General features: G+C 54.5%; 55 protein-coding genes and 3 tRNA genes (2 of these 58 cut by a window edge). 11 read left to right on the top strand and 47 right to left on the bottom strand.

All coding sequences use genetic code 11. The features are described 5' to 3' along the window. From ACQUWM_RS02620 to ACQUWM_RS02605, 4 genes are all read left to right on the top strand, one after another. Positions 1 to 791, top strand: partial view of a Kelch repeat-containing protein gene (locus tag ACQUWM_RS02620; protein WP_428921084.1) — the 3' end only. 3,712 nt of this gene lie to the left of the window's left edge; the window shows 791 of its 4,503 coding nt (coding positions 3,713–4,503); its start codon lies off the left edge, out of view; the stop codon is at positions 789 to 791. 146 nt (positions 792 to 937) lie between these two features. Beyond that, the gene (locus ACQUWM_RS02615; RefSeq protein ID WP_428921083.1) at positions 938 to 1,915 is read left to right on the top strand and encodes a glycosyltransferase family 2 protein; all 978 of its coding nucleotides are present in this window, start codon (positions 938 to 940) and stop codon (positions 1,913 to 1,915) included. A gap of 1 nt (position 1,916) precedes the next feature. Next, a complete protein-coding gene (locus ACQUWM_RS02610; protein WP_428921082.1) occupies positions 1,917 to 3,437 on the top strand; it encodes a lipopolysaccharide biosynthesis protein in 1,521 nt (506 codons plus the stop codon). A gap of 25 nt (positions 3,438 to 3,462) precedes the next feature. After that, the gene (locus tag ACQUWM_RS02605; protein WP_428921081.1) at positions 3,463 to 4,425 is read left to right on the top strand and encodes a glycosyltransferase family 2 protein; all 963 of its coding nucleotides are present in this window, start codon (positions 3,463 to 3,465) and stop codon (positions 4,423 to 4,425) included. Here the strand turns inward: ACQUWM_RS02605 and ACQUWM_RS02600 are convergent. Together ACQUWM_RS02600 and ACQUWM_RS02595 are read right to left on the bottom strand one after the other, a co-directional pair. After that, a complete protein-coding gene (locus ACQUWM_RS02600; protein ID WP_428921080.1) occupies positions 4,422 to 5,786 on the bottom strand; it encodes an O-antigen ligase family protein in 1,365 nt (454 codons plus the stop codon). The two genes, ACQUWM_RS02605 and ACQUWM_RS02600, sit on opposite strands and share 4 nt — an antisense overlap. Continuing rightward, positions 5,783 to 6,940: a glycosyltransferase family 4 protein gene (locus ACQUWM_RS02595; RefSeq protein ID WP_428921079.1), complete on the bottom strand. Its 1,158-nt coding sequence runs from the start codon at positions 6,938 to 6,940 to the stop codon at positions 5,783 to 5,785. The genes ACQUWM_RS02600 and ACQUWM_RS02595 overlap by 4 nt, the downstream gene beginning before the upstream one ends. Positions 6,941 to 7,113: 173 nt before the next feature. Between ACQUWM_RS02595 and ACQUWM_RS02590 the strand changes: the two genes are divergently transcribed. Beyond that, on the top strand, positions 7,114 to 8,148 hold the full coding sequence (locus tag ACQUWM_RS02590; RefSeq protein ID WP_428921078.1) for a hypothetical protein: 1,035 nt from the start codon (positions 7,114 to 7,116) through the stop codon (positions 8,146 to 8,148). On the opposite strand, the gene ACQUWM_RS02585 is transcribed toward ACQUWM_RS02590, so the two are convergent. The 23 genes from ACQUWM_RS02585 to ACQUWM_RS02475 all read right to left on the bottom strand — a co-directional run bounded on the left by ACQUWM_RS02585 (position 8,149) and on the right by ACQUWM_RS02475 (position 35,893). Continuing rightward, positions 8,149 to 9,108, bottom strand: a complete 960-nt coding sequence (locus ACQUWM_RS02585) for a glycosyltransferase (protein ID WP_428921077.1) — start codon at positions 9,106 to 9,108, stop codon at positions 8,149 to 8,151. Beyond that, positions 9,105 to 10,439 carry a phenylacetate--CoA ligase family protein gene (locus ACQUWM_RS02580; protein ID WP_428921076.1) on the bottom strand — a complete coding sequence of 445 codons (1,335 nt, stop codon included), beginning with the start codon at positions 10,437 to 10,439 and terminating at the stop codon, positions 9,105 to 9,107. The genes ACQUWM_RS02585 and ACQUWM_RS02580 overlap by 4 nt, the downstream gene beginning before the upstream one ends. A gap of 16 nt (positions 10,440 to 10,455) precedes the next feature. Then, positions 10,456 to 11,337, bottom strand: coding sequence for a polysaccharide deacetylase family protein (locus ACQUWM_RS02575; RefSeq protein ID WP_428921075.1), 882 nt, complete (start codon positions 11,335 to 11,337; stop codon positions 10,456 to 10,458). A 100-nt stretch (positions 11,338 to 11,437) separates the two neighbouring features. Next, the gene (locus ACQUWM_RS02570) at positions 11,438 to 12,340 is read right to left on the bottom strand and encodes a glycosyltransferase family 2 protein (protein ID WP_428921074.1); all 903 of its coding nucleotides are present in this window, start codon (positions 12,338 to 12,340) and stop codon (positions 11,438 to 11,440) included. Then, positions 12,328 to 13,668: a phenylacetate--CoA ligase family protein gene (locus ACQUWM_RS02565; RefSeq protein ID WP_428921073.1), complete on the bottom strand. Its 1,341-nt coding sequence runs from the start codon at positions 13,666 to 13,668 to the stop codon at positions 12,328 to 12,330. The genes ACQUWM_RS02570 and ACQUWM_RS02565 overlap by 13 nt, the downstream gene beginning before the upstream one ends. Beyond that, complete coding sequence (locus tag ACQUWM_RS02560; protein ID WP_428921072.1) at positions 13,665 to 14,780, bottom strand: glycosyltransferase; 1,116 nt, start codon at positions 14,778 to 14,780, stop codon at positions 13,665 to 13,667. Before ACQUWM_RS02560 ends, ACQUWM_RS02565 begins: the two co-directional genes overlap by 4 nt. Further along, positions 14,777 to 15,919 carry a glycosyltransferase gene (locus tag ACQUWM_RS02555; protein ID WP_428921071.1) on the bottom strand — a complete coding sequence of 381 codons (1,143 nt, stop codon included), beginning with the start codon at positions 15,917 to 15,919 and terminating at the stop codon, positions 14,777 to 14,779. The genes ACQUWM_RS02560 and ACQUWM_RS02555 overlap by 4 nt, the downstream gene beginning before the upstream one ends. After that, entirely contained in the window at positions 15,916 to 17,046 is a 1,131-nt protein-coding gene (locus tag ACQUWM_RS02550; RefSeq protein WP_428921070.1) for an acyltransferase family protein, read from the bottom strand. The genes ACQUWM_RS02555 and ACQUWM_RS02550 overlap by 4 nt, the downstream gene beginning before the upstream one ends. A 6-nt stretch (positions 17,047 to 17,052) precedes the next feature. Further along, the gene (locus ACQUWM_RS02545; protein ID WP_428921069.1) at positions 17,053 to 18,210 is read right to left on the bottom strand and encodes a glycosyltransferase family 2 protein; all 1,158 of its coding nucleotides are present in this window, start codon (positions 18,208 to 18,210) and stop codon (positions 17,053 to 17,055) included. Positions 18,211 to 18,230: 20 nt separating this feature from the next. Then, positions 18,231 to 19,142 (bottom strand): XrtA system polysaccharide deacetylase, encoded by a 912-nt coding sequence (locus tag ACQUWM_RS02540; RefSeq protein WP_428921068.1) that lies wholly within the window; start codon positions 19,140 to 19,142, stop codon positions 18,231 to 18,233. A 39-nt stretch (positions 19,143 to 19,181) separates the two neighbouring features. Then, complete coding sequence (locus ACQUWM_RS02535) at positions 19,182 to 20,399, bottom strand: outer membrane beta-barrel protein (RefSeq protein ID WP_428921067.1); 1,218 nt, start codon at positions 20,397 to 20,399, stop codon at positions 19,182 to 19,184. A 61-nt stretch (positions 20,400 to 20,460) separates the two neighbouring features. Beyond that, the gene (locus ACQUWM_RS02530) at positions 20,461 to 21,357 is read right to left on the bottom strand and encodes a polysaccharide biosynthesis protein (RefSeq protein ID WP_407000361.1); all 897 of its coding nucleotides are present in this window, start codon (positions 21,355 to 21,357) and stop codon (positions 20,461 to 20,463) included. Next, complete coding sequence (locus ACQUWM_RS02525) at positions 21,354 to 22,883, bottom strand: XrtA system polysaccharide chain length determinant (protein WP_428921066.1); 1,530 nt, start codon at positions 22,881 to 22,883, stop codon at positions 21,354 to 21,356. Before ACQUWM_RS02525 ends, ACQUWM_RS02530 begins: the two co-directional genes overlap by 4 nt. 50 nt (positions 22,884 to 22,933) lie before the next feature. Next, complete coding sequence (locus tag ACQUWM_RS02520) at positions 22,934 to 23,578, bottom strand: XrtA/PEP-CTERM system exopolysaccharide export protein (RefSeq protein ID WP_428921065.1); 645 nt, start codon at positions 23,576 to 23,578, stop codon at positions 22,934 to 22,936. 62 nt (positions 23,579 to 23,640) lie between these two features. Beyond that, on the bottom strand, positions 23,641 to 25,053 hold the full coding sequence (locus ACQUWM_RS02515) for a TIGR03013 family XrtA/PEP-CTERM system glycosyltransferase (RefSeq protein WP_407000357.1): 1,413 nt from the start codon (positions 25,051 to 25,053) through the stop codon (positions 23,641 to 23,643). 198 nt (positions 25,054 to 25,251) lie between these two features. Beyond that, positions 25,252 to 26,010 (bottom strand): PEP-CTERM sorting domain-containing protein, encoded by a 759-nt coding sequence (locus tag ACQUWM_RS02510; protein ID WP_407000355.1) that lies wholly within the window; start codon positions 26,008 to 26,010, stop codon positions 25,252 to 25,254. Positions 26,011 to 26,218: 208 nt separating this feature from the next. Further along, positions 26,219 to 27,703, bottom strand: coding sequence for a 2-methylcitrate dehydratase (gene prpD / locus ACQUWM_RS02505; RefSeq protein ID WP_428921064.1), 1,485 nt, complete (start codon positions 27,701 to 27,703; stop codon positions 26,219 to 26,221). Between the two features lie 79 nt (positions 27,704 to 27,782). Beyond that, entirely contained in the window at positions 27,783 to 28,961 is a 1,179-nt protein-coding gene (prpF, locus tag ACQUWM_RS02500) for a 2-methylaconitate cis-trans isomerase PrpF (protein ID WP_428921063.1), read from the bottom strand. Between the two features lie 63 nt (positions 28,962 to 29,024). Beyond that, entirely contained in the window at positions 29,025 to 31,637 is a 2,613-nt protein-coding gene (gene acnD, locus ACQUWM_RS02495; RefSeq protein ID WP_428921062.1) for a Fe/S-dependent 2-methylisocitrate dehydratase AcnD, read from the bottom strand. Positions 31,638 to 31,762: 125 nt separating this feature from the next. Further along, a complete protein-coding gene (prpC, locus tag ACQUWM_RS02490) occupies positions 31,763 to 32,893 on the bottom strand; it encodes a bifunctional 2-methylcitrate synthase/citrate synthase (protein WP_428921061.1) in 1,131 nt (376 codons plus the stop codon). Between the two features lie 112 nt (positions 32,894 to 33,005). Beyond that, on the bottom strand, positions 33,006 to 33,893 hold the full coding sequence (gene prpB / locus ACQUWM_RS02485; protein ID WP_406985115.1) for a methylisocitrate lyase: 888 nt from the start codon (positions 33,891 to 33,893) through the stop codon (positions 33,006 to 33,008). A gap of 97 nt (positions 33,894 to 33,990) precedes the next feature. Then, positions 33,991 to 34,671 (bottom strand): GntR family transcriptional regulator, encoded by a 681-nt coding sequence (locus ACQUWM_RS02480; protein ID WP_407000347.1) that lies wholly within the window; start codon positions 34,669 to 34,671, stop codon positions 33,991 to 33,993. A gap of 112 nt (positions 34,672 to 34,783) precedes the next feature. Continuing rightward, positions 34,784 to 35,893, bottom strand: a complete 1,110-nt coding sequence (locus tag ACQUWM_RS02475) for a ShlB/FhaC/HecB family hemolysin secretion/activation protein (RefSeq protein ID WP_428921060.1) — start codon at positions 35,891 to 35,893, stop codon at positions 34,784 to 34,786. Positions 35,894 to 36,247: 354 nt separating this feature from the next. On the opposite strand from ACQUWM_RS02475, the gene galU reads away from it, so the two are divergent. Then, on the top strand, positions 36,248 to 37,084 hold the full coding sequence (gene galU, locus ACQUWM_RS02470) for a UTP--glucose-1-phosphate uridylyltransferase GalU (RefSeq protein ID WP_407000345.1): 837 nt from the start codon (positions 36,248 to 36,250) through the stop codon (positions 37,082 to 37,084). A gap of 21 nt (positions 37,085 to 37,105) precedes the next feature. Here the strand turns inward: galU and ACQUWM_RS02465 are convergent, their stop codons facing one another. Beyond that, positions 37,106 to 37,522, bottom strand: coding sequence for a helix-turn-helix transcriptional regulator (locus tag ACQUWM_RS02465; protein ID WP_407000343.1), 417 nt, complete (start codon positions 37,520 to 37,522; stop codon positions 37,106 to 37,108). 219 nt (positions 37,523 to 37,741) lie between these two features. Between ACQUWM_RS02465 and ACQUWM_RS02460 the strand changes: the two genes are divergently transcribed. The 3 genes from ACQUWM_RS02460 (at position 37,742) to ACQUWM_RS02450 (ending at position 39,791) form a co-directional block, all read left to right on the top strand. After that, positions 37,742 to 38,692, top strand: a complete 951-nt coding sequence (locus ACQUWM_RS02460) for a DMT family transporter (RefSeq protein WP_428921059.1) — start codon at positions 37,742 to 37,744, stop codon at positions 38,690 to 38,692. Between the two features lie 54 nt (positions 38,693 to 38,746). After that, positions 38,747 to 38,823: transfer RNA gene (locus tag ACQUWM_RS02455), tRNA-Val, on the top strand. A 146-nt stretch (positions 38,824 to 38,969) separates the two neighbouring features. Further along, positions 38,970 to 39,791 (top strand): RluA family pseudouridine synthase, encoded by an 822-nt coding sequence (locus ACQUWM_RS02450; protein WP_428921058.1) that lies wholly within the window; start codon positions 38,970 to 38,972, stop codon positions 39,789 to 39,791. Between the two features lie 46 nt (positions 39,792 to 39,837). Here the strand turns inward: ACQUWM_RS02450 and ACQUWM_RS02445 are convergent, their stop codons facing one another. The 5 genes from ACQUWM_RS02445 to dapA form a co-directional block, all read right to left on the bottom strand. Further along, on the bottom strand, positions 39,838 to 40,845 hold the full coding sequence (locus ACQUWM_RS02445) for an NAD-dependent epimerase (protein WP_407000339.1): 1,008 nt from the start codon (positions 40,843 to 40,845) through the stop codon (positions 39,838 to 39,840). A 146-nt stretch (positions 40,846 to 40,991) separates the two neighbouring features. Next, the gene (locus ACQUWM_RS02440) at positions 40,992 to 41,735 is read right to left on the bottom strand and encodes a TIGR04219 family outer membrane beta-barrel protein (protein WP_407000337.1); all 744 of its coding nucleotides are present in this window, start codon (positions 41,733 to 41,735) and stop codon (positions 40,992 to 40,994) included. A gap of 35 nt (positions 41,736 to 41,770) precedes the next feature. After that, positions 41,771 to 42,484, bottom strand: coding sequence for a phosphoribosylaminoimidazolesuccinocarboxamide synthase (purC, locus tag ACQUWM_RS02435; protein ID WP_406985092.1), 714 nt, complete (start codon positions 42,482 to 42,484; stop codon positions 41,771 to 41,773). Positions 42,485 to 42,527: 43 nt separating this feature from the next. Continuing rightward, the gene (bamC, locus tag ACQUWM_RS02430) at positions 42,528 to 43,625 is read right to left on the bottom strand and encodes an outer membrane protein assembly factor BamC (protein ID WP_428921057.1); all 1,098 of its coding nucleotides are present in this window, start codon (positions 43,623 to 43,625) and stop codon (positions 42,528 to 42,530) included. A 35-nt stretch (positions 43,626 to 43,660) separates the two neighbouring features. Beyond that, a complete protein-coding gene (dapA, locus tag ACQUWM_RS02425) occupies positions 43,661 to 44,539 on the bottom strand; it encodes a 4-hydroxy-tetrahydrodipicolinate synthase (RefSeq protein WP_428921056.1) in 879 nt (292 codons plus the stop codon). A 74-nt stretch (positions 44,540 to 44,613) separates the two neighbouring features. Between dapA and ACQUWM_RS02420 the strand changes: the two genes are divergently transcribed. Next, positions 44,614 to 45,081: a peroxiredoxin gene (locus ACQUWM_RS02420; RefSeq protein ID WP_428921055.1), complete on the top strand. Its 468-nt coding sequence runs from the start codon at positions 44,614 to 44,616 to the stop codon at positions 45,079 to 45,081. Here ACQUWM_RS02420 and ACQUWM_RS02415 read toward each other — a convergent pair. Next, positions 45,078 to 46,157 (bottom strand): AI-2E family transporter, encoded by a 1,080-nt coding sequence (locus ACQUWM_RS02415; protein WP_428921054.1) that lies wholly within the window; start codon positions 46,155 to 46,157, stop codon positions 45,078 to 45,080. The genes ACQUWM_RS02420 and ACQUWM_RS02415 overlap by 4 nt on opposite strands. A 45-nt stretch (positions 46,158 to 46,202) precedes the next feature. Next, positions 46,203 to 46,430 (bottom strand): sulfurtransferase TusA family protein, encoded by a 228-nt coding sequence (locus ACQUWM_RS02410; protein ID WP_406985087.1) that lies wholly within the window; start codon positions 46,428 to 46,430, stop codon positions 46,203 to 46,205. Between the two features lie 223 nt (positions 46,431 to 46,653). Between ACQUWM_RS02410 and ACQUWM_RS02405 the strand changes: the two genes are divergently transcribed. After that, the gene (locus ACQUWM_RS02405; protein WP_428921053.1) at positions 46,654 to 48,063 is read left to right on the top strand and encodes a M48 family metalloprotease; all 1,410 of its coding nucleotides are present in this window, start codon (positions 46,654 to 46,656) and stop codon (positions 48,061 to 48,063) included. Between the two features lie 21 nt (positions 48,064 to 48,084). Here ACQUWM_RS02405 and nadA read toward each other — a convergent pair whose 3' ends face one another. The 14 genes from nadA to ACQUWM_RS02335 form a co-directional block, all read right to left on the bottom strand. Beyond that, positions 48,085 to 49,146: a quinolinate synthase NadA gene (gene nadA, locus ACQUWM_RS02400; RefSeq protein WP_428921052.1), complete on the bottom strand. Its 1,062-nt coding sequence runs from the start codon at positions 49,144 to 49,146 to the stop codon at positions 48,085 to 48,087. A gap of 116 nt (positions 49,147 to 49,262) precedes the next feature. Next, positions 49,263 to 49,338, bottom strand: a tRNA-Lys gene (locus tag ACQUWM_RS02395). A 78-nt stretch (positions 49,339 to 49,416) separates the two neighbouring features. Beyond that, a tRNA-Lys gene (locus ACQUWM_RS02390) sits at positions 49,417 to 49,492 on the bottom strand. An 84-nt stretch (positions 49,493 to 49,576) separates the two neighbouring features. Beyond that, the gene (ybgF, locus tag ACQUWM_RS02385; protein WP_428921051.1) at positions 49,577 to 50,359 is read right to left on the bottom strand and encodes a tol-pal system protein YbgF; all 783 of its coding nucleotides are present in this window, start codon (positions 50,357 to 50,359) and stop codon (positions 49,577 to 49,579) included. 24 nt (positions 50,360 to 50,383) lie between these two features. After that, positions 50,384 to 50,953, bottom strand: coding sequence for a peptidoglycan-associated lipoprotein Pal (pal, locus tag ACQUWM_RS02380; RefSeq protein WP_428921050.1), 570 nt, complete (start codon positions 50,951 to 50,953; stop codon positions 50,384 to 50,386). A gap of 71 nt (positions 50,954 to 51,024) precedes the next feature. After that, entirely contained in the window at positions 51,025 to 52,278 is a 1,254-nt protein-coding gene (gene tolB / locus ACQUWM_RS02375; RefSeq protein ID WP_428921420.1) for a Tol-Pal system beta propeller repeat protein TolB, read from the bottom strand. A gap of 87 nt (positions 52,279 to 52,365) precedes the next feature. Continuing rightward, on the bottom strand, positions 52,366 to 53,394 hold the full coding sequence (gene tolA / locus ACQUWM_RS02370; protein ID WP_428921049.1) for a cell envelope integrity protein TolA: 1,029 nt from the start codon (positions 53,392 to 53,394) through the stop codon (positions 52,366 to 52,368). A 22-nt stretch (positions 53,395 to 53,416) separates the two neighbouring features. After that, positions 53,417 to 53,863, bottom strand: coding sequence for a protein TolR (gene tolR / locus ACQUWM_RS02365; protein ID WP_407000327.1), 447 nt, complete (start codon positions 53,861 to 53,863; stop codon positions 53,417 to 53,419). 40 nt (positions 53,864 to 53,903) lie between these two features. Continuing rightward, positions 53,904 to 54,596 (bottom strand): protein TolQ, encoded by a 693-nt coding sequence (tolQ, locus tag ACQUWM_RS02360; protein ID WP_407000326.1) that lies wholly within the window; start codon positions 54,594 to 54,596, stop codon positions 53,904 to 53,906. A gap of 3 nt (positions 54,597 to 54,599) precedes the next feature. After that, on the bottom strand, positions 54,600 to 55,058 hold the full coding sequence (locus ACQUWM_RS02355) for a YbgC/FadM family acyl-CoA thioesterase (RefSeq protein WP_406985079.1): 459 nt from the start codon (positions 55,056 to 55,058) through the stop codon (positions 54,600 to 54,602). Then, positions 55,051 to 56,079: a Holliday junction branch migration DNA helicase RuvB gene (ruvB, locus tag ACQUWM_RS02350; protein WP_407000325.1), complete on the bottom strand. Its 1,029-nt coding sequence runs from the start codon at positions 56,077 to 56,079 to the stop codon at positions 55,051 to 55,053. The genes ACQUWM_RS02355 and ruvB overlap by 8 nt, the downstream gene beginning before the upstream one ends. A gap of 154 nt (positions 56,080 to 56,233) precedes the next feature. Then, entirely contained in the window at positions 56,234 to 56,866 is a 633-nt protein-coding gene (gene ruvA / locus ACQUWM_RS02345; RefSeq protein WP_407000324.1) for a Holliday junction branch migration protein RuvA, read from the bottom strand. Positions 56,867 to 56,896: 30 nt separating this feature from the next. Further along, positions 56,897 to 57,421: a crossover junction endodeoxyribonuclease RuvC gene (ruvC, locus tag ACQUWM_RS02340; RefSeq protein WP_406985076.1), complete on the bottom strand. Its 525-nt coding sequence runs from the start codon at positions 57,419 to 57,421 to the stop codon at positions 56,897 to 56,899. Between the two features lie 18 nt (positions 57,422 to 57,439). Beyond that, a protein-coding gene (locus tag ACQUWM_RS02335; protein ID WP_407000322.1) for a YebC/PmpR family DNA-binding transcriptional regulator crosses the window boundary here: on the bottom strand, positions 57,440 to 57,671 show its final stretch. The gene runs 512 nt beyond the window's last position; the window shows 232 of its 744 coding nt (coding positions 513–744); its start codon lies off the right edge, out of view — the gene reads right to left on this strand; it ends in the stop codon at positions 57,440 to 57,442.

Here is a 57,671-nt window from a genome sequence, read left to right as displayed (position 1 = left end):
GTCATCTCAACACCCTGTTGATCTACGATCCGGCCAGCGATACCTGGAGCCAGGGCGCCAATCTCCCGGGGGAAGGCGTTGAGAATCCTGCCGTTGCCGTACTGAATAGCAAACTGTATGTGTTTGGCGGTTCCACTGCGCCCTTCTCCGGCGCTGTTGCCAATGCCGCAGTCTATGATCCGGCCAGCAACAGCTGGACTCAGTTGGCGGATATGCCAACGCCTCGCGGTGGCCCGACTGCCCAGGCAATTGACGGTGTCATCTATGTCATTGGCGGCATGGGTGGCAATGGCGCCTCCCTGGCCACCGTGGAAGTCTACAATCCCGGTAGCAACAGCTGGCAGACCGCTCCCTCACTGACCTATGTGCGGGACAACCCGGGCTCGGCCGTACTCAATGGCCAGATCTACGTATTTGGCGGCAGGCACCGGAATGCGGACGGCAGCACAACCACTGGTGAAATGAAAACCGTGGAAATGTTTGACGCTGCAGCCAACGCCTGGATAGAGAAAGCCCCGATGCCTACCGGCCGGCGCGCCATGAGCGTAGGTACCATCAATGGCAAAGCCCAGGTCGCGGGCGGCGAACTCAATGGAGGCAATACCTCCGGCGTGTTCAATCAGAATGAAGAGTATGATCCGAATACCAATCTCTGGCGCCCCCTGACCAAAGTGCCGACACCGAAGCACGGTGCAGCTGCGGCAACCATCGACGATACGTTCTATATCATGGGTGGCGGTATTACCTCTGGCTCATCCTTCACCAGTTCGATGGAAGCCATGCGCTTCTGATCTCGCTCGCACCCTCCTGTTGAAGGCTGAATCACCGGCCTTCAACAGGATACTTCCGACCCGTGATCTACGTTGCTATCTCCTGCCACATCACATACGTTATACTTTCCAAAACCAGTCGAACGACAGCAGTGGCAGGGACGCAAATGCCAAAAGCTTCAGTGATAATCCCGGCATACAATGCCGAGGACACTATCAGCGTGACGATTCAGTCAATTCTCCAGCAAAGCTTTACGGATTTTGAGCTGATCATCGTCGATGATGGCTCCACCGATGACACCACCGGGGTTGTCCATCGCTTTGACGATCCACGAATCCGTTTGTTCACCCAGGCAAACAGCGGCCGCCCCGCAGCCCCAAGAAACCGGGCTATCCGCAAATCACAGGGCGAACTGATCTTCATCTTCGATTCCGATGACGTCATGCTACCCGGCAAGATGGCCACAACAGTCGCCATGATGGAACAGGCACCGGATGCCGGCCTCGCCTTTACCGGTTTTGCCTGCATTGACGAGCAAGACAACATCGTCAATCCGGACTTTCTTGCGCCCTACCAGACCCTTCATCAAATTCCCAAAAAGCCAGTCGGGAAACAGGCATACCTGATCGAATCCCACGCCGCACTCCGGGGCCTGGCGGCATCCAATTACCTGGGTACATCCGGCGTGGCGATACGCCGGGAGGTATTTGACAGGGTGGGTTATTTCGACGAGGACGTCCGCAATTCCGATGATTTCCTGATGTGGCAGGCCGTGGCCAGCCAATACGACCTGCTGTATATACCGGAAGTGTTTCACCAATACCGCATCCGCTCGGGCAGCATATCCCTGAGAAACATTGAAGACCGCGCCCCGGGCCTGATTGCCTGCACCGAAAAAATGAAACGCTTTCATCAGGGTGATCCCGCGTCCCTCAAACTGCTGAACCAGAGAATTGGCCGGTACCATTTCGAGGCCGGCTACTCCTATTTCTCGAAGTACAAAATGAAGGAGGCCCGGCATGCCTTTATGTGCGCCCTGGGCAAGCGGATCGACAAAAAAACGCTGTTTTACCTCTCCCTGTCGATGCTTCCGGCCAGGGCCTTGAGTCAGCTCAAGCAACTCAAATCCATTACCAGTAACTGACGTGTCTACCGCCATCGCGTTACTCAAAGGCTCCGTGACGAGGGTATCGCAAACCCTCGTCAGCATCATCGTCGCGTTTGTGATGATGCCCTTCCTGATCCACGAACTGGGGGATCACTGGTACGGTATCTGGACCGTGGTCGGTAGCCTGGCAGCAGCCTATCATCTCTTCGATATGGGTATGGCCAGCGCAGTCACCCGTTACGTCAGCCAATCCTTTGGCCTGAAAGACGACCACCAGGCCAACGTCACCATCAATACGGCGCTGGTCATCTATATCGCTATCGCCTTTGTGATTGTTCTGGCCAGTATCGGGGCCAGTTTCGCAAGCAGGTTTTTTCTCGAATCAGAAACCGATAAGGACCTGGTGCAGCTACTTGTACTCATTATCGGTGTGTCCGTTGCGCTCGAATTCCCCTTCAATGCCCTGGCCGGCGTGGCCAGCGCAAAACTGCGTTTCCATCAGGTGGCCCTCACCCGGATAGCCATGACCTTGCTGGGCGCGGTACTGACCTGGTGGTTCATTTCCAATGGTTACGGCATCGTCGCACTGGCAGTTATCACCTTCTGCACAGCCAGGATCTCCAACCTGCTCTACTTGCTGATCTGCAAATCCGCGTTTCCAGGCCTGAAATTTTCAAAAGCCCTCGCATCCCGCGCAAACAGTAAAGAACTGTTCCAGTACAGCGTCTGGTCTTTCGTCATTGCGATCGCCTACCAGCTAAGGAACAACGTAGACAACTTTGTCGTGGCAGGCTTCCTGTCCGCAGCCAGTGTGACCCATTACGCCATTGGACTGAGATTGGTGGATTACGTGGCGCAGTTCCTCAGCCAGGCCACCAACATGTTTGTTCCCATATTCACCGGCTACCACGCACGTGAAGACAAACGGGAGCTGCACAGAAAACTGCTGTTCATCACCCGGCTGAACCTCGTTGCAGCATTGATTGCCGGCGGCGGGCTGGTGATCTTTGGTGACGCCTTTATCGCACGCTGGATGGGCCCCGACTACAGCGACGCCTACTGGGTTATGGTCATTCTGCTGGTAGGACGCCTGATTGGCTTTGCCAACCACCCGCTCAATTCCGCAATGTACGCAGCCAACAAACACAGCATTGTCGCCAAGATTGATGTGGTAGAAGTCATTCTGAACCTTGGCCTCAGCCTGATACTGGTCCAGTTTTACGGGCTGATTGGCGTCGCTCTTGGCACCATGATCCCGCTACTGATACTACGCCTTTTTGTTCTGCCAACGTTTGCCTGCCGTGCCATCGAATTGCCAACTAGAGACTATTATCTCTGTATGGCGCGACCGTTTATTGCCCTGCTTGTCCCGCTCTCAATCCTGTTTTACTGGATCCATGTCAGCGTGAAGCTGGATGGCTACCCGGATATCATAGGATTAGCGATGGTGATGTCGTTGGTCTGTGGAATTGCGGGTCTGAAACTGGCATTTTCAGAATCCGAGAAAGTGGAACTCCGGAAACTGGTGCCCAATCAACGACTAAAGTCATTGATATGACAGTATCAACCCCAAGGTGAGGATTATGGATAAACCGTTGGTCACAGTGATTGTACCCGCCTATAACGCATCCGACTTTATTGCGGAAACGCTGGAGAGCATCCTCAACCAGACCTATGACAACCTCCAGGTCATCGTGGTGGATGACGGATCAACCGATGATACCGCACGCATCGTTCAGTCCTACTCTCCCCGGGTAACCTATATACATCAGGCAAACAGTGGCGGATGCGCTGCCCCCCGAAACCGGGGCCTTGAGTATGCGCGGGGAGAATTCGTCACCTTCTTTGATGCGGACGACATCATGCTGCCCGACAAGCTGAGCCGGCAGGTTGATGCCCTGATACGGCACCCGAATGCAGTCATGTGCATAACCAATTACTGCAACTTCACCGGCACTAAACGATCGACCGACCACATGTCCACGTGCCCGGCCATGGTCCCTTACCTCGACAGGCACAAAAGCTCCGACTTTACACTGGGCTCTGAGGAGTGCCGAAGTATCCTGATCAGTGAAAATTTCACGATTGCTTCCGCCCCCCTATTCAAAACAGACATTATCAAGAAACTTGGCGGGTTCGACCAAACACTGAAAGCCTGCGAGGATTTTCATCTGATATACCGGACAGCCATGCAAGGCGATGTTGTTGTAAACCCGAATGTAGGCTTTGAACGGAGACTGCACGACACCAACATGAGCAACGATAACGAGCGGATGTTACGAAACCTCATTGCCAGCCGGCATGACTTGAGCCTGAAAGAAACCAATATCGTTCTACAACGCCATCTGAAACACCGGGTTCGCCGATACCGTCGGGACCTGCAAACCTGCCTCGTGCTGAAAAATCAGCTGAGTAAAGCATTGAAACTGTATGGAGAAACCTTCCCCCCCCAGTCGATCTCCGATCTCAACCACGATGTACGACAAGGCATCAAGATCGCCTTACACGGTATCGCTCCCGGGAAGTTTCCGGATCGGCAACACTAATTCTGGTGGTTAATCCGCCGGGCCAGGGGAAACTTCCGTTTAACAGGCGCCAGTTCAGTAGATTTAGAGGGTGCTCCCTCTTCCTCCATCTGAGTAATCCGAGTTCGCACTGCACCGAGTAACACAACTGACAACCCGCCAAACAGGTACCACTCGTAACTTTTCAACCCGTAACTGGCCAGGCTGAATAGCAGGTTCATCAGCAGCCAGACCTGCATGGCCTGGGTACATCGGTACAGGAAATCATCCTTCGCCAACCTACCCTTGATAAGGCGAGCTGCCTCCCGAAAGTTACGGATCATCGCTGACAGATACAAAATAAACAGAATCAGCCCGATCAAGCCGATTTCCTGCCAGATCTCTGCCCATAAAATGTGAGATACCTGGTCCCTACCAGCAACATTCCAGTTAGCTTCCCGCGAAGTGCCCAGGCCATGGCCGATAATGGGCCGATTCATGGCCACACTGAAGTCTGCTGACCAACCATCGATACGACCGGCCGCCGAGGAAGACTGACGCGCATCGTCACTGACGATTGAGAGGTAGCGATCCCTTTGAACCTCATTCAGGTTCATGAAAATGACTGCAAGACCGACGACGCCGAGAACGAGGAGGAGAAACTTGTGGGTACTCTTGAGCCAGATACCAAAGGCTATGATTGCTAGGGCAAGTACACCGGAGCGGGATAATGTGAGCCCCATGGTGTACAGAAGTATGGGTATCAGCAGAAGATAAATGAAAAGAGTCTTTTTGCTAACTGGTGCAAAAATATAATGGAGAAATGGAATTACCGTAGCAATAACGAATGCTAGTCCGTTGGGATTGATTGTATCTACTGGCGCCCCAGCCAAGCGCCCCGAAAAATCATCGCCTCCCAGATGTGTTGCTGAACCTAGATAGCCGGTAGTAATATTTAGAGCCAAAGGCTCCAATACACGCACTAGATTACAAACAACAAATACAGAAATTACAGATTTCAATCTTTTCTCATTAACTACTAGGTTAACTGTAAAGAAATAGAATATGGCACCTTTAACGAAAGCCACCATACCATTATTTATCACAGAACCTGGCCACTCGACCAACGGGAGCGTGACAATCGAATAGAAAAAAATCGCTAGAAGATACTTAGAGGAAGAATCTAGGCGCGAACCTTTGGTTGCTTTCGTACTAAAAATAAAGAAAGATATAACTGCAACCAATAACAGATCAAATCGTATCACCCCAAGAAAAGGTAAACGAGCAGGTAAACGAAGAAAAAAGCTAACCAGATACAGTAGATATAAAAGAAACGCCACGTAGGTTTCTTTCTCTACCCCCTTTTTATCTTCCTCATTAAATTTATTGCTATAGGAGATCATGCAAGCGCCCTTTCATACAATGCGTGGATCCCTTCCGCAGTTTTTCTGACATCAAAACGCTCCAAAGCAATAGGGGCGTATTCTTCAAACGTATCTCGACTGACTTCCAAACAACTAAGAATTCCCCTGGCCAGACTATCCGCATCTCCAGATTTCACCTGAATAGCAGGAGTTCCTGCTAGCACCTCCCTAAGCCCAATGCAGTCGCTACCAACAAAGGGAACCCCCGCGCACAAAGCCTCCATTGGTTGAAGTGGGCAAGCCTCCCAAAGCGATGGCATAACAATCATATTGCAACCTTTCATTGACCCAGAAACATCTGGGATAAAGGGCGCGAATGTAAAATCGTCATTCAAACCCCGCCTGATTATATCTGCCTTTTCTTCCCTTATGAATGCCCCGGAACCAAAACAAACGACATGAAACTCCGGTGAACTTTCCTCTCTTTTCAAGATCTCGATAGCTTCTACCAAGAACCGAAATCCTTTCTGTGCCATAAATCTGCCAAAAAATCCTACTACGATCTTATCGCTATCTATATTGAGCTCAGCTCTAAGATCAACTGCCTTTGGGCTATTGAAGCGATCGACCTCAATTCCGTTAAGGTTTACTTCCAGCTTATCTTTATTGATCTTGGGAAAATAATTGACAAGATTATCTTGTGCATCAGAAGAAACAGATTGAATTTTTTCACATCGAGATAGACCGAAACGAAGTAGAAGCCTCTTTACCCGACCCCAAAAACCTCGAAATTGTTGCTGATTAAGAACATCATGCGATGTAAAAATAAGCGGGCACCATGAGAATAATAGCGCTGGCACGCAGATCAGCATTGAGGTAAACCCGTGAGCATGCACCAATTCTACTTTATCTTCACGGATAACCCTGCGTATCACCTTGAAAAAATCAAGGTACCCACCTTTCTTGGAGACTCTGTATGTGTGCCAGTTGTATATTTTATTGTGAATATCATCATACAAGACCTCGGACTCCCCAATGTCGGGAACAATTATCGAAAACCGAATCTTCGAGGCCGGGATATTACTCAAAACATACTTCAAATAAGTCCTTATTCCTCCTATTGGCCAACGAACCACCAACAAAACATGAACTGGAGTCGGAACTCTCGAAATATCAACAACTTCCCTATGCATCCTTGCTACCTTACCGAAATAAAATGAATGAGAAACTATCCACACACTATCTTAATTTCGTTCTATAATGACATAAGAACCACGTTCAATCGATAGAATTATATGACATAGAAAGGACTACCCTTAAAATGCAAAGCAATTGAAATAGCGCACCTTCACTGGAGGTAAAGCAAATGAGCCCTTCTCGCACCAATAAGATCTGCACTCTTCTCGGGAGCGGCGTAGCCATTCTAATGTTCCAAGCTGCAATAGCAGCTCCGACGATAGATAATGTATCCGGATCATTGGAACATGGTTCGTCGATTGAAATTACCGGTACTGGTTTTGGAAGTGCAACACCTGAGCGAACCCAAGTTTGGGATGCTGTCGAAAATCAGCCAGACCTAATGGCGCTGCCCGATGACTCAGTGATACCAACTGACTACGGGCCATGGACCCACAACGGCAACCCTTGGAGTACGCCCGTTCGCATCGAGAAGGAATCACAAGGACGCCACTCGAACTCCAAAGCTCATCACAGAGGCGTCACAAAAAGCTACCTCGGCTGGCCGGCAAACTTTAAGGATAATGCGAACCGTTCAATCTACGTGTCTTGGTGGTTTAAACCATACGGTGACATTGATGCGCAGGGTGGCGCCAATAAGCTTATTCGCATTTGGGACGACCCAAATGGTAAACATACTAGAATTTCATGGACTCAAGAACTACTAGGCGGATATGGAGGCGATGCGTCCTGGAAAGGATGGCAGGGTACTGCGCACCAGTGGAATCGACTGGAAATATACGTAAATAGTGATGCTGGGACTATTACTACATGGACAAACGGGAAGATTGTTCATCATGTGACGGATTTTGTAAAAGCAGACTATGACGGAGGCTTAACAATAGGACTCGTTGGGTTTGATCCAAATTATAATGATAGGTATGAAGGTCTGCGGTTTGATTTTGATGACATATATGCATCTGAATCGTTGGCTCGAGTGGAAATATCCGACCAGTCTGAATGGGATAGCGCAGGAAATAGGAAGGAATTACAAATTCCGAGATTATGGAGCAATGATAAATTAGAATTGACAGTTAACCTTGGCCAATTTGATGCTTCCCAAGGCCTATACTTGTATGTTGTAAACGATAACGGAGAAGTCAACCAGCAAGGGTATCAAATTTGTTCAAAATGTCCATCCACCCCAGAAATGGGAATAGAATAGCTATCTACTTTTAATTAATCTGAAGTAGCTTTTAAGTAAACCAGTGGTTCGTGCGAGGCAGTATAAGAAGTTCAGAAAGTAACTCCCGAACCACATTTTTATGTCATATTTTGGAGCACTTGACTTAACCACCCTTTTTATAGTTAGAAGAAGTGGCATTGACATAGCAACAGAGATTAATTGAAGAGTAACTTTTAATTCCAAAAACAGTGAAGATATTAAAATAAAAACCAAGCACAGCATAAAAAAATTAACGAGCAAGAAAACCCAATCAACACCATTTTTTTTCGTCTTCAAATAATCGGATGACTGCCATACCTGCCGTTTAAAAAAGGACGATATAGTTCTTGGATAACCGAGGTGAATAACAGTAAGCCGCGAAGAAACTCCGATTTCATAACCCGCATTGATTATACGTTTAGAGATATCAGTATCTTCTCCAGCACATATATCTTCTTCAAACCCCTCTACCAAATCAAACACTTCTTTCTTCACAAAAAAGCTGCCAGTAGCTAATATACCGACATTCCTCACTTCAGCAACATATTCTTGAGGAAGAGCCCAAAAAGATTCAATCCAACTAGCATTATCTCTAACTGAAAATTGACCACCGACAGCTCCCAACTTTTTCGATTCATTTAGAAGCTCAACCCCCGATCTTATCCAACTTTTTCCTGCAACACAATCTGCATCAATGTACGCATATATCGAGCCTATTGCATTTTTTGCTCCAAAGTTACGAACCCCTCCAATTGACAGATTGCTGGCATCTAATATAGATACATTATACTTGCGCGCAATCTCAACAGTTCTATCCATTGATCCATTATCAATCAAAATAATCTCGTACAGATCTTTAGGGTAGTCTTGCTGAAGCAACGAATTCAGGCAATCAGGAATATCCCTCTGCTCATTCTTAGCGGGAATCAGAACAGAAACAAATGGCAAGTTTTCCGTCATTCAGCCAGCTCCCGCTTTACAACTCGAATCTTCCCAGAAGGCTCACGATCAATACTTTTGACAAACTGAAAATCAACACGTGCAGCTCGATCAAACCCATTAACTATTCTTGACCTTATAAAATTAACAGATTCATCCCATATTGATTCATCTGCTACCAGATACACCATGATAGAACCGTCTACCCGCTGAACGAACTGAACTCCTTCTATATTCAAACCAATCTTCCGGGCATCTTCGACAATATACAGAAAAAATTCACCATGGAACTTTTTACCGCTACTGGAAACTAGATAGTCATACTGTCTTCCATGAATCTTCTCCAACACCCTTAATCCACGACCACAGCTGCACTCTTTGCTCGAGATTGTTCCCCAATCTTTAATTCTGTATCGGATCAGTGGCATAGAAAAATTCGTCAAATCTGTTACTACAATTTCACCTGGAAAACCTGGGCTGCAGGCATTTCCACGATCATCTAATACCTCAACAATTACATTTTCAGAATTTATATGCAGACTTCCACCTTCACATTCATGAGCAATAGTTCCTACTTCTCCGCATCCATACTCATCAAAAACACGTGAATCAAACGCTTTCTCGATTACTCTCCTATCGCTTGGAGAAAGGACTTCAGAAGTGGTAATTATAGACCTAATATCTGACTTAACACTTAAATTGTTAACAATAAGAAAATCAGAAAACTCTTTTATTATTGAGGTATAACCATATACATAATCGGGCTTAAACTTATTTATAGACTTAAGAATGCGATAGAACTCTCTATCATTGTATCCAAATGCAGTAACTCGATGTCTGTTGCACACAAAGTCAATGACCTTAGATCTTAACTTCTCATGCAAATTTCTCGGCACCCCCCAAAACCTTAACTGACGATGACCTACTCCAATTCCAGCCCACCCATAACCTCTCCAAGTTGCGGCAAGCTCATGCGCCATCCCTTCGCTATCCTTCAAAAGAGTAACCGGGGCACCTGTTGAACCTCCAGAAGTTTTGGATCTCTGCCCCTTTCTACCAGGCACTAGGAACTCATCCTTTCTATTTCTGACATCACCTTTTTCAACCATTGGTATCTTGGCAAGATCATCAATAGACTTTATCGGGGTTGAGGGAAGATAGTCATAAAATGGAACATTCTCCTTTGCGAAGGATATTAGCTTGTTCAGCCTACTAATTTGAATTCTTTCGATAGTAGTTAAATCACCATACTGCGATTCTTCAAGTTCTTTAACAATGACACTTATATTTTCTCCACGGATCATCAAAACAAGATTATAAACACAACGAAAAAAAAGTTGATTAATATCCATCAGCAATCACCAACATCTAGAAAGCCATTCCAAGATAGCTAAATCCGTATATACTCTTTTCGAATGCCGGGTAATTACCCGATGCAGGATATCGCTTTATAACCCACCTGTCATCCAAAGGCCTGACTCCCTGGAAGGCTGCAACTGCGTATTTGTATCCTGCTTCTTCAACTAGGAATTTCACTCTATCATCAAAATCCAAAGACTGCCCATTAGGATAGCAAAAGAACATAGGATCCTTTCCAATATTTCCTAATATCGAGTTTCTAGATTGAGTTAGCTCGAACTGAATCTGTTGTTCATTCAGTCGAGTTAGTATGGGATGACTCACTGAATGGCTACCAACTTCAAGCCCGGTTCGCTCCATCTCACGAAGCTGATCCCAAGTTATTGCCTTATATTCATCAGGCGGATCCTCAGGATAATCTACACCAAGTGATACAAAAAACTTTTCAATTAAGTCTAATTTTTCTTGATTACCAATAGATAGACAGTAATCCGAAATCTCATTCCATACATCGAACTTTCTCTCTTCGCTATCCAGAGACAGATTAAATTCACCGAATCTTACGTTCTTAATAGTTGTTTTGTTTATTGCATATCGAATCTTATCTGGCCAAAGCCACAAGTCACCATTTACAAACCCTGTAGTTATAAAAAGTGTAACAGGCACTCCGGCTTCTTGGAGTATTGGGTAGGCAATATCTGCAAAGTCCCTATAGCCATCATCGAATGTCACCACAACTGCGTGTTCCGGTATATCTCCAGCTTCATGCGCTCGCATCAAGTCTTTGAGCGTCATCGGAGTAAAATATTTTTTGATTACCTCGACTTGCCGGCGAAACTGATTTATTGGAATTCCGCCACCATTTTCATCCTTTGAAATACGATGATACATCAGTATCTTTGGATGGTTACGAGACAGGTAACGCGCTAGCTGGAGGCCACCGAAGGGACGAGATACTCGGTAGATTAGTTGATTTAATCTCATATATTCATCACACCCTGCCCAACATTAATTTCGCAAGCGACCTCCATGCAGGCCAGTATAAGCTATCCGCTTTAAGTCCGTTCAGTACATCACGAAGAGGCTCCTTAAACGTTCTCTCTGCAGAAGCTATCGCCATTCCACGGCTCACATACATATCTGCCCATGCTCTTGCAACCATTCGTTTAGGCAGAACCTCTGGGTAGCAGTCAATGAACTTATTCAAGATCAAGAACGCATTGTCATATCGTCCCCGATAATTCTTCGACATTTGTCCCGACCAAATTCGGTATATGTAGGTCTTTTCCGGAGCATATTGAAATTTCCAATCCACTGAATATCTCAGCCACAGGTCCCAATCGATACCCATGGGTAGGTTCTCGTCGAAATACCCATTCTTTTCCAGGCAGGCTCGACGAATCACCGCGGTTCCAAACGGAATGAAGTTTTTGATGATCAGATGGTTAGTCACTTTTCCGCTGTGACGATCATAGGGTTGCGGCTTGTCTACAGTCTCGCCGTGTTCGTCAATATAAGAGACTTCGCTATAAACAACGCCCACGGTAGAGTCCGTAAAATGTGGCAGCTGTATCGTCAGTTTGTTAGGGTGCCAAATATCGTCGGCATCACAAAAGGCGATAAAATCTCCCCTGGCCTCCTTCAATCCACGATTCTTGGCCCTTGGTTGACCCTGGTTTTCGGTCTGGAAGTAACGTACGCGGTTATCTCTATTAAACACGGCCATACGGCTCTGGGTGTCGTCTTTGGAACCATCGTCAATAACGATTACCTCTAGATTGTCCCAGTTCTGACCCAATACGGAGTTCACCGCCTCTGGCAGGTATTGGCCCATGTTGTAGGTCGCTATCACTACGCTGACCAGAGGTTGGCTATCCATCGCTACACCATGCATATCGAAAACCGATACTTGCCGGAGCTTTCCTGGGGAATAGCCGCAACATCCTTGATGGTTAACGCTACCCGTTCATCGAACACTTCTCTCATTGCGTTTATCAGTCCCTCGTCCGTTTCATTGTCAAATTCCCTGCCCTTCACACGGTTGATGATCACATGATCGAGGACGTCCTGAACCAGCTGCATTTGTTCCACTCCGGGAACTTTGGTCAGGGTTCTCTCCACCAATGAGATCCCAGCCACCTGCCCGCCATCCGGCAGCTTCAGGAAGTCCGCCACACGTCCTTCCAGGCGCTCCAGTATCGGAAAGCCACGGCCGCAGCCGCATGGCTCTTCGGAATACACGCCCACGTCTTCAACGCGGTAGCGAATCAGAGGCATACCGCGGTTATTCAGGTCTGTCACTACAATCTTGCCCGGCTCTCCGGGAGCAACGGGCTGGTTATTGGCATCCAGGAATTCCACATAAACGTGGGGCATGTTCAGGTGCATTCCCTGGTGTTGTTCGCACTGGCACGCAATCAGCCCCACTTCCTCACATCCGTACCGATTGGTTACCGGGCATGAGAACGCCTGCTCGATAACCGACCTATCACTTTGCAGCAGCATCATGGATGTTGCGACGATGCCTTTGGGTTGCAGGTCACGTATATCCTGCTCTAAAAGGTATTTCGCAAAGATGAAGATCGAGTGGGCATGCCCAAAGACCAGGCCGGGCTTTTCTTTTCGCCACCGCTCGACGAACTCCGCCATTGACTGGTCATTGAGGTTCATCGTGTCGAGGTAGATGGTTCGGTCCAGCAGGTGATGGCGGAGTTTCTGCTTTATGGTGCGCGGCACCGGTGGATTCCCCCATACCGATGCTTTTTTCATGCCCATATCCCAGCCAGCCCAACGGTCCGCCATCAGTTGGGCGGCGTTACGGCGTTCCTGGCAAGGCTCATCAAAATACAGATTCAGGGCGACGCCAGTGGATCCACCAGTTTTCGCCGACACCAGGATATCCCTGGAAAACTCATCGCTGATGAAGTCGTCCAGATTATTGCGGATGTCTTGTTTGGTGGTAACGGGAAACTTGCGAAAGTGCTCTTCGGAGGTGATGTCTCCCGAGCGAATACCTCGATCCTCAAAGATCTTGCGGTAATATGGGCTGTGGGTGGCGGCATATCTCAAAGTATCCTGCAACCGCTCCCACTGCATGCCTTTGAGCTTCTCCTCGGGCCACCACTGCAGGCCTTCCAGTGCTTTCCACTCCTGCAAGCGCTCGCTGCGATCCTTCAGATCCCAGAGAGGATAAAACAGGTGTTTTGACAGAAACTCCATCATGCCTCAGCCATCCCTGATTCAATTGTCCGATAAAGCTTAATGTGCTGTGCTAGCATCGCATCCAGCGAGTAGCGGTCCGCAAGCCGAGCAAGGCTGGCCCGCCCCATGGCGATACGTCTTTCAGGGTGTTCAACGAGGTCACAGATACGTCGAACCAATGCGGATACATCGCCGACAGGTATCAGGTAGCCGTTCACACCATCCTGGACAATCTCCGGGTTACCACCGGTATCCGTACAAATGACCGGTTTCCCACAACGCATATATTCGATAATGGCATTGGAAAACCCCTCGGTCTCCGAGCACAGAACCGCAATGTCGAACTCTTGGATGAATCGCTCCGGATCAGATTGGCTACCCAAAAAGTGGACACGGTTTTCTATCCCCAAATCGATGGCCTGTTCCCGGTATAGGGCCTGTTCTCCAGCACCAATCACCCTCAGTTCAATATGGTGGCCAGCCTGGATTACCTGCCCAACGGCGGCAACCAAGTCTTCTATTCGTTTGATTGGCCGCAGATTGGCGACGATGCCAATCACCAACGGTGGTTGCGAAAGCTCCGGCTCTAAAATGGATTGCCCCTCACAATCCTTTGTGGGCCCAATGTCTGGATAACCATTGTATATAACGTGGAGTTTATGGTCGGGCACACTCTCCAGACGGCCAGTTATCTCTGCAACGGCCTTGCTGTTACACACAACAGCATTGACAAACCTGCCGGTCAGGCGCAGTACTCTCAAATAGAGGCCGGTATACCAGAACCCCATATCTCTCCTGGAAATCAGCGTCTTGACGCCCGCCAGGCGCATCATCGGCGGACTGATAACCGAGGCGTCGTTGAAAAATACATGCACCACTGCAAAGCCGGAGGCACGCAGTTTTCGCCCGTATCGATACACGCGCAGCCAGCTGGCTGGGTTGGACAGGCTTCCAATGCCCAGTTCCTCCACCGAAACCGGAAAATCTCCGCTACGGCTGTAATGAGTGCCCCGGAATACGGCAAAACGAACCTCCCATCCACGAGCCAGAAGACCTTCTACCAATTTCAGAACTTGACTTTCGGTACCGGCGTAAGGATTGTTGTACCGGTCCATCACTATACACAGTTTCATATCACAAGCTGCTCGTAGATCTGTCGGTATCTCATCTGCATGGCCACTGATGAATAGACCTCATGCGCCCGTGCTTTTGCCCACTGAGTCATATGCAGATGCTGTTCCTGATCAGCTAGGTAATCAGTCAACTCTTTAGCTAATACTTCCACCTCACCCGATGGCAAGATTCGACCGCCCTTTCCCTCCCCTAGTACCGTTGGGATCTCACCAACAGGAGTTGCCAAAACCGGCAGCCCTACAGCCATAGCTTCCAATAGCGTTATTGGTAAGCCTTCTGTCAGGGAAGGCATGCACAAAACCGTGGAAGCAGCCATTAAGGGAATTACCGACTCTAGGTAACCCGGCATTAATATGTGATCCCCAATTCCGAGCTCGGCAATTTTCTCCTCAAGCTCCCCTCTCAACTCACCCTCGCCAATAATCAGCAATCCAGCGTCTGGATAGCGTTGTCGTACATCCGAAAAAGCCTCAATCAGGTTACGAAAGCCTTTCTCGGGTGATAATCGTCCAACACCAAGTACAATCCGACCATGATTCTGAACGAAAGACTCAACGCTTTGAGGTATCGGGCAATTTAACTCCTGTTTCACCGATTCATAATCAAGACCATTTGAAACAACTTGGGTCTTGATGGACCTCGATATACACGCTGGTATCTGGTCACGCATCGAATACGACACCAAGACCACAGCTTCAATGATTCGAAGAGAGATCCGATCCAAACATTGATACAACCACGACTTGGAAAGCAATGGTGCTTTTATGTAGCCATGTATCGTTGCCACGAACGGTATCCCACGAATGCGAACTGGAACCATTCCAATCAGAACATTGAACTTGTACCCATGAGAATGAATCAGGTCGAACCCTTGATTCCTGGCCCAAGTTAGTATCGCCATAGCCCCTGCTACATTAAATCCAGGTTTCATCCGCCAAGCCTTGACAGAAAGACCCTGCCTGATCGCAAACTCTTCAATCTGTTTTGGTCCCTCGTTCTTTTTACCAACACTTACAATGACTACCTCCAGCCCTTCTTTTTGCTGCTCCTTAGCCAACGAAACCAACAGCCGTTCAGCGCCATAGAGACCGCCGCTATCTATCACGTGTAAAACCTTAATGGCTGTACGCTTGCTCACAATATCCCGACCTTGCTCTTCTCCGGAATAGTTGATGTCGTCCTACCTAACACGATATTTTGAAGCGAGTTTGTCAGCTTTTTGCTCAACCAAGTTGAGGGAATCGCCAGAATGGAACTGATCAGGAAGACCAATACGAGCTTGATAACACCCAACAGTGGATCCGTTTTCACATCCGTCAGATGGAACTGCTGCTCCAGCCAGAACACTGAAAAACTATGAACAATGAAAACCGAGTAGGCATGTTTGCTGTAGAAAAGGATAAATGCGTCCAACCAATGCAAGCTGTTACATAGATAGTTGATAAACCGTTTCGCCAAAATAACAAGGAATATTGCACAGTAACTTGCTGATAGGTAATAACTGTCAGGCGAATAGCTATGATTAGCCATATTCACGTCCACATTCAAGACAACAATATTGAATAGCACTACAGATAGTGAAAGGATCAACAAGGTAATTATTCGACCAGCTTGTAATTGCTCCATTTTCCGATAATAGAGGGCTCCGAATGCAAAAAAACCAAGGTTAACCATTCCTTGATATAAATTGTGCCCCATGATGTAAAAATAATCATTTATATCAAAAATTTGTTGAGATATAGACAGTACTGCCGATGCCAAAATACACAGTACCAGAGGAACAACCGAGTATTTCGACATCAAAAAAATGGGAAAGGACAAAAACACGATGATAACCATGGCGTGGATAAACCATATTTGTCCCATGGGAAATGGAGTGTCTTCACTATTCGGGATAATGGTAATCCAACGCAAGATCGCGCCAATATCAAACCCAGGTACCGTAGTAGTCAAAACCCAGTAAACAATCAGTGAGAAAAATGCGATTACATAGAAGGGCCCGACCATAGAAAGTGAGCGTCGGAACAGGTATCGCCGCCCACTGTTCGACCGAAGGCAGCTATAATAGGACACAGCTCCGCTTACAAAAAACAAAACCGGCAAGAGGTTGTGGAAGAACTGGGAATATGGCGGATAGAACCAGGATAGCCCCAAATGGACCAGAACCACACGGATAATTGACAGACCTCTCAACCGGTCAATGAAAGCCCGCTCGTCGGGAGGGATCGTTAACTGACTAGTGTCAGCGATGACTGGAGATTTCACCGTTAGTTATCCCTTCCTCGGATTCCAGACCACCTTCTTCTCCCCTTTTATGAAAGCGAGCGTAGCCTTGAAGGACGCGACGTTCAGGAGCAGGAAGTAGTAAGGAGCGGAATACAGAAATGACAGATTTTGCCCCGGAACCTCGTTTCTACGGCCGACCCAACCCAATCCGTACAAGGCGATCAGACCAAACAGGCAGACGGAATAGAATCCGCCCCTGGGGGCGAGCGCCAGGGTTGTGATCGTGAACATCGCCAGGGGAATAAAAGCCAGGTAGCGCAGCAGTTTGTGGGACACCATCTGCAGCGCAAACAGCCCAAATCGGAACGGATTCATCAGGTGCGCCATGTCCTTCAGGGCCCACAGGGCACGCAGCCCGACACGAACCCGCATGCTGAATTCACTGTCGCTATCGTCGTTGGTGTTTTCCTTCAGCAACGCGCGCGGCTCATACACCACACGATACCCCTGTTCCACGACTTTCAGGGGCTGAACAAAGTCCGGCAACTGGTCCGCTTGCAAAGTTTGGTGCAAGGATTTACGCATGGCGTCGATGCCGCCATCCACACCGACTATGGACCCCAGCTGGGTCTCATACTCACGAAGCCGGTTCTCATACTTCATATAGGCGCTGCAACCATCACCAACGAGGGAGCCATCCTGATTGGCATAGACCATTTTCCCGGTGACATAACCCACGTCCGGGTCGGCAAAGTTGCTGACCAGGTAGTTGATGGCGTTGACATCCCAGTGGGAGTTGGCATCGGCAAAGAGGAGGATGTCTCCCGTTGCCCGGGGAATCAGCAGGTTCAGGCCGGACGTCTTGCCCTGGCGCGGCTCCTGGCGCACCAGGTGTACCGGGCACCGGGCTTCACTGGCGATTGTGGTAACGATGTCGTCGGTACCGTCGTCGGAACCGTCGGACACCACCAGGATTTCCAGCAATTCAGATGGGTAGTGCTGCGCCAGCTTATTCTCAAGCGTTGCGCGGATGTCAGCCGCTTCGTTAAAAGCTGCGATCACAATCGAGACCGACGGCCGATAACCGTCCTCCCGATTCACTGGTATCGGGCGAAAGGCTGCCAGCATCCTCGCCAGTAACGGATAGCCGGCGTAGATATACATCAGCAGTAGCAGTGACAGCCAGAACAGCAGTTTCAGCATTGTCATTCATCCATGAGGTGTTACAGGGTTCTTAGTACCTGGCTGTTGGTGACATCCCGGCCACCAGCCACAAACGCGGGTTCCAGAACCCCGCTTGCCTTGAGCACGTCAGACATGGTGGTAAAACTGAAACGCTTCAGTAACCGTTCCAGCCGCGCCTCACACACGTCCAGGTTATTGTAGTGGCGGAACCGGGACAGCCATTTCACCTTCATCCTGGGCTGGCCCGGGTCCACTTCCCAGGGATGCAGGTAAAAAACGAAAGGCTGGCCCTGGCGGTTGATAGACCCAAGACCCCATTGGCTGAACCAGTAAGGAAACAGGCGGAAGTATCCGCCGCCGGCAATCGGTAGCGTGTATCCGGGGAGTTTCAGCGTACTGAGCGGAAATTCCGCCAGTTCACGCCCCAGATCGGTTTTGACGCGGTGGGGCCAGCGTGGGGTTCCGGGCATGCCATATCGATCATGATGAACGGGAAAGATGGAAGAATCCCAGGTGAAACCTTCCTCCCAGAGGATATCCAGCGCCCAGCGCGACTGCGCCGTAATCGAGTAACTGGCGGCGCGATACCCGCTTATCCGCTCGCCGGTAATGTCCTCAAGAATCTGTTTGGACCGCCGGGTTTCTTCCCGGAACACCTCCGGCGTTTGCGTATATATGAGCTGATGGCTGTAGCCGTGGCTCGCCACTTCGTGGCCTGCATCCCGGATACGCTGAACCAGACCGGGCGATCGCTCCGCGACCCAGCCCAGCACAAAGAACGTTGCCCGGGTATTGGTCTGCTCGAACAGAGCCAGCAAACGGTCGGTGTTGGCTTCAACGCGGTACTCCATGGACGACCAGTCATCGCGGCTGACAGCCTCGGCCAGCGCAGCGACCTGGAAGTAATCTTCCACGTCCACGGTAAGTGCGTTTTGTATGTTTCCATTCATGGCTTTATTCCCTGCCTAACGAATGCGTGGGTCTCCGCCCTAAAGAAACTGATAGTTAAGCCCGACTAAAATCCAGTTTTCGTCGAACTCGCGGGTTGTGATGTCACTGTCACGCCGCTCGTGACCTACTCGGCTGATCACGCTCAGCTTACGGTTGAGCTGAAAATCGATACCGGCATTGGCCCGAAAAAGTACATCCTCTGTGTCATCGTCCTCGTAGGTCAGGAAGTCGTAACCCACCCCGAGCGTTGCTGTCAGCTGACCGGTGATGGGGCGTCGGTAATCCGCACTGACCCCCGAGCGTTCCTCTTCTGTCTCAAAATCAAGGTACTCGGAACGGTTGGCGTACGCCGCGGCGGACAGGCTGGAACCACCGCTGAACTCCTTTCCCAGCCCCAACCGTATGGCCGACACTTCCACCGCGCTGGTCTGCTCCAGGTTGAACACAAAATCTCCGAACCGAATATCAAAGTCCGAGGTCTGGTCCGTTAATTCCCGGCTCGCCTCCAGTGTTAATTCGGTGGTCGGGTTTATATCCCGGGTCAGGATCAGGTCACCGACAATGGCGTCACTTTCCCGGTCACTGTTATTGAGCGAGGATTCAATCTGGCTGTAACCCACTGAGCCCCGCATGCTGGTTGCCGCCCAGGTCTTGCTGAAGGTGGCGTTCAGGGTTTCGCGGTCGATCTCCTCCTCCGTATCCAGCTCTGCCTGGTTCACGCTGGCACTGAACCCGCCGGTGAACGTTGAGCTGAAGAAATGGTCCCAGCCGATGCTTCCGATGTAGCGCTCGCTATCGGTCTCTTCCGGCTCGCTGTATTCCGTATTTTCATACTGCGCAGACAGGAACAGTTGGTCCACGGGCCCGAGGTTAAATGTCACTAACGGGCCGGTACGAAACACATTCTTGCGGGTCCGGTTGGTCGGGGTGTTACTGACCCGGCTGTCCTGCACTACGTCCCTCAACTGATCTGTCACTTGCCAGACTACGTTGTTACCCAGTTGGCAATCGCCCATGAAGTCGAGGTTGGTGTAGGTTTCCGGATCAAAGGTATCATCCAGCCAGTAACCGTAACCGAACCTGGCGCCAAGATCGGAATTACACTGCCCTGGATCGGAGGTGTGCTGAATCCCAACGCTGACCCGCGTTTCCAGATCGGATTCTTCATCAAAAGCCGTTTGTCGCGCGTTGTCCGAGTAGCGCGATTCCAAACCACCCGATATCGTCGCGGGGGCCGCCATAACAAGCCCTGGCATGACCGTGAGTATCCCGAGGGCACACTGTTGCCACGGTCGAATCCTCTCTGATACCTCGCTCCTAACCATTGACCACGGCTCCCACAAATTTCTCGGAATGAAAGGCTGTGGCCGCCTGCTCCGCCACTTTCGGTGTTATGCGCCCATGGGGCACCACCAGCATGGCGTAATCGCACAGCTCTGCAAGAATACGGGCGTCCGGCGATTCGGTAATGGATGCGGTATCGAGTACGATAAACCGATCCGGGTAGCGCCTTCTCACCGCCTGGAGAAACTGTTTCATCCGGAAGGATGTGAAAAATTCCGCCGGCATTTCCCTCTGGCTACCAGCAGGAATCAACCGCAGCCGCGGAATTCCGGTCGGGTAAAGGATGCGGGCGATGTCGTAATCGGGATCATCCAGAAAATCCGTCAGGCCGGTTTCCGGCATGATGTCCAGGGTGGTGTGGAGGGACGGATCCCTGAGATTGCAGTCGATCACCAGGGCGGTCTTGGATTGATCGAACGCAAAAGCCGCCGCCAGGTTCAGTGCCACGAAAGACGCACCCGCGCCAGACGAAGCACCGCTGACCACCAGTGTGAAGTTGTTGCCACCGGACGCTTCCAGCAACTTGGTCCGCAGATCCCGGAACCGATTAACCAATTGTCGGTTGCTGGATTCGGGGTAGATAATCCGCCGCTCATCCATATCATCCGGCGTGAGCTTTCGGGGCTCCTGCATCCGAACGATCTGTTTGCTGATGACATACCGGTCAACGGCTCCGGGGCCCAGTTCCAGGGAACTGGGTACCAGCATCCTGGAATCATCCCATTCGGAGTAGGGAACGCCCTCCCCGTTCAGGTCGTTTTTTCTACGTAACCAGTAATTCTCTTCACCCGTTTTGTTGTCATCCCGGGCGCTTATCTGGTCATCATCGTTGTCCAGTGGGGCCTCGACTTTGTCGTTATGTTCGGTCATCCGATTACTCCCATCATTGAGGCAACTACCAGGGCGATGTAAACAGCCACTGCAATTATCGCGCATGCCCCCACCAGCACCGTTACCCGGCGGTCACGGCGTATTTCGAACGGTGTTCTCACTTGAGGAAGCTCAACCAGGACCGGTAAACCGATGTCGTCTTCCAGTTGCTGCCTTGCCTTTACCCGGGGATCGATCTGCAGTAGCCCCGCCGCCAGTCCAAACGGCGCAAGCAATCCCAGGAACAGCCCTGCCACCGCAAAGGTTGAGAATTTGGGGCCAGAGGCGCCCAACGGGAACTGCGCGGTCTCGTTGATCCGATAGTTCAGGCCCTGCCCTTCCACATCCAGGTGCATGGACACCCGCGCCCTTTCACGGCGTTTCAGCAGGTCGTCGTAAATCTGTTTGTTCACTTCCATGTCACGGGTAAGGTCGGAGTACTGGGCCTTGTTTTCCTGTATCCGCTCCATCCGCCTGGTTTGTTCAGCCAGCAACTGCTCAAAAGAGTTGATGCGGGTGTTGATGGTCTGGATGTTGGCCCTGGTGCGGGACAGCTCGGACTGGATCTCCTGGTAAACAGGGTTGGACACTTCCTCACCGCCCCGCGAAAGGACGCTCTCGTCCTGGTTAGCCATGGCTCTTGCACGCTGCCGCCGTAGTTCCTGCAGCTGCTCCCTCAGGATGACAATGTCCGGGTAGGTATCGTGGTAACGCAGCCGCAGGTTATCCAGTTGTTCCTCGAGAGAACTGATCCTGTTCTGGTAGGCATCCGCCGTCCGGCCCTCACGAATGGTGGGGTTTACCCGGTTCAGTTCGTTTTCCAGGGACCGCGCCCGGGTTTGCAGCTCGGCACGCTCGAGTTCCGCCAGTTCCAGCTGATTTCTCAGGCTGGCCATCCGGTTGTTCGCTGCCCCTTCCGTACCATCCACGTTTTCGGACAGGAACTGTTTAAGGCGGGCCTCCACTTCTGCTAACTGGCTTTCGTAGCTTTTGACCTGCTTATTGATGAACTCATAGGCGTTACGGCTCTCGGCACGCTTACGCTCATTGCTTTCCTCGATAAACAGCTGCCCCATTCGCTGGGCAACCTGAAATGCCTGCATCGGCGATTCAGACCGGAAACCAATGGCGAAGTAGGTATCCCCTCTTGGTCGAACGATCAGGTTATTCCGCAGGTAACCAATTCGCCCTTCCAGCTGCTCGGGATCAATATCAGCCGCTCCTTCGCCGAAAATACTTTCATCAACCGCGACTCTCTCCACCACGCTCCTGCTCCATAGCAGCTCTTTCGCGGCGGACGCCCGATCGTTGATTTCCGTGGTTACGGCGCTGCCTTCCATCAAAGGCCGGATAATGTTCTGGTCGTCGATGAAGATGATGGTTTCCGACTCGTACTTGTAGGGCCACAGGAAGCCGGTTGCCAGGACACCGAAACTGACAACCACGAATAGCAGTAGTGTCAGCCATTTCCTTGCCCGCACTTCCCTGACGATTTCAACCGGTAATTGTGATAGAGGTAAGGCCATAGCGTACAACCCACACTAGATTCTGTAGAGTTTCACGGTGCGACCGACGCTCAGAAATTCCGCTCGGGAACACTGAGAATATCGCCAGGGCGTATCGCATAATTGGTCTCGACATCGCCGTTGTTGAGGATGTCCTCAAGCCGGACGGGAATGGCGACGACTTCACCACCCACCTTGCGATACAGCATCGAGTTATTCAGTGCCGCGAACGGTGTGGCGCCGCCAGCGCCAAGTACAACATCAAGCACTGTCATGCCCGCACGGTGGGGGACGGACACCGGTTGCTGCACCGCTCCGGTTACCCTCACGCGATCGCTGTATTCGTGACTGCCCATCGACGTCACCACGATGCTGACCTGCGGCTCGCGGATGTATTGGGCAAGATTGCTTTCGATCTCCTCCGCCAGTCCGACCGGCGTGCGGCCACTGGCCTGGACGTCGCCAACCAGAGGCACAGAAATCTTGCCATCCGGTCGTACCGGCACGGTGATGCTCAGATCGTCGTTTCGCCAGACCGAAACCTTGACCACGTCAGTGGCACCCAGTACGTATTCATCAACGCTGGTCGATGTGTCGACGTTCAGGGCACGCCGAATTTTCTCCGGTGAGGAGGGAGATGGGCTGGCACAACCGGCAACCAAAGCTACCGCCGCCAGTAGCAGGGAAATTCCCGCGAAGGAGTACATCCGTGACATTGTGAATCCTCTCTACAAGTCCTTGCTTCATTCCATGTTCCGGGAACAGCACAACCCCGAAACTACCTTGATCCTTTTTTGAACAATACCACTTCCACTGTCTGAATTATAATCAACAAATCCAGCAACAAACTCTGATTTTTGATGTAATAAAGGTCGTAACGAAGTTTCTCCCGGGTGTCCTCTTCGTTGTCCGCATAGGCAAAGCATAGCTGAGCCCACCCGGTCAGACCCGGCTTTACCCGGTGTCGCTCACTGTAAAAGGGAATTTTCTCCGACAGCTGCTGAACGAAGACCGGGCGCTCCGGCCGAGGCCCCACGAACGCCATGGTTCCGTTCAGCACATTGAATATCTGGGGCAGTTCGTCGATCCGTACCTTACGGATAAAATCACCGACCTTTGTCACCCGGGCATCATCCCTGCTCGCCCACACCGCACCATTTTTCTCGGCGTCAGTAATCATTGAGCGAAACTTGTGAACCTGAAATATCCTGCCATTGAGCCCAACACGCTCCTGGCTGTAGAAAACCGGAGATTTCAGGCCATCTTCAATCTTGATCGCGATGGCTGTCAGAATCATGAACGGCAAACTGGCCAAAAGCAGCGTGGTAGCCGCCATGATGTCCAGTGAACGTTTCCCGATTCCGAACACAGAAGAAACGGTGAAGCCGTCAGAAAAAACCAGCCATCCGCGGGTAATCATTTCCAGGGCCACTTTTCTGGATTCCTGTTCGTAGAAGGTTGCACCGTCAATAATCTTGACGCCTTCCATCTTGCATTCCAGCAGGTCATCCATAGGCAACCCTTTCCTGCGGTCATCCACGGCCACCACGATCTCAGTCACGGGGTGGCGCAAGATGTGCTGGTGTAGCGTGCAAGGCAATTGAAGCAGGTGCTCCTCCGCCACTTCGGTGTGCTCTCCGGGGAGGGGGACGAATCCGGTTAACTTGAACCCCTGGCGGTTAAACGGGGTTCTCAGATCCTCCAGCAATTGCCGCGCCCTGTAGCCCGAACCCAGAACCAGCACTTTCCGCTTGAAGGCGTCCCGGCCGGCCACGGCGAAAAAGATGGAACGCACAATGCCCAGCAGAAAGAAGCCAAATACCGAGGCCGACGTCAGTACACCACTGGATCCAAGGTACCAAAGCCAGTCACTGGCCAGCAGGTAGGTAAATCCGGATGCCGGAACCGCCACAATCAGGGCCATGATCGTTCTGAGCATCATCCCCGACATGCCTTCTTCGACATGGGATTGATGAACACCGATCGCAATCATGACCAACAGGCAAACCAGCGCGAAGATTACGGCGGAGGGAATCAGGACGCGAAGACTTTCCAGGAAGTACGTCAGATCGCCGAAATAACGGAAGAACGTGGCCAGAAGGAAACTGCCAACCAGCACAAAAAAATCTATCAGGCCCAAAATAACAAAGGGGACATGAATGTAATGCCTGAACAATCTGACGTGGGCCACGTCAACTCCTTTTGTTGTTCACTCGAACTGGCACCGTGCATCCCATGCAACGGAATCTGCTGTCAACAACAAGTGTAATGTAATTTTTTGTAACTTCAACGAAATCGATAAAATTTCCGACACTACCTGTAAAGAAAGTTAACAACGCAACCCGGAAACCGGGTTGCGTTGTTTGTTTTTTTTACAGCAGCTACTCGGTCAGCCTCTGCGGCGACGCATCATGCCAATTCCCATAAGCCCCAGGCCCATAAGAGCCAGAGTGCCGGGCTCGGGAACCTGGCCAACTGTCACATTATCGATACCAAATCCGTCATTGGTGTGATTGGATTTAAACACCAGGGAGGTAATGGCAACATCGCTGATAAAGCCCAGGTAATACGCTGCGCCCTCGCCCTGTGCACCCGTGAAGATGTCATTCATGCTGTAGGTTGCCGTGGTGTCGTCCTCAAAGACGATATCCAGCAGGCCACCAACGTCATTGGGGTCGGTCATGTAGAACCCCACAGCCTTGAACATCCCGCTGATGGAGAACTGCATTTCCTGGGAGTCCATGCTGTCGAGCCAGTTGTTGTTACCTGGTTCGTCCGGCAGCGGATACCGCCCAATGAACGGACTGGTTGTGGAATCCAGAACTGCTAATCCACCCGTACAGCTGAAGCCGCCGTCATTGCATGCCTCTGTGGCGCCGTTTCCCGCGGTCTGGAGCTGGGTAAACGTGCCAACGCCGGTATTGATATTGACGAATTGGCCGGATGAATCCGTGGCGGCGGTAAAGCCTTCAAAGTCTTCCGTGGTAGTGTCTTTGAGGTACGACAGAAAAGTCGCCTCTGCGGCTTCTGCGGTTGCCGTTCCTGGCCCACTCAGGGTCACATTCATCACGGCGGCGTTAGCAGCCGACACCGAGAACAATGACGCAAGAGCAATCCCTACCGTTGTTGTTGCAAGAGCCCTTTTCATTTCCTCACTCCTTTGTGTGGTCGTCCATTTACTGCGACATCCACTACAAAGCAATTGAAGGGCCAACTTATTTTTATCTTTTTTATCAATGCCTTATTTATTCTTGTATTTTTCGATGTAAAAATTCCTGACTACGTACTGTTTCAAAAGCGACATATCCGTAAGCCGCATTATCAATCCCGCGCGCCCTTTGCATCGACGGAAAGACTCAGATAACAAACAGACCGACAAACTCCTGAACCGACGTCGATTCCAGCGTTTCCTGGTCGGTACACATATCGACAATGCGATGGCAAAGTTGAGCCGGGAACCGGGTGGCCAGGTTGTTACGGAATTTGCCCACAAGTAGCGGGATGCCCTCTTTCCTTCGCCGCCTGTGGCCAATGGGATACTCTACCGCCACCTGCTCGGTGCTGGATCCGTCTTTGAAGAACACCTGTATGGCGTTGGCAATGGAGCGTTTGTCCGGCTCCAGGTACTCGCGGGTATAACGCTCGTCTTCCACGATATCCATTCTGGCGCGGATATCGTCGATGATCGGGTTTGCTTTGTGAAAGCCGTCTTCGTAGTGCTCTGCCGTCAGGCTGCCGAAAATCAGGGGAACCGCCGCCATATATTGCAGGCAATGATCCCGATCCGCGGCATTGGCAAGCGAGCCTTCCTTGGAGATGATGCGAATAGCGGATTCGTGGGTGGTGATGACAATCCGGTCGATGTCATCAAGCCGGTCTTTCACTTGCGGGTGCAGGGTAACGGCCGCCTCGGCTGCTGTCTGGGCGTGGAACTCCGCCGGGAAGGAAATCTTGAACAGGATGTTTTCCATCACATAGGAGCCAAAATCCTGCGGCAGGGAGAACCGCTGCTGGTCCTTCGGTTTCAGTTTCTGGTCTTTGTTGGTCTTGCTGAACAGCACATCGTAGAAGCCCCACTGGGGTGCCGTCAGGACGCCGGGGACACCCATCTCGCCGCGCAGGGCGATATCCGCCAGGCGTACCGCCCGGGAGGTGGCATCGCCTGCCGCCCAGGATTTGCGGGAGCCGGCATTGGGTGCATGGCGGTATGTACGGAGGGACTGGCCGTCCACCCAGGCATGGGACAGCGCAGACAATAACTGCTCGCGGCTGGCGCCCATGAGTTTGGCGGTAACTGCGGTTGATGCCACTTTGACCAGCACCACATGATCCAGCCCTACCCGGTTAAACGAGTTCTCCAGCGCCAGCACGCCCTGGATTTCATGGGCCATGATCATGGCTTCCAGAACCGCGCGCATGGTGATGGCGTCCTTGCCTTCGGCCACGCGCTTCTGGGAAAGATGATCCGCGACCGCCAGGATGCCGCCCAGGTTGTCCGATGGATGCCCCCACTCCGCCGCCAGCCAGGTATCGTTATAATCCAGCCAGCGCACAATGCAGCCTATATCCCAGGCGGCCTTAACCGGGTCCAGGCGAAAGGAGGTGCCAGGCACCCGTGCGCCGTGGGGTACCACCGTACCCTCAACGATGGGCCCCAGGTGCTTGGTACACTCCGGGAAGCGTAATGCCAGTAAGCCACACCCCAAGGTGTCCATCAGGCAGTTGCGGGCAGTGTCCCAGGCTTCTTCGCTGTCGACCTCGTAGGTCAGGACGTAGTCCGCAATTTTCTGCAGGACATCGTCGTAATCCGGTCGAACGTTCTGGTCTACATTGCTGCTCATTGGCGCTCTCCTTTTCCGGACGGATGAGGGACGGCCATGAATAACGGCTGACTTACCCGGTAAAGGTAAGTCTAGGTCATTACTGAGCGGTTTGCGGTACCCGAACCCAGCCTTCCATCAGGATCCGCGCGCTGCGGCTCATAATGGCTTTGGTGGCGGTCCACTGACCGTCTACTTGCTTTGCCTCGGCGCCAACCCGCAGGGTGCCGGACGGATGCCCAAAGGTCACATGGGTACGGTCACCGCCGCCAGCGGCCAGGTTCACCAGGGTTCCCGGAACGGCGGATGCCGTTGCAATCGCCACCGCTGCGGTTCCCATCATGGCGTGATGAAGCTTACCCATGGACAAAGCGCGCACCAGCACGTCCACATTCCCTGCCCCGATCGACTTGCCGCTGGAGGACACGTAATCCACCGGCTTGGCGACAAACGCCACTTTCGGGGTGTGCTGACGGTTCGCGGCTTCCTCGATGTTCTGGATCAGCCCCATTTTCACCGCGCCGTGGGCACGAATGGTCTCGAACATGGCCAGCGCTTTGGGATCGCTGTTGATGTCGTCCTGCAACTCGGCGCCCTTGTACCCGATGTCCTCCGCGTTGACGAAGATGGTCGGGATACCGGCATTGATCATGGTGGCTTTCAGAGTACCCACGCCGGGTACGTCCAGATCGTCCACCAGGTTACCGGTGGGAAACATGGAGCCCTCACCATCGGCCGGGTCCATGAATTCCACCTGTACTTCGGCGGCCGGGAATGTCACCCCGTCCAGCTCAAAATCGCCGGTTTCCTGGACTTCGCCATTGGTGATCGGCACATGAGCCACGATGGTTTTACGGATGTTGGCCTGCCAGATGCGGACGGTACAGGTGCCGTTTTCGGGGATGCGGTCCTTGGCCACAAAGCCACCGTTGATGGCGAACGCACCCACCGCAGCGGTCAGGTTGCCGCAGTTGCCGCTCCAGTCCACAAACGGTTTGTCGATGGAGACCTGACCGAACAGGTAATCCACGTCGTGATCCTGCTGAGTGGGTTCCGTCAGGATGACGGTTTTACTGGTGCTGGACGTGGCACCGCCCATGCCGTCGATCTGCTTCTGGTAGGGATCGGGGCTGCCGATGACCCGCAGCAGGAGCCTGTCCCGGGCTTCGCCGGGGACCTGGCAGGCTTCCGGCAGGTCCTGCAGGCGGAAGAACACGCCTTTGCTGGTGCCGCCGCGCATGTAGGTGGCGGGGATTCTGATTTGGGGTTTGGTAGGCATAGGGTACCTTTTACCTTTCTTGTCGGATTAGGCCCGAAGGGCCGTAATCCGACATTCCTAAGATTACGCAGCCCCTTCGGACTCCAGGAAATCCTGGGCAAAGCGCTGCAACACACCACCGGCCTTGTAGATCGACACTTCCTCAGCGGTATCCAGGCGGCAGATCACCGGCACCCGCTCGGAGTCGCCGTTCTTCCGGTGGATGATCAGCGTCAGCACCGCACGGGGCTCCGGCGTGCCTTCCACATCGAAGGTTTCCGTGCCATCAATACCCAGGGTCTTGCGGGTTGTGCCTTCCTCGAACTGCAAAGGCATCACGCCCATACCCACCAGGTTGGTCCGGTGGATGCGCTCGAAGCCCTCGGCCACGATGGCTTCCACACCCGCCAGCGCCACACCCTTGGCGGCCCAGTCACGGGAGGAACCCTGACCATAGTCCGCGCCGGCGATGATGATCAGCGGCTGCTTGCGCTCCATGTAGGTTTCGATCGCTTCCCACATGCGGGTGACCTTGCCTTCCGGCTCGATCCGCGCGAGAGAGCCCTGCTTCACATCGCCGTTTTCATCCCGCACCATTTCATTGAACAGCTTGGGATTGGCGAAGGTGGCCCGTTGCGCCGTCAGGTGATCGCCCCGGTGAGTCGCGTAGGAGTTAAAGTCTTCCTCCGGCACGCCCATCTTGTGGAGGTATTCACCGGCTGCGCTGTCCATCAGGATGGCGTTGGATGGTGACAGGTGGTCGGTGGTGATGTTGTCCGGCAACACCGCCAGCGGTCGCATGCCCTTCAGGGTTTTCTCACCCACCATGCCGCCTTCCCAATACGGGGGGCGACGGATGTAGGTACTCTGGGGCCGCCAGTCGTAGTTGGGGTTGGTGTTGGCCTGGGCATCCCGGGTGATATCGAACATCGGAATATAGGTGCTGCGGAACTGCTCCGGCTTCACACTGGATTTCACGATGGCATCGATTTCCGCGTCGTCCGGCCAGATGTCCTTCAGGGTGATGGGGTTACCGTCCTTATCGTACCCCAGGGCATCCTTCTCGATATCGAAACGGATGGTGCCGGCGATGGCATAGGCCACAACCAGCGGCGGCGACGCCAGGAACGCCTGTTTGGCGTACGGGTGAATCCGGCCGTCGAAGTTCCGGTTACCGGACAATACCGCCGTGGAGTACAAATCACGGTCGATGATTTCCTGCTGGATCTTCGGATCCAAAGCACCGCTCATGCCGTTACAGGTGGTACAGGCGAAGGCCACGACACCGAAACCGAGCTGTTCCAGCTCCGGCATCAGTTCGGCTTCTTCCAGATACATTTTCACCGTCTTGGAACCCGGCGCCAGGGAAGTCTTTACCCATGGCTTGCGGGTTAGCCCCAACTTGTTGGCGTTACGGGCAATCAGGCCGGCCGCCACCATGTTGCGGGGGTTGCTGGTGTTGGTGCAACTGGTGATGGCGGCGATGATGCATGCGCCGTCCGGCATCTTGCCTTCTTCCTCTTCCCACTGGCCGGCAATGCCGCGTTTGGCCAGCTCAGAGGTCGGCAGGTGCGCGTGGGGGTTGGACGGGCCAGCCAGCGTGCGGGTCACTGATGACAAATCAAATTTCAGCACACGCTCGTATTCGGCGTTTTTCATGCTGTCGGCCCACAGACCGGTTTCTTTCGCGAACTTTTCGACCAGGGCTACCTGATCGTCTTCACGACCGGTCAGCTTGAGGTAATCGATGGTCTGGCCATCGATGTAGAACATGGCGGCCGTAGCACCGTATTCCGGCGTCATATTGGAAATGGTGGCGCGGTCGCCCACGGTCAGGCTGTCTGCGCCTTCACCGTAAAATTCCAGATACGCACCGACCACCCGCTCCTTACGCAGGAACTCGGTAATCGCCAGAACCATATCGGTACCGGTGATGCCCGGTTGCAGCTTGCCTGTCAGCTCCACGCCGACGATATCCGGCAGACGCATCATGGAGGCACGGCCGAGCATGACGCTTTCCGCTTCCAGGCCGCCTACGCCTACGGAGATAACCCCCAGGGCGTCTACCATCGGAGTATGGCTGTCAGTGCCCACACAGGTGTCCGGGTAGGCAACATGCTTTCCTTCGCCATCCGGGCGGTTCTGAACCACCGGGGACATCTTCTCCAGGTTGATCTGGTGCATGATGCCGTTGCCCGGAGGAATCACGTCCACGTTCTTGAACGCGGTCTTGGTCCAGTTGATGAAGTGGAAACGGTCATCGTTGCGGCGGTCTTCAATAGCGCGGTTCTTCTCGAACGCATCCGGATCGAACCCCGGTGCTTCGACGGCCAGGGAGTGATCCACGATCAGCTGGGTCGGAACGACCGGGTTGACCTTCGCCGGATCACCGCCCTTCTCCTTGATGGCATCACGCAGGCCAGCCAGATCCACCAGGGCGGTCTGACCGAGGATGTCATGGCAGACTACCCGGGCAGGATACCAGGGGAAGTCCAGGTCGCGCTTGCGCTCGATCAGCTGCTTCAGGGAGTCCGTCAGCATGTCCGGGGCGCAGCGGCGAACCAGCTGCTCCGCCAGGATCTTGGACGTATACGGGAGTTTGTCATACGCGCCGGCCTGGATGTCTTCCACGGCCTGACGAGTGTCGAAATAATCCAGGTCGGTGCCCGGGAGTGATTTACGGTATTCAGTGTTCATGGGGGTACCTTGATTCTGGTTTGTCGGATTACGGCTTCGCCTAATCCGACCTACGTGGCTGATGGCGATAATATGTAGGTCGGATTAGCCAACGGCGTAATCCGACCTACAAGCCTGAAGTCACATCACGGCCGTTGGTCGATCGGCACCCACTTTGCGTCCGCCGGGCCAGTATAATCGGCGCTCGGGCGGATAATGCGGTTATTCTCGCGCTGCTCTTTAACGTGGGCAGTCCAGCCGGATACGCGAGACATCACGAAGATCGGCGTGAACAGCTCGGTCGGAATGCCCATGAAGTGATACGCGGATGCGTGGAAGAAGTCGGCGTTACAGAACAGCTTCTTCTCGCGCCACATGACGGCTTCACAACGCTCGGATACCGGGTACAGCACGGTGTCACCCACTTCTTCCGACAGCTTTTTAGACCACTGTTTGATGATGGCGTTGCGCGGGTCGGAATCCTTGTAGACCGCGTGGCCGAAGCCCATGATCTTTTCCTTGCGCTCCAGCATGCCCAGCAGGCCTTCTTCGGCTTCATCCGGAGTCTGGAATTTCTGGATCAGTGCCATGGCAGCTTCGTTGGCGCCACCGTGCAGCGGGCCGCGCAGTGAACCGATGGCACCGGTTACGCAGCTGTGGATGTCCGACAGCGTGGAGGCGCATACACGGGCGGTAAAGGTTGAGGCGTTGAATTCGTGCTCCGCGTAGAGAATCAGGGAGACGTTCATTACCTTTTCATGGAGTTCACTGGGCTTTTTGCCGTGCAACAGCTCCAGGAAGTGACCGCCGATTGAGTCCACATCGCTGTCAGTTTCGATGCGCACGCCCTCGTGGGCAAAGCGGTACCAGTAGGTGATGATCGACGGGAAAACCGCCAGCATGCGGTCGATCTTGTCGTCCTGCTCGCTGAAATCCTGCTCGGTTTCCAGGTTCCCCAGCATGGAGCAGCCGGTGCGCATCACGTCCATCGGGTGCGCATCCTTGGGAATCTGCTCCAGAACGGTTTTCAGCGCAGCTGGTAGGCCACGCAGGCTCTGGAGTTTTTGCTTGTAGGCATCCAGTTCCTGCTGGTTGGGCAGTTTGCCGCGAAGCAACAGGTAGGCGATTTCCTCGAATTGGGCTTTCTCCGCCAGATCGGCGATGTCGTAACCACGGTAGGTCAGACCGGCGCCACTCTGGCCGACGGTACACAGTGCAGTTTCACCAGCTACCTGGCCACGAAGGCCTGCGCCACTCAGTTTTTTTGCTTCAGCCATTGTTGTTCTCCCTCATCGTTTTGTCTGGGGTGTCGGATTACGCCTTCGGCTAATCCGACCTACATGTCTATAGCTCCCCTCTCCCCCCAGGGGAGAAGGAACAAAAGTGTCGTTAACCTTTCTTTTGCTGGAACAACTGATCCAGCTTCTGCTCGAAATCGTGGTAGTTCAGGAAATCATACAGTTCCATCCGGGTCTGCATCAGGTCGACAACATCTTTCTGATCGCCTTTTTCCAGGATGTTCTCGTAGACCATCAAGGCCGCTTTGTTCATGGCGCGGAAGGCACTCAGCGGGTACAACACCATATCGGCGCCGGCTTCGGCGAGTTCCTTGCGGTTGTACAGCGGCGTGGCGCCGAATTCGGTGATGTTGGCCAGAATCGGTACATCCAGAGCCTCGGAGAATGCCTTGTAGTGCTCAAGCTCGGTCACCGCTTCGGCAAAGATGCCATCGGCGCCAGCTTCGATGCAGGCTTTGGCTCGCTCGATGGCGGCCTCCAGGCCTTCTTTCTGGAAGGCATCGGTACGGGCCATGATGAAAAAGTCATCGTCTTCTCGGGCGTCCACAGCGGCCTTGATCCGGTCAACCATTTCTTCCTGGGAAACGATTTCCTTGTTCGGGCGGTGGCCACAACGCTTCTGGGCAACCTGATCTTCAATGTGGACCGCCGCAGCGCCGGCACGTTCCATTTCACGGATGGTGCGGCCGATGTTAAAGGCGCCGCCCCAGCCGGTATCGATGTCCACCAGCAGCGGCACGTCGGTCGCGGCAGTGATGCGACGGACGTCTTCGACCACGTCGTTCATGGAGGTCATGCCAAGGTCCGGCAGGCCGTAGGAGGCGTTTGCGACGCCGCCACCGGACAGGTAGATCGCCTGGTGCCCTACCCGCTCCGCCATCATCGCGGAGTATGCGTTAATAGTGCCGACAATCTGTAGCGGGGTGTTTTCTTTCAGGGCCTTGCGGAAGCGGGCGCCGGGGCTGAGTTTTTTGGACATGGTGTTGGCCTCTTCTCTGGTGGATTCTTTTTGTCGGATTACGCCTGCGGCTCACTGTGCCGTTCACCGGTATAACCGACATACACTTCCTTTATTTTTAGATGGTTAAACCACCTTCTTTAATCTTTTTCTCAATATTCTGGCGGGCGGCATTGATGTGGCGCTTCATCAGAAATTCCGCCAGTTCTCCGTCCCGCTGGGCGATGGCTTCCACTATCCGGCGGTGCTCGCCCAGAGCCATATGCGGCCGGCCGGAGGCGGTGCTCAGTCGATAACGATACATCCGGACCATGTAGTAAAGATCACCCAGCAGCATTTGTGCGAGTTTGGCGTTGCGGCTTCCGGTGGCGATCCGGTGGTGAAAGTCGTAATCCCCCTCTGCCTGATAGTAAGCCTGGCCCTGGGCCTGCTCAATCATCGTTTCATGGCTGTCGAGGGTGGCGTAGAGATCCGCGATTTCTGCATCTGTCATGCGCTCCGCGGCCTGGCGGGCAGCGAGACCTTCCATTATCTCGCGGATGCGATAAAGCTCCATCAACTCCTCGGTGCTCACCGACACCACTTTTACCCCGGCATGGGGGCGGCGTATCAGAAGACCACGGGATTCAAGACGCCCCAGCGCTTCACGCAACGGGCCACGGGTGAGATTAAAGCGGGCGCACAACTCGACTTCGCCGATCTTTTCGCCCGGAGAGAGATCGCCTTTTACGATAGCCGTTTGCAGACAATCGAAGGCCTCGTCGGCGCGCGTGTAGGATTGAGAGATAACTTCCGGCATATTTTGTCAACAATAGTGACTTCAATGAACCGGAATTTACGCCTCAGGGGGTTTATTGTCAACAATCCGAAAATTCAGGAATGGCATTTTGTCGACAGGCAGTTGGCGACAGTCACAACCCCATCGACAGGGAGAAGCGCACATCAGGGTGCTCCGGCACCGCCATGGCCAGGCTGGATGCCCGGAACATACGACCAACACTGACATTGGCAGTAAAGGACCGACCGGTCAGCCTGAGTGACACCTGCGCGCCGGCGGCCTTGCCACACTGACCGTCCGCCGCCCCGGCGTAAGGAGCCCAGCCGTGAAGCAAAGAGAAGCCAACGTTTGATAACACATGATCCATAACCGGAACCTGTAATGGCGGGCTGAGCGTGCGCATCCTCAGCCAGCCACCTTCATGGGTATACAGAGACTGTCCGTTGAATCCCGCGAGCAAGGATGGCCCCGCCACCATAACTCGTTCGGAACCAGGAAGATCTTCATCCGCAAACTGGTAGCGACCACGGAGCTCCCACCCCCAGCGGAAAATCTCCCTTTCAAGGGAGGCGTTAACAGAAAGCTTGTAGAACCGCGCTTCTTCGTCAACGTCCGCCTTTAACGGATAGTCCGATGCCGAGTATTCACGGCCACCCATGGCCACCATTTCCGTACTGGCATGCAACCCCGCCCAAAGGCCCTGGCTCCACCGGCCCTTAACACCCAATGACGACAATTCATAGGCCCCGTCAGTCACCAGGCGCCCCTGCTCAAGTGTTCGGGTGTCACGTCCGGTATGGTTAACCACACCGTTCAGGGCGATGCCGTAACGGGAGAATAGGAAACGGGAGCCTGAGAGCGACAGTACGCTGGATTCATTGCGGGCATCGTACCGCCGGTCGCCGTCCTTGACCGAATGCTGATACTGGTAGTCTCGGGCGGTCAGGCTCAGGCTGGTGGCGCCAAGCGGAAAGCTGAATCCCAGTTTGAGCGCCCGTGACTGGTTTTTATCCCGGTTGGATTTTGAGTCATGAAAGTTCAGGCCAAGCGACTGCTGCTCCCCCAGGATCTCATCCACAGCAACCCCCAGCCGACCGTCGAGGCCATCTCTGGTGTGGGAGGATTGCCCGGAAAACGTCAGCAGGGACCGCCAGCCGTTGTCAGGCGCGCGGTCGGTCGCTTTGGCATAAAGGCTGTGGCTGAATGCGCACCCGAGCAGTGCAAGCAATATCAAACGGATCAAAGTCGCTGTCCCCGGCCGGCGGCAAAATCTGGAATCACAAAACGCCGGCCAAACATTAATCAAAATTCATCAAAGCAGGAATGTATGACATCAGCCGCCACAAATCCATTCGCCGTTGCCTAATTTTACAATCTCGATGTCTATACAGAACAGCACTTTACAAAACCTTCTGAAAGCTTTTTCCAGAAAAATCAAAAGGACACCCGAAACCCGCAACATTGGGCAGATTTACCAATCTCTACATATCTGAACAGAGACCTCCATTTAGGCCGGCATCTTGGTTACACTTGGCACACTTTGTGACTCCGCCTTCTTCACAGGCAGTGCCTCCAAAACGATATAAGGACGAACGTTATGATCAGAAAGTGCCTCTTCCCCGTTGCCGGGTACGGCACCCGCTTCCTCCCAGCGACCAAGGCGATGCCCAAGGAAATTCTGCCGATTGTTAACAAACCGCTGGTCCAGTACGGCGTGGAAGAAGCCGCGGAAGCCGGCATTCATGAATTCGGCTTTGTTACGGGCCGGGGCAAACGCGCCATCGAAGATCACTTCGACATCAGTTACGAGCTGGAACACCAGATAGCCGGCTCGGGCAAGGAAGGCCTGCTGACCTCCATCCGTGATTTGATTGATAACAACACGTTTGCGTTTACCCGTCAGAACGAAATGAAAGGTCTTGGCCACGCAATCCTGACTGGTCGTAACCTGGTAGGCGACAGCCCCTTTGCGGTGGTTCTGGCGGACGATTTCTGCGTGGAAGACGGTGCCGGCGAGGGTGTCCTGACCCAGATGGTGAAGCTGTACAACCAGTTCCGCTGCTCCATTGTCGCTATTGAGGAAGTGCCTGCTGACGAGACCCACAAGTACGGCGTGATTGCCGGCGAGTCCATGAAAGACGGCTTGTACCGCATCACCGACATGGTTGAAAAGCCCGCTCCGGAAGATGCCCCCAGCAACCTGGCGATTATTGGGCGCTACATCCTGACGCCGGATATTTTCGACATCATCGAGCGCACGCCTCCGGGCAAGAATGGCGAAGTCCAGATTACCGACGCACTGCTTGAGCAGGCAAAGAATGGCTGTGTTCTGGCTTACAAATTCAAGGGCAAGCGGTTCGACTGCGGCAGCATAGACGGTTTCGTGGACGCCACCAATTACGTGTACGAGAACATCTACAAGAACGGCAAGTAAGGGTAAGGTATCAGGGCCGGACTACCGGCCCAGGATCTGAAGAATCATGCGCCGGTTTTCCCCGGACGTTTTGCGGAACCGGCGCAACAGTTCCAACTCCTCCTCTGAGAGCTGAACACGGCTCAATTCCTTTTCGAGCTCCGCCAGCGCCACTCCCAGGTCATCGCTATTGCTGAACGCCAGGCCAGGCAGCTCCAACTGCCCGTTATCGGCACCGGCATCAAGATCCACCAGGCTTTCCAGTGGTGTTTCGGTATGAATGCATACGTCCAGCAGTTCCGCTACGCCAGGATAGCTGCGCTGTTTGGTGTCCGACGCTTCCCAACTGGAGACCCGGGCCTCGTCCACACCGCACATCCGCGCTACATCCTCACGGGACAAATGCCCGGCTTCACGGATTTGCCGCAGGCGACGGTTAAAGGTTTGCAGGTACCGCATAGCTCAATGCCTCTGCCCTATAGGCCACATTCGCCCCGGATCTTCCGGAACTCCAGTCCTGAAGAAAAATCCCAAACAGTGAATCAATCTGGAAATGTAACGTACATACAGCGTTATACACAATCGGCTCCGTAATACCCCCCACTTTCTTTTCTAGTTCGCAAGCTATACATTGTTTCGCTCTCCAAACTTATGAACCACAGATGAAGTGCGACCCTGATGTCCGACGCCCACAAATCCGACCTGTTCCTGGTAGTTGTTACCCTGTTGGCAGCCATCAGCTGGATATTCTCCAAAGAAGCCGTACTGTTGATGCCGCCGCTGCTTTTTATGGCGGTGCGATTTCTGATGGCAGGCGGGCTGTTGGCCATTCTGGCCAGTCGTTCCCTGCGACGGCTCAGCGCGGACCAGATACGCCGCAGCGTCGGTGTGGGCCTGGTTTTCGGGACCGCCATGAGTTGCTGGATCATGGGTCTGTTCCACGGCACCCATGTGGGTGAAGGCGCCTTCCTGATCAGCCTTGGGGTCGTGATAGTCCCGGTTATTGCCCGCGTCGTTTTCAAGGAAGACCAGCCCACCAGCACCTGGATTGCCATCCCTATCGCGGTGGCCGGCCTGGCCCTGCTGTCCCTGAAGAATGGATTCCGGCCAGAAATCGGGCAGCTGTTCTTTGTGATGGCGGCCTTTATCTTTGCTCTGTATTTCACCCTCAATACCCGCGCCGCCAATCAGCGAACGGTGATCAACCGCCGTGGCGAGACCGTCGAAAAACACCGGGTACCGGCATTACCGCTGACCGCTATCGCCCTGCTCACTGTTGGCACGCTGACGCTGATCGAATCCCTGGTGCTTGAGACCTGGCAGCCATTGCTCAACGATTTCCCGCCCATCCTTGTCTGGTGGGTGTTTGCCAGTGCGGTGATCGGTACCGCCGGACGTTTCCTGCTGCAAACCTACGCCCAGAGCCTGTCAGCAAACAGCCATGGCGTGGTGATCCTGGTACTGGAACCGGTGTGGGTCGCGCTGTTCGCTGCCGGCTGGTTCTCCGAAACCATGAGCCCGTCCCAACTGGCCGGTTGCGGGCTTATTTTTGCTGCTTTATTGGTCAATCGCTGGGGCGTTATCAGCAAGGCACTGAAAGGTTGGCTGCGAAGCCGAAAGACCGCATAAAAGTGGTTGACCCGCACCGCCGGAATCAGTATATTTCCTCCCCGTTGCAGAGACAGGACCATAGCTCAGTTGGTTAGAGCGCTACCTTGACATGGTAGAGGTCCCCAGTTCGAATCTGGGTGGTCCTACCAATTCTGTGAAGAAAGTCAGTTACTTGCGAGCTTCGTAAGAACTGGCTTTTTTTGTGCCCGATCCTCAGCCCCCTGCCCCTTCGCTGAGTGATATAATCTTTCCCCAGCCGATCCCGGCTTCCGCCTCACCCGGAACCCATAGCCTCATGCGCACCATCGTAGACCTTACTCTGAAAAAGCCCCAGATCGCTGTCGATGCCCTCAGCGAAGCGACCGGGCTGTCCAAACAGCGCATCAAGGACGCCATGGCCAAAGGCGCCTGCCGCTGGACCCACAAGGGGAAGCAAGTGCGGTTGCGCAAGGCGAAGCGGGAGGTGAAAGCCGGAACACGGCTGCAACTGTTCTACGATGACATTGTACTGGCCCGAAAACCGCAGCCGGCGGAGCTTCTGACCGACTTTGGTCATTACAGCGTATGGTTCAAGCCCCACGGGCTGCTGGCCCAGGGTTCCCAGTGGGGGGATCACTGCAGCCTGATGCGGGTTGCGGAGGTGCAGTTGGGCAAACCCTGCTTTCTGGTACACCGGCTGGATGCGGATGCGGCAGGACTGATGCTTATCGCCCACGACGGCAAAGCAGCGGCAGCCCTGTCGGAATGTTTTGCCGGACGCGCCCTGCGAAAGGTGTATCACGCCCGGGTGTGCGGGCATCTGGAAGCACAGGCGCTGACCATCGACACACCGGTGGACGACAAAGAAGCCATCAGCCACGTCAGCACCCTGGCAAGTGAGGCGTCCGAAGCCAGTACCGTTGTCGAAGTGATCATTGAAACCGGACGAAAACACCAGATCCGGCAACACCTCGCCGGGCTGGGCCACCCGATTATTGGTGACCGGCTGTACGGCACTGCAGACAAACTGCCCCTCCAACTGGTAGCGGCGGAGCTCGAGTTCAGTTGTCCGCTGGCCGGCAAGAAGCGCCTGCTGCGCCTGCCTCCTGAATTGAACGATGTAGTGTCTGCGGCTTAACGAAAAAGGGCCAGCATAAGCTGGCCCTTCATAGCGACGCTTACCGTTACACCTTGTAGAAATCCCGATACCAGTCCACGAAGTTGGCAATGCCCTCTTCCACCGTGGTGGATGGCTTGTACCCCACATCGTCGATCAGATCGTCCACATTGGCGTAGGTGGCCGGCACATCCCCCGGCTGCAGTGGCAGCAGGTTTTTCTCTGCCTTTTTGCCCACCCGCTCCTCGATGATCTCGATAAACCGGGACAGCTCCACCGGATTATTGCTGCCGATATTGTAGAGACGGTACGGCCCCTTGCTGGTGCCCGGATCCGGCTTCTCGCCGCTCCAGTCATCGTTGGGTTCGGCCACATGGTCCAGGGTACGGATCACGCCTTCCACGATGTCATCAATGTAGGTGAAATCCCGCCTGTGATGGCCATGGTTGAAGACGTCGATCGGTTCGCCGGCCAGTATTTTTTTGGTAAAAATGAACAACGCCATGTCCGGCCGGCCCCACGGGCCGTACACCGTGAAGAAGCGAAGTCCCGTGGTCGGCATGTTGTACAGATGGCTGTAAGTGTGGGCCATCAGCTCATTGGCCTTCTTGGAGGCCGCATAGAGGCTCAGGGGGTGGTCCACGTTGTCATGCACGGAGAATGGCATGGCTTCGTTGGCGCCGTATACAGAGCTGCTGGAGGCGTATACAAGGTGCTTCACGTTGTTGTGGCGGCAGCCTTCCAGAATATTCATGAAGCCAACCAGGTTCGCGTCCACATAGGCATGCGGGTTTTCCAGGGAGTAGCGAACACCGGCCTGGGCCGCCAGGTGTACGACCCGCTCCGGTTTATGCTCGCGGAACAACGCTTCCATGGCCTCCCGGTCGGCAACATCCTTACGCACCTCCGTGAAGCCCTGTTGATCGGTTAGTCTCGCCAGGCGAGCTTCTTTCAGGTTGACGTCATAATAGTCGTTGACGTTATCCACTCCGATCACCTCGTCACCGCGATCGAGCAGGCGGTGAGCCAGGTGCGAACCGATGAAACCGGCGGTTCCCGTAACAAGGATTTTCAAGGCTGCTTCTCCATAGTCCATTTGAGGCCGATAACCCACAGTTTACCGAATCCGGTCGCAAGCGGACACCGACGCGAACAGAAGCGGCATAAAAAAAGAGCGCCATAGTTGGCGCTCTTTTCTACAGCGATAAACACCCTGTTCGATCAGAACCGGAGACCGGCACTCACGAAGGGTCCGCCCAGGTCGACGTCCAGCTCGTCGTCACCATCTTCGTAGTCGATGGAGATTTCACGGTAGCCGGCGCGCAGCTGCAGCATGGAAATCTCATACTGGCCATAGGCGTTGTAATCGTAAACTGAATCGCCATCAAAGCTGATCAGGTTGGCTTCACCGCCGACAGACACACCGGTAAACGGCAGATCGAACCGGGCCGCCAGGTAACCCATGGGCACAACCGCATCAATTTCGGATTCGCTGACCGCGGTGCCATTCACTTCCTGAACCCTCAGTTCTCCGTCCAGATCACGAACGGTCAGGCCCAGGTCCAGGTTGACCCAGTTATCCAGAACTTCGTAGTAGAGCGTCAGGTCCAGTTGGTCCAGATCCAGATCGGAATCAACTTCGGTGGCGCCACCCAGGTTGACGATAATATTGTCAAAGTCAGCCCCCAGCTCGCCACGACCGCTCTGTTCAATCGAGGTGTAGTTCAGGCGAACGTTTGGCAGCAACGGCACCGGGTGTTCAACGTAGGCAGTCAGATTGACGTTGGAATCACTGCTCAGGTCCAGATCGTTTTCAACGTCGACCACATCGCCGTTGGAGGCCGCTTTTCCGGACAGGTCAGAGTCCCAGTAGCTGACGTTCGCACCCAAACCTACTATGTCTGCATGAGCCAGCGGAGCTGCCAGGACCGCCGCGCCGCCCATGGCCAGAATCAGTTTACGCATATAACACCCGTTGCTTGTTGTTTGGTTCTTTTCGATCAATCGAACTGGATACCCAGCCGACGACCCACCTCTTCATAGGTTTCAATCACGTCACCCAATCCCTGGCGGAAACGGTCCTTGTCCATCTTCTTGCGGGTTTCCTTATCCCAGATGCGGCAGCCGTCCGGGCTGAATTCGTCACCCAGCACGATTTGCCCGCCGGAACGACCGAACTCCAGCTTGTAATCCACCAGCAGCATGCCGGCATCATCAAACAGACTCTTGAGCACGTCGTTCACTTTATAGGTAAGCTCTTTCATTTTGGCGAGTTCGTCCGCGGTTGCCCAGCCGAAACTGACCGCCAGGGACTCGTTCACCATCGGATCGTGCAATTCGTCGTCCTTGAGGAACAGTTCGAAGGTGGGCGGATTCAGGTTCTGACCCTCTTCCACGCCCAGACGACGGCACAAACTGCCGGCGGAGACATTACGCACCACGCACTCCACCGGAATCATATCCAGCTTCTTGACCAGGGATTCGGTGGGTGAAAGCAAACCCTCGAAATGGGTCGGCACACCCGCCGCTTCCAGCTTTTCCATGACGAAGGCATTGAAGCGGTTATTGACCATGCCCTTGCGATTCAGTTGCTCTTTCTTCTCGCCATCGAACGCCGAGGTGTCATCACGGAATACCAGGACAAATCGTTCGGGATCATCCGTGCGATAAACGGATTTGGCTTTGCCCGCGTAGAGTTCTTCGCGTTTTTCCATTTCAGGTCTCCGGAAATGCCGGCTGCGTGCCGGCACTTCATCATTAATAAAGGTATTCAAACAGTTCTGAGAGCAGTTCGGAGGAGCGGTCGTCGCCGCTGTATTCCGCCGCGCGGGCAGCGGTCACCACCAGGGCGCCCTCTTGTTCCTCGAGGCGCAAATCAAAGGTGTGCTGCGGCTCCTCATCATCACTGAACCAGTCGAACCATCCGGATTCCCGCTCGGACTCGCTACGGAAATCCACGTTGAACCAGCCTTCACTCCGGTTCAGGTCCAGAACCGGCACCTCTGCCTCATCCAGTGCGCGACTGACTTCGGACCAGGCGCGGCCGTAGTCCAGATCCATCTCGATGGCGACCGGCTCTTCGTTCTCGGAAATCAGGCGCACCAGCGGTTCGCTGACCATACCCAGGGCAGCCCTGGAGTAGGATTTACTCTCATCGCGACCGCGCAGGAACTCGCCCATGTCTTCCAGCAGTCTTTTGCTGTTGGCCAGACCTTCTGCCGTTAGTTCCTCACCGGTTTGCCAGGACAGCAGCCCGTCAGGGTTACTCTCTACTTCATGGACCCGCAATTGGACTTCCGTGGTCTTGCGGCGAACGCCCGGCGCCACTCGGGTCTGAACCACCAGCATGTCTTCCGATGGGCCCGGATCGCTGTCCAGTTCCAGCAAGGTTCTTGCGCGCTTGCTGAAATTCACCAGTTCGCTCTGCAAAAGGCCGAGCTGGGGGCTGTCATGGGCCACGCCCAGGCCCCGCTCGTTCATATAGGACGATACCGCCGGCCATACCCGCCCGGGCACGTCGTTGATCAACAGCCACATCTGGCCATCCAGTTCCTCGACCACGTAGTTCTCATCGAGAATTTCTGACGTCATGTCCGGCGGTTCGGGAATGGACGAGCGGTACATGCGGCCGGAATCGGCGGTGGTGACCTCGCGAACGGGCATGGCCTGCCCGAAACGGCTTTCATCTGCAGTATCAGGGAGACGGAGCTGCTCCCCTTCCTTCGCATTGACGTACCGTTCCGACCGGTCTTCCATAAGACTGCAACCACTGGCAGCCAACACAAACAACAGGCCGGTCGCTGGCGCAACCGACCCCAATACACGCTTTACTTCTGTCCTGAAAAGGAACGCCATCAGGCTACTCCAGCTTCTTTGGTGGTACGGAAAACTCAGAGTACGCCCGACGCTTTAAGGGCATCTTCCACTTCGCTGTGGAATTTCTCACTAAGTGGCGTCAGCGGCAGACGAATGCCCTCACCAATCATCCCCATGCGACGCAGGGCCCACTTGACGGGAATCGGGTTGGCCTCCAGGAACAGCTTGCGATTCAGCGGCATCAGCAACTCATTGAGGCGTTCTGTTTCTTCACGGTTACCGGCAACGGCGGCCTCACACAACTGGGACATGCCCCTGGGTGCAACGTTGGCAGTCACTGAAACGTTGCCTTTGGCACCGGCCAACATCAGTTCAGCGGCGGTTGCGTCGTCACCGGAATAAACGGCAAGACGGCCTTTCACGGCCTCGATGAGCTCCGCGCCCCTGGGGATATTACCCGTGGCGTCCTTGATGCCGATGATATTGGGAATGTCCGCCAGGCGCTCAACCGTCTCATTGAGCATGTCGCACGCGGTACGTCCCGGAACGTTATAGAGCATCTGGCTCATCCCCGGAACGGCCTCGGCGATGGTCTTGAAATGCTGGTATAACCCTTCCTGGGTGGGCTTGTTATAGTACGGCACGACCAACAGGCAGGCGTCCGCACCGAGCTTGTGGGCCTCGGAGGTCAGTTCGATGGCTTCACGTGTGCTGTTACCACCGGTACCCGCGATCACGGGAATACGACCATCGACCCGCTTTATGATATGGCCGATAACCCGGCAATGCTCATCCGGGTCCAGCGTTGCGGATTCGCCGGTGGTACCCACGGCCACAATACCATTTGTGCCGTTTTCGATATGAAAGTCCACCAGCTTGTCCAGATCCTCCCAGTGAATATCACCGTTGGGATGCATGGGCGTGACCAGTGCGACAAGGCTACCCGTAATCATAAAAGCTCCGTCCGAATAAAACCGATATGGTAATGTTGGGCGCAAACTGACACAAGGGAATTAAAGGAGATGTCATGCCAGCAGTTGCACTAAACCAACCCGTTGACGATTTTGAGGCGCCGGCAACCGGAAACCAGACCATCCGGTTATCGGATCTCAAGGGTAAAAACGTCGTCATCTATTTCTACCCCAAGGATAATACACCCGGCTGTACCACCGAGGGCCAGGACTTTCGTGACCGCATGGAAGCCTTTGAAGCGCTCGATACGGTTATCCTGGGTGTTTCCCGTGATGGCCTGAAAGCTCACGAGAATTTCCGGGCCAAACACGAGTTTCCGTTCCACCTGATTTCAGACAAGGATGAAACGGTTTGCCAGCACTTCGATGTCATCAAGCTCAAAAAACTCTATGGCAAGGAATACATGGGCATTGACCGCAGTACCTTCCTGATCGACAAGGACGGGGTTCTCCGCCAGGAATGGCGGGGCGTTAAGGTCAAGGGCCACGCCGATGAAGTACTGGAAGCGGTGAAGAGTCTCTAGGCCTCTTCCGTTGCCTCCACTGGCAGACTGTCCTTGACCGGCCATGCGGCAAATATGGCCTTGAGCATGGTCGCCAGTGGAATGGCAAAGAACACACCCCACAAGCCCCAGATCCCGCCAAAGAACAGCACGGCCACAATAATGGCAACCGGATGCAGATTATTCACCTCTGAAAACAGCACCGGCACCAGCACGTTCCCATCCAGGCCCTGGATAATGCCATAGGCCACCATAACCCAGATGAAGTGGGATCCCCACCCAAACGCAAACAGCGCAATCATCGCCACAGGAATGGTGACCACTGCCGCGCCGATATAGGGAATCACCACACTCAGCCCCACCAGCAATGACAACAACGCTGCGTAAGGCATGCCCAGGAGCTTGAAGGTGACGTAGGTGACGCCGCCGACAATCAGGATTTCAACGGCCTTACCCCGAACATAGTTAGCGCACTGCAGGTTCACCTCACGCCAGATTCTCAGCATCATCGGGCGCTGTGGCGGCAACAGGCGGGAGATGGACGTCAGCAGCAGGTTTCGATCCTTGAGGAAGAAGAACACCAGAATTGGCACCAGCACCATGTAAATCAGCAAGGCCACCAGATCCGGAATACTGGACAGGGAGAAAGACACCAGCCATTGGGTCAGATGCCCGGCTTCGGTACTGATCTGCCGATACACGGTGTTTACCGCTTCCATGGAGATCAGCGTCGGGTACTGTTGGGGCAGCAGCTCCATATAGGACTGCATTTCGCGGATAATCCTGGGCGCTTCCCCCGCCAGTGACGATACCTGGGTCCACAGCAATGGCAGCAGGCCAAAGATAAAACCTACAAGGATGCCGAGGAATATGATGAACACGCCCAGGATCGAAACCATCTCCGGCACCCCCAGGCGGGTCAGCTTGGTCACCAGGCCCTGCAGAATGAAGGCGATAATGACCGACGCGATCGCAGGCGCCAGCATGGCGCCAAAAAGGATGACAAATACCGTGCCCGCAACAAGCAGCAGAAAAAGAATGACGGCTTCTTCATCTGAAAAGTATTTGTGGGCAAGACCGCGTAAAATTCTGACCATGTACATCTCCGTGGAATCACGGCTGGGGGCGATAGCGCCAACTCATCAGCCGCCGCACTTTATCACAAACCGAAAACAGCCATCCGCTTCGGTTGAGCTCACCAGCTCGTGCCGGGAGAGTTTCAGGAAAGCCGGGATATCGCGGGCAGAACCTGCGTCCGTGGCTATCACCTCCAGCTCTTCTCCCGGTAACATGCTGTTGAGTTCAAGCTTGGTTTTTAACAATGGCATCGGGCAGTGGAGCCCGGATGCATCAAGAATTCGTTCAGCCATGAGAACAGGTAACCTTGCGGAACTGACGAGAATCAGGCGGCATTATGCCGGCCTGACACGGCGAATGCACCTCAATACTGATTAATGAAATGTAGCAGAACTTTTAATGGCAAAATGGTGTCATATCAAGCGGTTTAACAACGGGTAGTCCATATTGATGAGTATGTTCCTTGCATTCACCAGGCCGGTACGATCATCGCTGGCTCACTGTCTGGCAGTCTTGATGCTTCTGCTGCCGATGACCGCTGCCCAGGCCCAGGACAGCTCCCTGCCCTCCATTGGCGGGGCTGGCGGCGGACTGATCTCGGAGCAACAGGAATCCGAGATAGGGCGACAGGTGATGGTATCCATCCGGCGCTCGGCACCGCAAATCACCGACCCCCTGGTTTACAGCTACCTCAACGATGTCATCTACCGTCTGGTGCCTTCAGCGCCCCTGAAAAACCGGGACCTGACACTTGCGATCATCGACAGCCCGGACATCAACGCCTTTGCGGTTCCCGGAAGCATCGTCGGCATTAACGGCGGCCTGGTGCTCAATGCCAGCAGTGAGCAACAGTTCGCCTCGGTTCTGGCACACGAACTGGCTCACCTGAGCCAACGACATTTTGCCCGCCGCATGGAACAACAGGAAACCAGCGCGCCACTGACCATCGCCGGAATGATCGCCGGGATTGTCCTGTCCGCCGTCACCCAATCGGACATCGGTATCGCTGCCATTGCCGGCACCCAGGCCCTGTCGATTCAGAACATGCTTGCGTACAGCCGGGCACATGAGCAGGAGGCCGATCGCGTGGGCATGGACATCCTCGCGGACGCCGGCATGGATCCCCGGGGCATGCCGGAGATGTTTGAAACCATGATGAAGCAGAACCGGTTGCAGGGTAATCGCCTTCCCGAGTATCTGTCGACACACCCCCTGACCCAGAGCAGGGTTTCCGACACCCGCAACCGGGCGGAACAATACCCGGTGCGTAATATCGAGGATACCCAGGAGTACCACCTGATCCGGTCCCGGTTACAGGTCCATTACGCACGCTCCGCAAAGGTGGCGGCGGAAACGTTCCGGGATTACCTGGAGCGCCCCGACACCAAAAAAACCGATGCGATCCGCTATGGCATGGCCGTGGCGCACCTGCGTAATGACAACCCTGCCAGCGCTATCCAGGTGCTGGAAAAGCTGCTGGACAGCAGCCCGGGCCGAATCACCTATATCGTAACCCTGGCAGAGGCCCTGATTCAGCAGGAGCGGCTGGATGAAGCCAGAAACCTGTTGACTGAGGGGTTGTCCCGCAATCCCGGTAACTACCCGATTACCTTCACCCTGGCAGAACTGGAAACAGCCAGCGGCAACGGAGAGGCCGCCTCGGAATACCTGCGACAATTAACGAGACGCATGCCCAGACAGGAGCACCTCTGGAATCGGCTGGCGGAAGCGGAAGGCATGGCACGCAATATTGTCGGGGTACACCGGGCCAGAGCGGAATACGACGCCTTGATGGGGGATCTTGAAGCCGCGCAACGGCAACTTCGGCAGGCGCAGGAGAAATTGCCAGCGGGGGCGCCCATGCGACAGGTGGTCACCGAACGCCTGGCGGAAATCACCGACAGGCTGAATGCGCAGCGGAGCTGAAGCCCCGCTGCACATAACTTGTCAGGCGTTACCGGCTGCTTTCAGGTTCATTCCGGCGGTGAAATCCAGCATCCGATGCAGCGGCTTCAGGGCCCGCTCCCGCAGATCATCACCAACCAGCACTTCCTGATCCCCCTGCTCCAGCACGTGAAGCAGGTTCTCCAGACCGTTCATAGCCATCCAGGGGCAGTGGGCGCAGCTGCGACAAGTCGCGCCGTTGCCCGCTGTAGGCGCTTCAATCAGAGTCTTGTTGGGCGCCAGCTGTTGCATCTTGTAGAAAATGCCATTGTCCGTCGCCACGATGAACTGCTGGTTGGGCAATGTCTGCACCGCGTGAATCAACTGCGAGGTTGAGCCGACCACATCGGCCATTTCAACCACCGCGTCCGGTGATTCCGGATGCACCAGCACGGCCGCATCCGGATAGATCGCTTTCAGATCCTCCAGACCACGGAACTTGAACTCCTCATGGACAATGCAGGAGCCGTCCCACAACAGCATGTCAGCGCCGGTGGTTTTCTGGACGTAGTGGCCCAGGTGTTTGTCCGGCGCCCAGAGGATCTTCTCGCCCCGGGCATCCAGAGACTCCACAATGGCCTGAGCACAACTGGAGGTAACCACCCAGTCCGCCCTCGCCTTCACAGCGGCGGAGGTGTTGGCATAAACCACCACGGTGCGATCCGGGTGCTGATCACAGTATTCCGCAAACTCATCCGCCGGGCAGCCCACATCGAGAGAGCAGGTTGCCTCCAGGGTGGGCATCAATACCCGCTTTTCGGGATTCAGGATCTTCGCCGTCTCCCCCATGAAACGAACCCCGGCAACCACCACGGTCGAAGCCGGATGCTGGTTGCCGAAACGCGCCATCTCCAGTGAGTCGGCGACACACCCGCCGGTTTCCTCGGCCAGACGCTGGATATCGGGGTCGGTATAATAATGGGCGACCAGCACCGCATCCTGATCTTTCAGGGTTTGCCGGATACGTGCTTCCAGTTCGGCTTTTTCGTCCTCACTCAACGGTTTGGGTTCAGCCTGGTGCGCCAGATGCTCCTGAACCAGAATGCGGTCTTCAGATCGTGTCATTACTGCGTCTCTGTGTTTCGTTGACCTGTGGAGTATATCATTGGGAGCGTTCGCGCAAAAAAAAAGAGCCCGAAGGCTCTTTTTTCCAGACAAGCAGCCAAGGCGGCCTGTCTTATTGGTGGGTCGTGAAGGATTCGAACCTTCGACCAATTGGTTAAAAGCCAACTGCTCTACCAACTGAGCTAACGACCCTTAACTGTTGATCCACTCTTCGCCTCGGCGTCAGGATCGAACACCGCAACCACTCAGCCAGTTGCCATGCTCCGGATTTGGTGGGTCGTGAAGGATTCGAACCTTCGACCAATTGGTTAAAAGCCAACTGCTCTACCAACTGAGCTAACGACCCAAACGAGGCGCATATAGTAATGATTTTTTGCCGCTGATCAACCCCTTTTCTCAGGTTTCTCAACATTCTTTCAAAGGGCGGTTATCAGCCGCCTGCGGAATCCAGATACTTTTGGGCCAGTTCGGCCGCCTTGGTGTCCGGGTAGTTGCCTACCACCGATTCCATCCGGCTCTTCGCTTCCGCTTTTTCCCCCAGGCGATCCAGCGTCACCCCGAGCTTGTAGACAGCATCCGGGGCTTTCCGGTGATCCTCGTACCGCGTGGCCACAATGGTGAACGCCTGCTTGGCCTGCTCCAGCTGGGGCTTGACCAGATACACTTCCCCCAGCCAGTAATAGGCATTCACTGACAAGTCACCCTCCGGATACTTATCGACAAAGTCGTAGATCCGGTTGATGGCTTCGTCGTAATCCTTTTTCTTATGAATCAGATCCTGAATCTGCTCATAGGCCTGGCGCTCATCCGCTTCCGGTTGCCGGTATACCTTGGTGACTGGCTTCTCAGCCTGCCCGGCATCGGAACCCTCGGAATTTCCGCTCGGACCGCTGTCACCACTGCTCTCCGCAGTGACCGTTTCGGACAACTCCAGAATGCGCTGATCAAGGTCAATGTAGCGATCCCGGGACTGCCGGCTCAGCCGGTCAATCAGGTTTCGCTGTTCCTCGACTTCGCCCTGAAGCCGGCGGACCTCGCCCTGCAGCTGCTGAATCATGTAGAACAGCTCGGCGTTGGCCTGGCTGTTACTGGCCTTGTTGCGGGCTCCAGAGGCATTGTCCTGAAACACCGGTGTTGCAGATTGCGCCAGTGCTCCTCCCACTGGCGCAAAGGCCAGTGAGAGTGCCGCTGTCGCCATGAGTAGATATCTCATGGGGGATCCTGTGGCTATTGGTTGTTACTCAAATACGAGCTCAACACGACGGTTCTGGGCCCAAGCACTCTCGTTGGAACCCATGACTGCCGGCTTTTCCTCGCCATAGCTTACGGTTTCCATCTGGCCGCGGGAAGCGCCGTTCACGATCAGGAAACGCTCAACCGCGTTGGCACGACGCTCGCCCAGGGCCAGGTTGTACTCTTTGGTACCACGCTCATCGGAATGCCCTTCCAGGCGCACCTGCTGGTTCGGGTTGTTCTCCAGGTAGCGTGCATGGGCCACCAGTACTTCACGGGCTTCCGCCTTGATTTCGGCAGTATCGAAGTCGAAGTAGAAGGTGGTGATATTGCGCATGGCTTCCTGTTCAGCGCGCTCTTGACGCTCGCGGAGCTCTTCCTCGGTCAGATCGGAAGCGGACACACCGCCGTCGTCGGAACCGCCGTATACCGTGCTGCCGCCATCCTGGTCGACTGCAGATACGTCAGATCCATACTCATCTTCTCCCATGGTGTCGCCAGTGGAGCTACAACCGGCTACCAGGCCAAGGGACAGAACCATCGCAAATGCTTTCTGGTGAACTGACAATTTCATAATCTTTCCTTCCTTTAGGTTTACAGTTATCTGGTGTTTTTACAGCAGAACCACCATCGGGCGGTTCCGGATTAACGAATGACCGGCGACCAGGCCGGCTCCCTGACATCACCTTCGGTGGCCGGCAGGCTATAAGCTGCGCCGCCGTCCGCCGAAACCACTGTCAGCACACTGTTGCCACTATGTTTGGTGGCGTAGATCAGCATTCTTCCGTTGGGCGCAAGTGACGGGGATTCATCGGATGCTGTCCGGGTCAGAACCGTTTCCTCGCCATTGCTCAAGTCCGTGCGCGCGATATGAAACCCGCCATTACGCTGGTGGACGTAATACACATACTCTCCCCGGCTGTCCGGCCGCGGTCGGGCATTGTAACGGCTACCGAAGGTAATCCTACGGGGCTCTGCGCTCTCGCTGGACTTGTGATAGATCTGGGGCCCGCCGGAGCGATCGGAGGTAAAGAAAATACCGTCGCCGGTGTGATCCCAGACACCTTCGGTATCAATGGACCAGTGGTTGGTCAACCGCTTCGGGTTCTGGCTCTGGATATCCATACGATAGATTTCGGCGTTGCCATCCTTTGACAGGGTCAGCAACAGGGAACGACCATCGTGAGACCAGGCCGGAGCCGAGTTAAGGCCACGGAAATCGGCGACACGGGTACGGTTACCGGATCTCAATTCATGGATGTAAACCGCGGGCTTCCCGCTTTCAAACGACACGTACGCCAACTTCCTGCCGTCCGGAGACCAGGCCGGAGACAGTATGGGCTCCTTGCTCTCGAGCCGCACACTGGCCCTTTTGCCATCCACATCGCTCACCTGGAGGCGGTAGCGGGGTTCGCCATTGATGGCATCCCGGGTGACGTACGCCAGTCGGGTTGAGAACGCGCCAGGCACTCCGGTGATCGCCTCATAGACTTTGTCGCTGATGTGATGCGCCAGGGTGCGCATGTTCCCTGCGCTGGCACTGGCGGACTCACCCAGAATGCGCTCTTCCCGGTTGATATCAAAGAGTTCGTAACGGGCCTCCACCCGATCGCCGTTGCGGGTCAGTTGACCGACCAGCACATATCGCTGGCCCAGCAGGCGCCAGTCCCGAAAGTAGAGCTCTGAACGCTCGGACGGCAGGCTGAGCATTTTTTCCGGGGCCAAGGTGCGGAACTCTCCGCTCATGCTCAGATCGTTCTGGACGATACTGCTGATCTTATCCCCGGACGGAATACCGCCACTTTCAGCAAATGGCACCACCGCCACGGGAATCGCCGAATCGGCCCCCTCGGTGATTCTGATGGTCAGCTCCGCAGATGCGGAGCCCGCGCCAAGCATCCAGACCAGAAGGGAGCAAACCAGGCTGAACGCCAGGCGGGTACGGGTATTGTTTGTCCGGTGTGTCATCAGCTTTTCCATTTGTCCTTATTTCAACCGCCGTGGATTGAATTCGATCGTAAACTGGCGGAAATAGCGCTCAAACGTATCCCGGTCATCCGGAATCGGATAGCGGCTCAGAGACCTGACCGCGCTCAGGGCGGAGTTGTCGAACGCCGTATTGCCACTGCTGTTGACCAGCTTCACAGATTGTAGTTCACCGGTCGGCAGCAAGGTGATCTGCAACCGGGCCGTCATCTCTTCCGTCGCGGATGACGGAGGGTACCAGGCCTGGCTCAGTCGCTCGCGAATCAACGCCTGGTACTTTTCACTGTCCGACATCATGCGGGCTTCCCGGGCTTTTGCTGCAGCCGCTTCCCGCTGGCGCCGCGCTTCTGCTTCGCGCTCACGATTAGCCTCTTCCGCAAGCGCTTCCAGTTGCTGCTCTTTCAGGCGGCGCTCAGCTTCCTTCCGCTTTTGCTCCGCTTCGCGACGAGCCTGCTCTTCACGCTCACGCTTTTCCGCTTCCTCGCGCTTGCGACGCTCCTCTTCTGCTTTACGACGCTCTTCTTCCGCCTTGCGCCTGGCTTCTTCCTGGCGGCGTTTTTCCTCTTCCGCCCGCTGCCGCTCGCGCTCTTTCGCTTCGGCCTCGGCCTTCTGTCGCGCCGCCTCTTCCTCGCGAGCCTTTTGCGCCTCGCGCTCACGGGCCGCAGCCTCTTCCTGACGCTTGCGTTCCTTTTCCTGTTCTATGCGCCTTGCTTCTTCCCTGGCCTTCTCTTCTTCAGCGGCCTTGCGTTCCGCTTCCTCCCGCTGCTTCTGCTCTTCCTGCTCCTTGCGGCGCTCCTCATCCCTGTCGGGCTCATCCACCTCCTCAACGACCGAACTGGGTTCCGGTTCCTGCTGAGTGATCAGCCGGGCAGCGATGCTGCGGGGCTCCGGTTCATCCTTTGGCGTGGTCCAGGTCCAGCCCGCCAACGCTACAACCACGATCAGCCCGTGCAGCAGCAGTGACAAGGCAACGGGCGACTTCCACGGTTGCTGCCCGATATTGGTTACATCACGTTCCTGACCTGTCACAAAAAACCTGCCCGCTCTATGCTCAGTTGTCAGTGGATGGCGCTTCGGTAATAAGTCCGACACTGGTGGCGCCGGCGCCCTGCAGTTCCGCCATCAGACGAACCACGGTGCCGTACTCCACATGCTCGTCGCCGCGCACCAGGATTTCCCGGGCACTGCGCTCGGACAGTATCTTGGACACCTGCGTTCGAACCTCGCCCAGAGACATCGGATCACTGTCTTCGTCACCGATTTCCAGGAAATAGGCGCCATTCGAATCCACCGACACAATAATCGACTCCACATCCTTGTCGGACTGAATCGGATCTGAGGTCGTTTCCGGCAAATCCACCTTGACGCCCTGAGTCAGCATCGGTGCGGTCACCATGAAGATCACCAACAGAACCAGCATCACATCGATGTATGGAACTACGTTGATCTCGGACATTGGCTTCCGGCGGTGCGCCGGCATCATCCCCATGCCTTTCATGCCTGTATGCTCCTGACTGCCTTACACTGGCCGATGGATTTCACGCTGCAGATGACTGCTCGCTGCTGTGCACGCGACGATGGAGAATGCTGGAGAACTCGTCCGCAAAGGTCTCGTAGTTCTTCAGCAGGGCATCGGACATGGCGGAGAAGCGGTTATAGGCAATGACGGCCGGAATCGCCGCAAACAGACCCATCGCGGTCGCGATCAGTGCCTCGGAAATCCCCGGCGCCACCGTGGCTAGCGTGGCCTGCTGAACCTGGGCCAGACCGCGGAACGAGTTCATGATGCCCCAGACGGTACCGAAGAGGCCGATATAAGGACTCGTCGAACCAACGGTCGCCAGGAAAGGCAAGGACATTTCCAGCCGCTCCTGTTCACGGGAGAACGCAACACGCATGGCGCGCTGGGTACCTTCCATGACAGCGTCGGCGTCACGACTCTGCTGGCGCAGGCGGGAGAACTCCTTGAAACCGGAACGAAACAGCGACTCCATCCCTGAAAAGGGCGTGGGATCGCTGTTCACTTCCCGGTAAAGCTGGCCCAGATCCATACCGGACCAGAACCGCTCCTCGAACTCGAGCTGTGCCCGCCGGGCTTTGCGAAACACCTGGAAACGCTGGAAGATAAGCGCCCAGGACACCACGGAAGCCAGAGCCAGCAACAGCATGACCAGCTGAACCAGCACCCCCGCGTTGGCGATGAGATACCAAACAGAAACTTCTGACTCCACCTTCTACTCCTGGCTTGTTCCGGTTAACAGTTGGTTTTCATGAACGTTTTCCAACAGTTCACGCATATTGTCCGGCAGCCGTCTCGGCCGCCCGCTGTCCAGGGCCACACAGGCAACCCTCACATCAGCGGAAGCAAGCAGGGTTTCGTCCCCCGCCTTCAGCACCCGCTGTCGGAAGTCCATCCACACCCGGCCAAAACCGATGGGCTCCGCTGTCACCAGCAATTGATCATCAAGCTTTGCCGGCACCGCGTAATGGATATTCAACCGCTGGACCACATAACTGATGTTATCCGCCAGACCCGCGCGCAGACCAACTCCGCAGGTCCGCACCCACTCTGTGCGGGCCCGTTCCATATAATGCAGGTACTTGGCATGGAACACGATGCCACCGGCATCGGTATCCTCGATATAAACCCTGACTGGCAGACGGAACTGCGCGGCACTTTGCGCTTCAGTCAAAGAGATCCTCCTTTCCCGGACGCGCCGGCGCCACACCGAAATGCTGGTAGGCGCTCGAAGTCACCATACGCCCCCTCGGTGTCCGAACCATGAATCCCTGCTGAATCAGGAACGGCTCAAGAACGTCTTCAATGGTGCCACGCTCCTCACTGATCGCCGCGGCCAGGCTTTCGACACCAACCGGACCACCGTCAAATTTCTCAATCATGGCCAACAGCAGACGGCGGTCCATATGGTCGAAGCCCTGATCATCCACCTTCAGCATGTTCAGTGCCTGGTCCGCGATGGTATTGCTGATACGACCATCAGCTTTCACCTCGGCAAAATCGCGAACCCGGCGCAACAGCCGGTTGGCGATCCGCGGCGTACCCCGTGACCGCCGCGCGATCTCAAACGCCCCGCCTTCGTCGATATCGACAGAGGACAAACGCGCCGAGCGCAGAATAATGCTCGTCAGGTCCTGGGTGTTATAGAACTCCAGACGCTGAACAATGCCAAACCGGTCCCGCAGCGGTGACGTCAGCAGACCCGCGCGGGTGGTGGCGCCGACCAGCGTGAAGGGCGGCAAGTCCAGCTTGATGGATCGCGCTGCCGGACCTTCGCCGATCATGATATCCAGCTGGTAATCTTCCATCGCTGGGTACAGGACCTCTTCCACCGCCGCACTAAGCCGATGAATCTCATCTATAAAGAGAACATCGCCCTCTTCCAGGTTCGTCAGCATGGCGGCAAGATCACCGGCTTTTTCCAGTACCGGTCCCGAGGTGGTTTTGATCGACACGCCCATTTCGTTGGCAATGATGTTCGCCAGCGTCGTCTTGCCCAACCCGGGCGGACCAAAAATCAGGACGTGGTCCAGCGCTTCCTCACGACCACGGGCAGCCGATATAAAGATATCCATCTGCTCCCGCACCGCAGGCTGCCCCACATACTCGGACAGCAGCGTTGGCCGGATCGCTCGATCCTGCACTTCTTCGTATTGCCCGGCCTGGGCAGTAATCAGACGATCTGACTCAATCATGGCGTTACCCGAACAAAGGGACTCAACTTCATGCCTGTACATTCACGTCGGGATCAGGTGAATACTGGAGACCCAATTGTACAAACGGCTCAGTGGCTGTCACGTTACGCTCTATACAGATTTGGCGCCAGACAGACCGCAAATTACGACGGATTCATCCCGCCGGAATCATATTACGCAAGGCCAGCCGGATCAGCTCTTGACTGGCCATGCCCTCCTCTTCGACCTTGTTGATGGCCTTGGCTGCCTCCTGGGGCTTGTAACCAAGGGCTATCAGGGCGGCTTCGGCTTCGTCCCTGGGGTCGTGCGTGGAGGTTGGCGCTGTCGCATTACTCGCACCATCACCTGTCGTTTCGGACGACATAGGCGTGAACTGCCCTTCAAGTTGCCCTATCCGATCCGTCATTTCAATAAGCAGGCGTTCGGCGGTCTTTTTTCCTACCCCCGGCAACTTCACCAACGCATTGGCGTCCCGCGCTTCGACACAACGAATAAACTGGTGCGCATCCAGTCCCGAAAGAATGCCTACCGCCAGCCTGGGGCCCACGCCATTGACCTTGATCAGTAACCGGAACACATCCCGGTCAAGACGGGACGCAAAGCCGAACAGGCTCTGGGCATCCTCCCGGACTGCGAAATGGGTGTGCAGGGTAACTTCCGCGCCTGCATCCGGGAGGTGGAAGAAGGTGGTGTAGGGAATATCCACTTCGTATCCCAGGCCTGAGCACTCAACCAGTGCCTGACCGGGGGATTTTTCTACCAGTGTGCCTCGAATTCGACCTATCAACGGAAGTCTCCTCGGGCGCGAACGCGCCGGCTATTGTTGTCTTACCCGCCCACTACGCACTTTTCCGCCGGCAGCCAGACGCGTGATGCTCTGGCTCATGTGGGCATGGCACAGTGCAATCGCAAGGGCATCGGCGGCGTCCGCCTGGGGGGTGCGGGAAAGAGATAAAAGCGCCTGGACCATATGCTGAACCTGGGACTTGTCAGCACCGCCCTTGCCCACCACCGCCTGCTTGACCTGGCGGGCAGAATACTCGTGTACCGGCAGCCCGCTGTTGGCGGCACTGACAATGGCAGCGCCACGGGCCTGCCCCAGCTTGAGGGCGGAGTCCGGGTTACGGGCCATGAACACCTGCTCAATGGCGAATTCTTCCGGACGGTACTCTCCGATCAACGTGGCAAGACTGTGAAAAATTGTCTGCAAGCGCTCCGCCATGGGCTTCTCACCCACCCGGATACAGCCGCTGTCGATGTACTCAATGTGGCGTCCCTGCGCCCGGATAATACCGTACCCGGTAATTCGGGACCCCGGATCTACGCCCAGAATAATGGCCACATCACATTCCTTGGTTGGCTACAGGGAATCCATCACCTCGCCGGGAATATCGGCGTTGGAATAGACGTTCTGGACATCATCCAGATCTTCCAGCATCTCGATCAGCTTCAGGATGGTTTCAGCTCCGTCGCGATCCAGCTCAACGCGGGTGGAAGGCACCATGGTCACTTCCGCATTGTCCGGCTTGAGCCCGGATTCCACCAGCGACTGTTTGACATCCAGAAACTGCTCGGGCGTGGTGACAATCTCG

This window comes from Marinobacter sp. DUT-3 (assembly GCF_050379435.1).
Taxonomy (GTDB): domain Bacteria; phylum Pseudomonadota; class Gammaproteobacteria; order Pseudomonadales; family Oleiphilaceae; genus Marinobacter.
Note: the sequence above shows the minus strand (reverse complement) of the source record. Positions and strands in the feature narration are given on the sequence as shown.

Excerpts from the sequence above, each read along its gene's own strand:
- ACQUWM_RS02590 (WP_428921078.1), top strand. The coding sequence starts at position 7,114 with ATGAGCCCTTCTCGCACCAATAAGATCTGCACTCTTCTCGGGAGCGGC.
- ACQUWM_RS02595 (WP_428921079.1), bottom strand. The coding sequence starts at position 6,940 with ATGCATAGGGAAGTTGTTGATATTTCGAGAGTTCCGACTCCAGTTCAT.
- ACQUWM_RS02415 (WP_428921054.1), bottom strand. The coding sequence starts at position 46,157 with ATGGTCAGAATTTTACGCGGTCTTGCCCACAAATACTTTTCAGATGAA.
- ACQUWM_RS02540 (WP_428921068.1), bottom strand. The coding sequence starts at position 19,142 with ATGAATGGAAACATACAAAACGCACTTACCGTGGACGTGGAAGATTAC.
- ACQUWM_RS02570 (WP_428921074.1), bottom strand. The coding sequence starts at position 12,340 with ATGCATGGTGTAGCGATGGATAGCCAACCTCTGGTCAGCGTAGTGATA.
- ybgF (WP_428921051.1), bottom strand. The coding sequence starts at position 50,359 with ATGAGATATCTACTCATGGCGACAGCGGCACTCTCACTGGCCTTTGCG.
- ACQUWM_RS02560 (WP_428921072.1), bottom strand. The coding sequence starts at position 14,780 with ATGAAACTGTGTATAGTGATGGACCGGTACAACAATCCTTACGCCGGT.
- acnD (WP_428921062.1), bottom strand. The coding sequence starts at position 31,637 with ATGAACACTGAATACCGTAAATCACTCCCGGGCACCGACCTGGATTAT.
- ACQUWM_RS02420 (WP_428921055.1), top strand. The coding sequence starts at position 44,614 with ATGCCAGCAGTTGCACTAAACCAACCCGTTGACGATTTTGAGGCGCCG.
- tolR (WP_407000327.1), bottom strand. The coding sequence starts at position 53,863 with ATGAAAGGCATGGGGATGATGCCGGCGCACCGCCGGAAGCCAATGTCC.
- ACQUWM_RS02615 (WP_428921083.1), top strand. The coding sequence starts at position 938 with ATGCCAAAAGCTTCAGTGATAATCCCGGCATACAATGCCGAGGACACT.
- ACQUWM_RS02525 (WP_428921066.1), bottom strand. The coding sequence starts at position 22,883 with ATGGCCTTACCTCTATCACAATTACCGGTTGAAATCGTCAGGGAAGTG.
- ACQUWM_RS02510 (WP_407000355.1), bottom strand. The coding sequence starts at position 26,010 with ATGAAAAGGGCTCTTGCAACAACAACGGTAGGGATTGCTCTTGCGTCA.
- ACQUWM_RS02465 (WP_407000343.1), bottom strand. The coding sequence starts at position 37,522 with ATGCGGTACCTGCAAACCTTTAACCGTCGCCTGCGGCAAATCCGTGAA.
- ACQUWM_RS02605 (WP_428921081.1), top strand. The coding sequence starts at position 3,463 with ATGGATAAACCGTTGGTCACAGTGATTGTACCCGCCTATAACGCATCC.
- ACQUWM_RS02440 (WP_407000337.1), bottom strand. The coding sequence starts at position 41,735 with ATGCGTAAACTGATTCTGGCCATGGGCGGCGCGGCGGTCCTGGCAGCT.
- ACQUWM_RS02545 (WP_428921069.1), bottom strand. The coding sequence starts at position 18,210 with ATGCTGAAACTGCTGTTCTGGCTGTCACTGCTACTGCTGATGTATATC.
- ACQUWM_RS02450 (WP_428921058.1), top strand. The coding sequence starts at position 38,970 with ATGCGCACCATCGTAGACCTTACTCTGAAAAAGCCCCAGATCGCTGTC.
- prpB (WP_406985115.1), bottom strand. The coding sequence starts at position 33,893 with ATGTCCAAAAAACTCAGCCCCGGCGCCCGCTTCCGCAAGGCCCTGAAA.
- dapA (WP_428921056.1), bottom strand. The coding sequence starts at position 44,539 with ATGATTACGGGTAGCCTTGTCGCACTGGTCACGCCCATGCATCCCAAC.
- bamC (WP_428921057.1), bottom strand. The coding sequence starts at position 43,625 with ATGGCGTTCCTTTTCAGGACAGAAGTAAAGCGTGTATTGGGGTCGGTT.
- ACQUWM_RS02580 (WP_428921076.1), bottom strand. The coding sequence starts at position 10,439 with ATGGATATTAATCAACTTTTTTTTCGTTGTGTTTATAATCTTGTTTTG.
- ACQUWM_RS02410 (WP_406985087.1), bottom strand. The coding sequence starts at position 46,430 with ATGGCTGAACGAATTCTTGATGCATCCGGGCTCCACTGCCCGATGCCA.
- ACQUWM_RS02460 (WP_428921059.1), top strand. The coding sequence starts at position 37,742 with ATGTCCGACGCCCACAAATCCGACCTGTTCCTGGTAGTTGTTACCCTG.
- prpC (WP_428921061.1), bottom strand. The coding sequence starts at position 32,893 with ATGGCTGAAGCAAAAAAACTGAGTGGCGCAGGCCTTCGTGGCCAGGTA.
- galU (WP_407000345.1), top strand. The coding sequence starts at position 36,248 with ATGATCAGAAAGTGCCTCTTCCCCGTTGCCGGGTACGGCACCCGCTTC.
- tolB (WP_428921420.1), bottom strand. The coding sequence starts at position 52,278 with ATGCTTGGCGCGGGCTCCGCATCTGCGGAGCTGACCATCAGAATCACC.
- ACQUWM_RS02480 (WP_407000347.1), bottom strand. The coding sequence starts at position 34,671 with ATGCCGGAAGTTATCTCTCAATCCTACACGCGCGCCGACGAGGCCTTC.
- ACQUWM_RS02585 (WP_428921077.1), bottom strand. The coding sequence starts at position 9,108 with ATGACGGAAAACTTGCCATTTGTTTCTGTTCTGATTCCCGCTAAGAAT.
- ACQUWM_RS02530 (WP_407000361.1), bottom strand. The coding sequence starts at position 21,357 with ATGACCGAACATAACGACAAAGTCGAGGCCCCACTGGACAACGATGAT.
- prpD (WP_428921064.1), bottom strand. The coding sequence starts at position 27,703 with ATGAGCAGCAATGTAGACCAGAACGTTCGACCGGATTACGACGATGTC.
- nadA (WP_428921052.1), bottom strand. The coding sequence starts at position 49,146 with ATGACACGATCTGAAGACCGCATTCTGGTTCAGGAGCATCTGGCGCAC.
- purC (WP_406985092.1), bottom strand. The coding sequence starts at position 42,484 with ATGGAAAAACGCGAAGAACTCTACGCGGGCAAAGCCAAATCCGTTTAT.
- pal (WP_428921050.1), bottom strand. The coding sequence starts at position 50,953 with ATGAAATTGTCAGTTCACCAGAAAGCATTTGCGATGGTTCTGTCCCTT.
- ACQUWM_RS02405 (WP_428921053.1), top strand. The coding sequence starts at position 46,654 with ATGCTTCTGCTGCCGATGACCGCTGCCCAGGCCCAGGACAGCTCCCTG.
- ACQUWM_RS02600 (WP_428921080.1), bottom strand. The coding sequence starts at position 5,786 with ATGATCTCCTATAGCAATAAATTTAATGAGGAAGATAAAAAGGGGGTA.
- ACQUWM_RS02520 (WP_428921065.1), bottom strand. The coding sequence starts at position 23,578 with ATGTCACGGATGTACTCCTTCGCGGGAATTTCCCTGCTACTGGCGGCG.
- ACQUWM_RS02535 (WP_428921067.1), bottom strand. The coding sequence starts at position 20,399 with ATGCCAGGGCTTGTTATGGCGGCCCCCGCGACGATATCGGGTGGTTTG.
- ruvB (WP_407000325.1), bottom strand. The coding sequence starts at position 56,079 with ATGATTGAGTCAGATCGTCTGATTACTGCCCAGGCCGGGCAATACGAA.
- prpF (WP_428921063.1), bottom strand. The coding sequence starts at position 28,961 with ATGCCTACCAAACCCCAAATCAGAATCCCCGCCACCTACATGCGCGGC.
- ACQUWM_RS02565 (WP_428921073.1), bottom strand. The coding sequence starts at position 13,668 with ATGATGGAGTTTCTGTCAAAACACCTGTTTTATCCTCTCTGGGATCTG.
- ACQUWM_RS02575 (WP_428921075.1), bottom strand. The coding sequence starts at position 11,337 with ATGTATCATCGTATTTCAAAGGATGAAAATGGTGGCGGAATTCCAATA.